At 66.7% G+C, this 57,671-nt stretch carries 45 protein-coding genes and 1 pseudogene (1 of these 46 running past the window's edge); 29 read left to right on the forward strand and 17 right to left on the reverse strand.

The window, feature by feature from the left end; genetic code table 11:
* Together CXZ05_RS23495 and CXZ05_RS17695 are read left to right on the forward strand one after the other, a co-directional pair.
* Positions 1-110: pseudogene (locus CXZ05_RS23495) on the forward strand (lipoyl synthase); the annotation flags it as partial.
* A gap of 32 nt (positions 111-142) precedes the next feature.
* Entirely contained in the window at positions 143-715 is a 573-nt protein-coding gene (locus CXZ05_RS17695) for an MOSC domain-containing protein (protein ID WP_102973838.1), read from the forward strand.
* Between the two features lie 6 nt (positions 716-721).
* Here CXZ05_RS17695 and CXZ05_RS17700 read toward each other — a convergent pair whose 3' ends face one another.
* From CXZ05_RS17700 to hisD, 3 genes are read right to left on the reverse strand one after another with little or no spacing between them, the layout of a single operon-like run.
* Complete coding sequence (locus CXZ05_RS17700; protein ID WP_102973839.1) at positions 722-1,687, reverse strand: 3-hydroxyacyl-CoA dehydrogenase family protein; 966 nt, start codon at positions 1,685-1,687, stop codon at positions 722-724.
* Positions 1,688-1,731: 44 nt separating this feature from the next.
* Positions 1,732-2,478 carry an SDR family NAD(P)-dependent oxidoreductase gene (locus CXZ05_RS17705; protein ID WP_102973840.1) on the reverse strand — a complete coding sequence of 249 codons (747 nt, stop codon included), beginning with the start codon at positions 2,476-2,478 and terminating at the stop codon, positions 1,732-1,734.
* Positions 2,479-2,487: 9 nt separating this feature from the next.
* On the reverse strand, positions 2,488-3,834 hold the full coding sequence (gene hisD / locus CXZ05_RS17710) for a histidinol dehydrogenase (protein ID WP_102973841.1): 1,347 nt from the start codon (positions 3,832-3,834) through the stop codon (positions 2,488-2,490).
* Positions 3,835-4,039: 205 nt separating this feature from the next.
* Between hisD and CXZ05_RS17715 the strand changes: the two genes are divergently transcribed.
* From CXZ05_RS17715 to CXZ05_RS17725, 3 genes are all read left to right on the forward strand, one after another.
* Entirely contained in the window at positions 4,040-5,392 is a 1,353-nt protein-coding gene (locus CXZ05_RS17715; protein WP_102973842.1) for an MFS transporter, read from the forward strand.
* 146 nt (positions 5,393-5,538) lie between these two features.
* Positions 5,539-6,543: a LacI family DNA-binding transcriptional regulator gene (locus CXZ05_RS17720; RefSeq protein ID WP_102973843.1), complete on the forward strand. Its 1,005-nt coding sequence runs from the start codon at positions 5,539-5,541 to the stop codon at positions 6,541-6,543.
* 153 nt (positions 6,544-6,696) lie between these two features.
* Entirely contained in the window at positions 6,697-7,341 is a 645-nt protein-coding gene (locus tag CXZ05_RS17725; RefSeq protein WP_102973844.1) for an NADPH-dependent F420 reductase, read from the forward strand.
* 72 nt (positions 7,342-7,413) lie between these two features.
* Here the strand turns inward: CXZ05_RS17725 and CXZ05_RS17730 are convergent, their stop codons facing one another.
* Positions 7,414-8,433 carry an ABC transporter substrate-binding protein gene (locus CXZ05_RS17730; protein ID WP_180987444.1) on the reverse strand — a complete coding sequence of 340 codons (1,020 nt, stop codon included), beginning with the start codon at positions 8,431-8,433 and terminating at the stop codon, positions 7,414-7,416.
* A gap of 176 nt (positions 8,434-8,609) precedes the next feature.
* Between CXZ05_RS17730 and CXZ05_RS17735 the strand changes: the two genes are divergently transcribed.
* The 6 genes from CXZ05_RS17735 to CXZ05_RS17760 all read left to right on the forward strand — a co-directional run bounded on the left by CXZ05_RS17735 (position 8,610) and on the right by CXZ05_RS17760 (position 15,354).
* Positions 8,610-9,224: a hypothetical protein gene (locus CXZ05_RS17735; RefSeq protein WP_102973845.1), complete on the forward strand. Its 615-nt coding sequence runs from the start codon at positions 8,610-8,612 to the stop codon at positions 9,222-9,224.
* A 179-nt stretch (positions 9,225-9,403) separates the two neighbouring features.
* Complete coding sequence (locus CXZ05_RS17740) at positions 9,404-10,567, forward strand: ABC transporter substrate-binding protein (RefSeq protein WP_102973846.1); 1,164 nt, start codon at positions 9,404-9,406, stop codon at positions 10,565-10,567.
* Between the two features lie 56 nt (positions 10,568-10,623).
* The gene (locus CXZ05_RS17745; protein WP_102973847.1) at positions 10,624-11,349 is read left to right on the forward strand and encodes an ABC transporter ATP-binding protein; all 726 of its coding nucleotides are present in this window, start codon (positions 10,624-10,626) and stop codon (positions 11,347-11,349) included.
* Positions 11,339-12,313, forward strand: a complete 975-nt coding sequence (locus CXZ05_RS17750; protein WP_102973848.1) for an ABC transporter permease — start codon at positions 11,339-11,341, stop codon at positions 12,311-12,313. The genes CXZ05_RS17745 and CXZ05_RS17750 overlap by 11 nt, the downstream gene beginning before the upstream one ends.
* Positions 12,314-12,528: 215 nt before the next feature.
* On the forward strand, positions 12,529-13,800 hold the full coding sequence (gene cobA / locus CXZ05_RS17755) for a uroporphyrinogen-III C-methyltransferase (protein ID WP_102973849.1): 1,272 nt from the start codon (positions 12,529-12,531) through the stop codon (positions 13,798-13,800).
* A gap of 87 nt (positions 13,801-13,887) precedes the next feature.
* Entirely contained in the window at positions 13,888-15,354 is a 1,467-nt protein-coding gene (locus CXZ05_RS17760; RefSeq protein ID WP_102973909.1) for an FAD-dependent oxidoreductase, read from the forward strand.
* Positions 15,355-15,439: 85 nt separating this feature from the next.
* Here CXZ05_RS17760 and CXZ05_RS23500 read toward each other — a convergent pair whose 3' ends face one another.
* From CXZ05_RS23500 to CXZ05_RS17780, 3 genes are all read right to left on the reverse strand, one after another.
* Complete coding sequence (locus tag CXZ05_RS23500; RefSeq protein ID WP_258006631.1) at positions 15,440-16,852, reverse strand: SRPBCC family protein; 1,413 nt, start codon at positions 16,850-16,852, stop codon at positions 15,440-15,442.
* A 34-nt stretch (positions 16,853-16,886) separates the two neighbouring features.
* Entirely contained in the window at positions 16,887-17,612 is a 726-nt protein-coding gene (locus CXZ05_RS17775) for a DUF1206 domain-containing protein (protein ID WP_258006632.1), read from the reverse strand.
* 141 nt (positions 17,613-17,753) lie between these two features.
* A complete protein-coding gene (locus tag CXZ05_RS17780) occupies positions 17,754-18,044 on the reverse strand; it encodes a hypothetical protein (RefSeq protein WP_102973851.1) in 291 nt (96 codons plus the stop codon).
* Positions 18,045-18,211: 167 nt separating this feature from the next.
* Between CXZ05_RS17780 and CXZ05_RS17785 the strand changes: the two genes are divergently transcribed.
* Positions 18,212-18,745 (forward strand): hypothetical protein, encoded by a 534-nt coding sequence (locus CXZ05_RS17785; RefSeq protein WP_102973852.1) that lies wholly within the window; start codon positions 18,212-18,214, stop codon positions 18,743-18,745.
* 113 nt (positions 18,746-18,858) lie between these two features.
* On the opposite strand, the gene CXZ05_RS17790 is transcribed toward CXZ05_RS17785, so the two are convergent.
* From CXZ05_RS17790 to CXZ05_RS17800, 3 genes are all read right to left on the reverse strand, one after another.
* Complete coding sequence (locus CXZ05_RS17790; RefSeq protein ID WP_374754674.1) at positions 18,859-19,986, reverse strand: AI-2E family transporter; 1,128 nt, start codon at positions 19,984-19,986, stop codon at positions 18,859-18,861.
* 144 nt (positions 19,987-20,130) lie between these two features.
* Entirely contained in the window at positions 20,131-20,811 is a 681-nt protein-coding gene (locus tag CXZ05_RS17795) for a FadR/GntR family transcriptional regulator (RefSeq protein ID WP_102973854.1), read from the reverse strand.
* Positions 20,812-20,817: 6 nt separating this feature from the next.
* Positions 20,818-22,101, reverse strand: a complete 1,284-nt coding sequence (locus tag CXZ05_RS17800) for a CynX/NimT family MFS transporter (protein WP_102973855.1) — start codon at positions 22,099-22,101, stop codon at positions 20,818-20,820.
* Between the two features lie 140 nt (positions 22,102-22,241).
* On the opposite strand from CXZ05_RS17800, the gene CXZ05_RS17805 reads away from it, so the two are divergent.
* From CXZ05_RS17805 to CXZ05_RS17815, 3 genes are read left to right on the forward strand one after another with little or no spacing between them, the layout of a single operon-like run.
* Positions 22,242-23,924 carry a CYTH and CHAD domain-containing protein gene (locus CXZ05_RS17805; RefSeq protein WP_102973856.1) on the forward strand — a complete coding sequence of 561 codons (1,683 nt, stop codon included), beginning with the start codon at positions 22,242-22,244 and terminating at the stop codon, positions 23,922-23,924.
* A gap of 11 nt (positions 23,925-23,935) precedes the next feature.
* Entirely contained in the window at positions 23,936-26,590 is a 2,655-nt protein-coding gene (locus tag CXZ05_RS17810; protein WP_308411009.1) for a PEP/pyruvate-binding domain-containing protein, read from the forward strand.
* Between the two features lie 16 nt (positions 26,591-26,606).
* On the forward strand, positions 26,607-27,290 hold the full coding sequence (locus CXZ05_RS17815; RefSeq protein ID WP_102973857.1) for an alpha/beta fold hydrolase: 684 nt from the start codon (positions 26,607-26,609) through the stop codon (positions 27,288-27,290).
* Positions 27,291-27,349: 59 nt separating this feature from the next.
* Here the strand turns inward: CXZ05_RS17815 and CXZ05_RS17820 are convergent, their stop codons facing one another.
* Entirely contained in the window at positions 27,350-28,786 is a 1,437-nt protein-coding gene (locus CXZ05_RS17820) for a PucR family transcriptional regulator (protein ID WP_102973858.1), read from the reverse strand.
* A 142-nt stretch (positions 28,787-28,928) separates the two neighbouring features.
* Here CXZ05_RS17820 and CXZ05_RS17825 point away from each other — a divergent pair, with 142 nt between their 5' ends.
* The 3 genes from CXZ05_RS17825 (at position 28,929) to CXZ05_RS17835 (ending at position 32,934) form a co-directional block, all read left to right on the forward strand.
* Positions 28,929-30,359, forward strand: a complete 1,431-nt coding sequence (locus CXZ05_RS17825; protein WP_102973912.1) for an aminobutyraldehyde dehydrogenase — start codon at positions 28,929-28,931, stop codon at positions 30,357-30,359.
* A 36-nt stretch (positions 30,360-30,395) separates the two neighbouring features.
* On the forward strand, positions 30,396-31,751 hold the full coding sequence (gabT, locus tag CXZ05_RS17830) for a 4-aminobutyrate--2-oxoglutarate transaminase (protein WP_102973859.1): 1,356 nt from the start codon (positions 30,396-30,398) through the stop codon (positions 31,749-31,751).
* A gap of 316 nt (positions 31,752-32,067) precedes the next feature.
* Entirely contained in the window at positions 32,068-32,934 is an 867-nt protein-coding gene (locus tag CXZ05_RS17835) for a universal stress protein (protein ID WP_102973860.1), read from the forward strand.
* Here the strand turns inward: CXZ05_RS17835 and rarD are convergent.
* Positions 32,907-34,004 (reverse strand): EamA family transporter RarD, encoded by a 1,098-nt coding sequence (rarD, locus tag CXZ05_RS17840; protein ID WP_180987445.1) that lies wholly within the window; start codon positions 34,002-34,004, stop codon positions 32,907-32,909. The genes CXZ05_RS17835 and rarD overlap by 28 nt on opposite strands.
* Before the next feature lie 115 nt (positions 34,005-34,119).
* Between rarD and CXZ05_RS17845 the strand changes: the two genes are divergently transcribed.
* The 8 genes from CXZ05_RS17845 (at position 34,120) to CXZ05_RS17880 (ending at position 49,405) form a co-directional block, all read left to right on the forward strand.
* Positions 34,120-35,118, forward strand: coding sequence for a DNA topoisomerase IB (locus CXZ05_RS17845; RefSeq protein WP_102973862.1), 999 nt, complete (start codon positions 34,120-34,122; stop codon positions 35,116-35,118).
* A gap of 176 nt (positions 35,119-35,294) precedes the next feature.
* A complete protein-coding gene (locus CXZ05_RS17850; RefSeq protein WP_102973863.1) occupies positions 35,295-36,728 on the forward strand; it encodes an FAD-dependent oxidoreductase in 1,434 nt (477 codons plus the stop codon).
* A 207-nt stretch (positions 36,729-36,935) separates the two neighbouring features.
* On the forward strand, positions 36,936-38,312 hold the full coding sequence (locus CXZ05_RS17855) for a GAF domain-containing protein (RefSeq protein WP_102973864.1): 1,377 nt from the start codon (positions 36,936-36,938) through the stop codon (positions 38,310-38,312).
* Between the two features lie 141 nt (positions 38,313-38,453).
* A complete protein-coding gene (locus CXZ05_RS17860; protein WP_102973865.1) occupies positions 38,454-39,977 on the forward strand; it encodes an aldehyde dehydrogenase family protein in 1,524 nt (507 codons plus the stop codon).
* Positions 39,978-40,183: 206 nt separating this feature from the next.
* Positions 40,184-41,206, forward strand: a complete 1,023-nt coding sequence (gene adhP, locus CXZ05_RS17865) for an alcohol dehydrogenase AdhP (RefSeq protein ID WP_180987446.1) — start codon at positions 40,184-40,186, stop codon at positions 41,204-41,206.
* Complete coding sequence (locus CXZ05_RS17870) at positions 41,206-41,664, forward strand: DUF779 domain-containing protein (protein WP_102973866.1); 459 nt, start codon at positions 41,206-41,208, stop codon at positions 41,662-41,664. The genes adhP and CXZ05_RS17870 overlap by 1 nt, the downstream gene beginning before the upstream one ends.
* A 321-nt stretch (positions 41,665-41,985) precedes the next feature.
* A complete protein-coding gene (locus CXZ05_RS17875) occupies positions 41,986-47,604 on the forward strand; it encodes a peroxidase family protein (protein ID WP_180987447.1) in 5,619 nt (1,872 codons plus the stop codon).
* 253 nt (positions 47,605-47,857) lie between these two features.
* On the forward strand, positions 47,858-49,405 hold the full coding sequence (locus tag CXZ05_RS17880) for an amino acid permease (RefSeq protein WP_102973867.1): 1,548 nt from the start codon (positions 47,858-47,860) through the stop codon (positions 49,403-49,405).
* Between the two features lie 57 nt (positions 49,406-49,462).
* On the opposite strand, the gene CXZ05_RS17885 is transcribed toward CXZ05_RS17880, so the two are convergent.
* The 4 genes from CXZ05_RS17885 to CXZ05_RS17900 form a co-directional block, all read right to left on the reverse strand.
* Positions 49,463-50,098, reverse strand: coding sequence for a DUF2461 domain-containing protein (locus tag CXZ05_RS17885; RefSeq protein WP_102973868.1), 636 nt, complete (start codon positions 50,096-50,098; stop codon positions 49,463-49,465).
* A gap of 88 nt (positions 50,099-50,186) precedes the next feature.
* The gene (locus CXZ05_RS17890) at positions 50,187-52,310 is read right to left on the reverse strand and encodes an acyltransferase family protein (protein WP_102973869.1); all 2,124 of its coding nucleotides are present in this window, start codon (positions 52,308-52,310) and stop codon (positions 50,187-50,189) included.
* 197 nt (positions 52,311-52,507) lie between these two features.
* Positions 52,508-53,989 (reverse strand): catalase, encoded by a 1,482-nt coding sequence (locus CXZ05_RS17895; protein ID WP_102973870.1) that lies wholly within the window; start codon positions 53,987-53,989, stop codon positions 52,508-52,510.
* Between the two features lie 18 nt (positions 53,990-54,007).
* Positions 54,008-54,481, reverse strand: coding sequence for a Fur family transcriptional regulator (locus tag CXZ05_RS17900; protein ID WP_102973871.1), 474 nt, complete (start codon positions 54,479-54,481; stop codon positions 54,008-54,010).
* Positions 54,482-54,557: 76 nt separating this feature from the next.
* On the opposite strand from CXZ05_RS17900, the gene CXZ05_RS17905 reads away from it, so the two are divergent.
* Together CXZ05_RS17905 and htpX are read left to right on the forward strand one after the other, a co-directional pair.
* Positions 54,558-55,829: an MFS transporter gene (locus CXZ05_RS17905; protein WP_102973872.1), complete on the forward strand. Its 1,272-nt coding sequence runs from the start codon at positions 54,558-54,560 to the stop codon at positions 55,827-55,829.
* Positions 55,830-55,869: 40 nt separating this feature from the next.
* Positions 55,870-56,739 (forward strand): zinc metalloprotease HtpX, encoded by an 870-nt coding sequence (gene htpX, locus CXZ05_RS17910; RefSeq protein ID WP_102973873.1) that lies wholly within the window; start codon positions 55,870-55,872, stop codon positions 56,737-56,739.
* Between the two features lie 227 nt (positions 56,740-56,966).
* Here htpX and CXZ05_RS17915 read toward each other — a convergent pair whose 3' ends face one another.
* On the reverse strand, positions 56,967-57,458 hold the full coding sequence (locus CXZ05_RS17915) for a YajQ family cyclic di-GMP-binding protein (RefSeq protein ID WP_102973874.1): 492 nt from the start codon (positions 57,456-57,458) through the stop codon (positions 56,967-56,969).
* A 199-nt stretch (positions 57,459-57,657) separates the two neighbouring features.
* On the opposite strand from CXZ05_RS17915, the gene CXZ05_RS17920 reads away from it, so the two are divergent.
* On the forward strand, positions 57,658-57,671 hold the 5' end (the start) of the coding sequence (locus CXZ05_RS17920) for a hypothetical protein (protein WP_102973875.1). It continues 241 nt past the right edge of the window; the window shows 14 of its 255 coding nt (coding positions 1-14); the start codon lies at positions 57,658-57,660; the stop codon falls past the right edge of the window.

The following is a 57,671-nucleotide window of genomic DNA, read 5'->3' on the forward strand; positions in this document are numbered from 1 at the left end:
CCACCGCCATGCGCAAGAAGGGCTGGGAAATCCCCGCCGAACTCGCCCACATCGAGTCCTCCGGATCCACCCGCCAGGAAGCCAGCTCCCTGCTCGCGCGGCCGGCCTGATCTCTGGCCTGACCGGGGTATAGCGTTATTGCATGACGGCAACCTACCGGTACGACGTGGACGTCCTGCATCTGCTCGTTTCGCCGGCGCACGCCTACTTCGGCCGCGCTCGTGACGGGGCCGCTGCCGTACCGACGGCGGATGCCGATCGGGTAGAGGTGGTGGCCGGAAAGGGCATCGTCGGGGACCGGTTCTTCGGCAAGGCAGCGCACATGGACGCCGCCGTCACCCTGTTCGCGGTCGAGGCCCTTGAGGCCATGGCTGCGGAGCTGGACGCCGCCCCCTTCGACCCGCTGCTGACCCGGCGCAACGTGATCCTGCGGGGCGCGCACCTGGCCCCGCTCCTCGGCCAGGACTTTGCGCTGGAATCCCAAGGGGACGTGGTGCGGTTCAAGGGCGGGCGGCCCGCCCACCCCTGCGCGTGGATGGACAGGATGCTCGCGCCCGGCGCGCACGCCGCCATGCGCGGGCGCGGGGGCATGCGCTGCCGGGCGCTGTCCGACGGCGTGCTGCACCGCGGGCGTGCGGTGCTGGTCAGTCCGGTGCTGCTTGAGCCAGAACAGGCAGGCGTTCCGAGCGTGCTGCGGCCGAGCCGGCTGCCGTAGGGCAGCCTACAGGCCCGGGGCCCGGCCCAGCTCGGCGCGCAGCTGCGAGAGCCGGGCGTAGGCGCCATCCCGGTAGGCAACAAGGCTTTCCCTGCTGGCCGGGTCCACGTCCAGGAACCCATGGCCGGATTTCAGGCCCAGGTTGCCCTCCTCCACCGCGGCCGCCAGCGCGGCCGGCGGGGCGAACCGTTCACCGTAGGCCTTTTCCAGGGTACGGAAGGCCGACTCGTAGACATCCAGGCCAGCCATGTCCCCGATGGCGAACGGGCCGAACAGCGCAAGGCGGAACCCGAAGGTGTTGCTGACGACATCGTCGATCTGGGAGGGGTTTGCCACGCCCTCCTCAACGATCCGGGCCGCCTCCTTGTACAGCGCAAACTGTAGCCTGTTGGCGACGAATCCCGGTGTGTCGGCAACCCTCGCCGGCGTCTTGCCAAGGGCTCGGATGAGCTCCTCGGCAAGGTCCACGACGGAAGGCAAGGTCTCCGGCCCCGGGATGAGTTCGACGCCGGGGATGAAGGGTGCCGGGTTCATCCAGTGGACGCCGAGGAACCGCTCAGGGCCGGTGACGAATGCGGCCAAGTCGCCGATCGGAATGGCGGAGGTGTTCGTACCGATGACTGCATCCGCCGGGGCGGCTGCCGAAATGCGGCGGAGGATGTCCGCCTTTATCACCGGGTCCTCCGGGACCGCCTCGGCGACATAGTCCGACGTCGCAACAGCATCCTCGATGCTGGCGGCAGCGGTGAGGTTGTCCGCGATCTTGTCCGCTGCCCCGGCAGGCAGCAGCCCCTGGGCCTCGAAAGCCCTGGCTTGGTCCACGAGGCGGACGCGGGCACGCTCGGCGATTTCGCCGTCGACATCGCCGAGCGTCACCCGGTAACCGTGCAGCGCCAGCACCTGGGCTATGCCGCCGCCCATGTAGCCGGCGCCGACCACTGCGGTCTTCGAGATGGTCTGCGTGATTTTCATGTTGCTGCTCCTAGGAATGGGCCGCTTCAGACGGAAGGGACCGTTCAGCGGATGGTGTAGCCGCCGTCGACGGCGAGCGTGTGGCCGGTGATGAGCGACGCCGCGTCGCTGAGCAGGAACGCCACCGCCCCCGCGACGTCCTCGGGTTCGCCGAAACGGCCGATCGGGATGCGGGACAGCAGTTCTGCTGCCCAGTCCGGCCTGCTGAGGGTCGACGCCGTCAGTTCCGTCCGCACGAAGGTCGGGGCAACGGCGTTAACCCGGATCCCCGCGGCAGCCCATTCCAGGGCCAGGATCTTGGTGAGGTGGATCATTCCTGCCTTGCTGGTGCCGTAGGCCGCCCGTTCCTCAATTGCAACGATCCCCGCCTGGGAGGCGATGTTGACGATGGCACCAGGGGTACCGGCGGCCACCCACTGCCGGGCCAGGGCCGTGGTCAGGAAGAAGGTGCCCTTGAGGTTGGTGTCGAAGACCGTGTCCCAGTCGTCCTCCGTGAGCTCCAGGGCAGGCTTGGGCACGTTGACGCCGGCATTGTTGACGAGCAGGTCAATCCCGCCGCTCACCTGCTGGAGTGACTCGGCGAACCCGCTTATGCTGCCGGCGCTGCCCAGGTCCACGGCCAGGGGCGGTGTCCCATACCTGTCACTGATCTGCTGGGCCGTTGCGGCGTCGCGGCTGGTTCCGTAGACGGTGGCACCGGACTCGGCAAGGTCATCTGCGATGGCCTTACCGAGTCCCCGGCCCGCCCCGGTGACCAGTGCTTTCTTGCCGTCGAGACGGAAATTCGGCACGTGTGGTCCCTAGCTGTCGAAGGTGTGGTCCGACCAGGGCAATGACGTGCCGCGGTACTTCGCCGCTCGCACGTCTCCGGACCGTGCGTGGCCCTCAAACCGCTCCACCCTCGCTGCGCGTCCGCAGAGCTCACCGAAGAAGGCGCTGGATTCGGTGTTGGTCACTTCCTGGTAGGTGACCGTGCGCAGGTACTTGCCTACCCAGAGTCCGCCGGTGTAGCGGGCAGCACCGCGGGTGGGTAGCACGTGGTTGGTTCCAATGACCTTGTCGCCGTAGGAGACGCAGGTTCCCTCCCCGAGGAACAGCGCGCCGTAGTCGTGCATCTTCTCCAGGGCCTCGCGGGGGTTCTGGGTGAGGATCTGCACGTGCTCGTAGGCGTACTCGTCGGCCAGGGCGTAGGCGTCGTCCATGGTATCGACCACGTGAACGGCACCCCAGTCGCGCCAGGCTGCCGCGGCGTAGTCGCGGGTGGGCATGTCCACGAGGATCGTATCGATGTGCTCAATGACCTTGCGGCCCAGTTCCTCACTGGTCGTAATGAGGACGGCCGGGGAATCGGGTCCGTGCTCAGCCTGGGACAGAAGGTCGACGGCGACAATGAACGGGTCAGCGTGCTCATCGGCCACGATCAGGACCTCGGTGGGCCCGGCGAAGAGGTCGATGCCCACCTCGCCGAAGAGCTGGCGCTTGGCCTCGGCAACGAAGGCGTTGCCGGGGCCGGCCAGCATGTTCACCGGCTTGATGGTCTCGGTGCCGACGGCCAGCGCTGCTACCGCCTGGATGCCGCCGAGCAAGTAGATCTCGTCTGCACCTGCCAGGTACATGGCCGCAACGGTCGCGTCCGGGACTTCGCCCTGGATCAGCGGCGTGCACGCCGCGATGCGCTCAACACCGGCAACCTTGGCAGTAATGATGGTCATATGGGCGCTGGCCAGCAGCGGGTACTTCCCGCCCGGGATGTAGGCTCCGGCAGCCTGGACCGGCACGTTCTTCTGCCCGAGGAGCACGCCGGGCATGGTTTCGATTTCGAAGTCGGTGAGGGACTCACGCTGTTTCTGCGCCATGACCCGGACCTGTTCCTGAACGAACTTGATGTCCTCAATGGTCTGCTCAGGGACGCGCGCCATGATCTCGTCGAGCTGCTCCTGGCTGAGCAGGAACGATTCGGGCGCGTACTTGTCGAATTTCTCGGAGTATTCGCGGACGGCTGCGTCTCCGCGTTCCCGGATGTCTGCAATGACGGTTTCCACAGTGGCGCGGACCTCCGGGGTACTCCCCCGGGCCACGCTGTTGCGGGCCGGCTCCTTCAGCAATTTGGAATCCACGGCGGTGCTAAGTGCTGTCGTAACGGTCATCAGGATTACCTTTCCATCTTCATCGATGGGCGACCTATGGAGCGCCCGGGCCAGTTCCGCAGGACTGGATGATCACCGAGTGTATACGTATACATTTTTTGGCACAAGTGCTTGTTCTAACCTTTTGCATACGTATACACTGCTGTTCACGAGCCAGCCGGTGTGGCTGGGCTCACTGTCCGGACGAAGACAAAGGAGTCTCTACATGAGCGCCCCCGTGACAACACCGGCACCGCCGGTCATCGATCCGAAGATGCGCCGGAAGGCGCTGATTTCCTCAGTGCTTGGCAGCTGCATCGAGTGGTACGACTTCTACGTCTACGGCGTAGCGGCTGCCATCATCCTCAACAGCCAGTTCTTCCCGCAGGCGAGTCCGTTCGTCGGGATTCTGCTCTCCTTCAGCACCTATGCCATCGGCTTCGCGGCGCGCCCCATCGGGGGCGTCATCTTTGCCCACTTCGGTGACCGCCTGGGCCGGAAGAAAATGCTCATGGCGACGCTGGGCCTGATGGGCGGCGGCACATTCCTCATCGGCTGCCTGCCAAACTTCGCCACGATCGGCATCGCGGCACCGATCCTCCTGGTCCTCCTGCGCATCGTGCAGGGCATCGGGGTCGGCGGCGAGTGGGGCGGGGCCGCCCTGATGGCAACCGAATTTGCCCCGGCCAAGCGGCGCGGGTTCTTTGGCTCCTGGCCCCAGATCGGCGTACCAGCGGGAACACTGCTGGCCAACGGAGCCTTCTACGTCATGGGCTACCTGATCTCGCCCGAGGCTTTTGTGGCCTGGGGATGGCGCATCCCGTTCCTCGTCTCCATCCTGTTGGTGGTGCTCTCCTTCTACATCCGCAGCAAGGTGGATGAATCCCCGGCGTTTGAAGAGATCAAGCGCAAAGGTGAGATCGAAAAGATGCCGGTGGTTAAGGTCATCAAGACCCGCCCGCTGACCATCCTCAAAGTCATCATGATGAGGTTTGCCGAGAACGCGAACTACTACATCTACACCACCTTCCTGCTCGCGTACGGTCCCGCAGTACTGCTGGAAAAGAACAGCATTCTGTTGGCAACCATGATCATGGCAGGCCTGGGCATCTTCTCCATCCCGTTCTGGGGCTGGGTTTCGGACCGTTGGGGGCGCCGCTACACGGTCCTCGCGGGAGCAACCACCATGCTCCTGATGGCATTCCCCTTCTTCTGGGCTGTGCAGACCGGTGATTTCCTGATGCTTTTGCTGGTGCTCATCCTGACCTGCAATGTCGGCCGCGACCTCTGCTACTCCGTGGAACCCGCCTACTTCACCGAACTCTTCGAGCCCAAGCTCCGCTATTCGGGAGCATCGGTTGGCCCGCAGGTGGCCGCCGTCTTCGCCGGTGGCTTCGCACCACTGATCGCCACCGCGCTGATCGGCCCGGACTTCGACCGCTACTGGCTGGTTGCGCTGTACATGATCGCGACGTCGGTCATCACCATCGTCGGTGCGCTTTGGTCTCCGGAGACGGCGCCCCGCGTCCGGCTACGGCGCGGCCTGAGCGCCGAGCACGATCCCACAACAGGCCGGTAGCCAACTCTTCCCCTGTGCCGCCGGGGACCTGCATTCCGCAGGGACCGGCGGTGCAGGCTTGGGACATTGGCTAGTCTGAATCAACAAACTGAAGCTTCCGCAACACGACGGCGCCAGGCGCGCCAGATAGCAAGGAGAACGCCCCGATGGTCACAAGCCGCGACGTGGCAGAGCTGGCGGGCGTATCGCAGGCCACGGTATCCCGGGTGATGTCCTCCCCCGCGAAGCTGTCTCCTGCCACCCGCGCCCGTGTCCAGGCGGCCATGGAAACGTTGGGCTATGTGCCCCACGCCGGCGCGCAGGCCATGAAAACTAGGCGGACCAACACCATCGGCGTGGTGGTCGCTGACCTGACCAACCCGTTCTACCCGGAGGTTCTCGATGAACTTAGCCGGGAGCTGGACACCGCGGGCTTCCGCGTCGTGATCTGGAACGCCGGCGGCGGCAGCCACCACGATGCGCTCAAAGCCATCCGGGAACACGCAGTCGACGGCGTCATCTTTACGACGGCGACGGAAGACTCCGTCGAGCTGCAGGCGGCCATCGAGAAGAAGAGCCCCATCGTTCTCATCAACCGCGTGGTGGAGGGCCTCGACTGCGACCAGGTCACCAGCAGCAACACCGAGGGGGGTGCCGCCGTCGCAGACTACCTCCTGGATAACAGCAGGACCCGGGTGGCTTTCATCGGCGGTGCCGAAAACGCCAGCACGTCACGTGAGCGCGCCAATGGCTTCCTGGACAGGATGGCCAAGCGGGGCCACGGCGTTCCGGAACACTTCCGCTTCCACGGCGGGTTTTCCCACGACGTCAGCGCGCAGGTCATGAACCGCCTGCTTGCCCGCGCCGACAGGCCCCAGGCCGTCTTTTGCGCCAACGATCTGATGGCCTTCGGCGCCCTCGACGCGCTGCGGGCCAACCGGATCCCGGGGCAGGAGTGCTGGGTCATCGGGTACGACGACGTCGACATGGCGGCTTGGGATTCGTTCAGCCTCACCACTGTGCGCCAGCCCAGCCGCGAAATGGCACGCGTGGGAGCTCGGATGCTGCTGGAGCGCATCCATTCGCCCGGGGAGCCACCGCGCAGGGTGAATTTTCCCTGCGACTTGATCGTCCGCGGCAGCACCGGACTCGCCGAGGCGGCTGCGAAGTAAAGACCGTCGGAAAAATCGCCAGCCAGGTGATGGCGGCCCGGGCTGACGCACCAGCCAAGCGGCGCTTTTAGATCCTATTGATTTTGTTGCAGATTGAAGTAACGTCGCCCACGTGGAGATGGATTTTCCTCACCCTCTGGAAGGAAGAACACAATGGCGGACGTCACCATCATCGGAACCGGCAACATGGCCCGCGGACTCGCAACCCGCGCACTCGCCGGCGGCAGAAGCGTCCAGCTGCTGGCGCATGAAGACAAAGCCAAGGCCGATGCCCTCGCGGCCGAGCTTGGGGGCCAGGTCACCACGGGCGTGGTGGGCGACGACCTCAGCGGTGCCATCGTGATTCCCGCCGTGTACTTCGATCCCGCCAAGGACGTGGTGGCCAAACTGGGCAGCGCGCTGGACGGCAAGGTGTACGTGGACATCACCAACCCTGTGGATACGTCCACCTTCGAAGGCCTCAGCGTCCCTGAAGGCAGCTCCGCAGCCGAAGAGCTGCAGAAAACCACCGGAGCCAAAGTGGTGAAGGCCTTCAACACCACGTTCGCCGTAACGTTGGCCGCCGGTGACGTGGCAGGCCAGCAGCTCGATGTCCTCATCGCGGGCGACGACGAGGACGCCGTGCGCGCCGTGGCGGAGTTCGCGTCGGCAGGCGGCCTCCTGCCGATCGTCGTCGGCCCCCAGCGCCGCGCCCGGCAGCTCGAACAGGCCGGCTTCCTGCACATACTGCTCTCGGCCAACGACCAGCTGCCGGAATTCCAGTGGAACTCCGCGCTCAAGGTGGTTCCTGCGACCTGAGACCGATCGGCTGCTCCGTAACTGCCGTTTTCGGGGGCCAAAAGGGCAGTTACGGAGCAATCGGCGTCGAAATTAGCTCTTCGGCAGCCCTGCCGGGTTCAGTTCCGACTTGGCGACGGCCTCGGATGACAGGCCCCAGCGGTCCAGGATCTTGCCGTAGGTGCCGTCCTCGATCAGGTGGTTCAGCCCGGCCTGGGCAGCTGCGGCGAAGCCATTGCCTTTCTTGGTGGTGGCGGCGATGCTCGCCTTGAGCGGCCACCCGCCGTCCACCAGGCCCACCAGCTTGGTCTTCTCGTCGGTGGCGGCCTTGTACGCGGCGGTGGCGTTCGGCCCGAACGTCAGGTCCGCGCGGCCGGACTGCAGGGCGAGGTTCGAGGCGGAGTCGTCGTCGTAGTACTGGAACTCAACCGGCTTCAGCCCCTTGGCCTTGTTCTCCTCGTCCCAGCGCAGCAGGATGGACTCCTGGTTGGTGCCCGAGCCAACAATGACCCGTTTGCCGGCGACGTCGGCGGCGGACTCGACCTTGGAAATGTCGCTGTCGCTCTTGGCGTAGAAGCCGAGCTTGTCGTCCCGGTAGCTGGCGAAGTCGAACTTGAGCTTGCGCTCCTCCGTCACGGTGACGTTGGAGAGGACGGCCTCGTACTTGCCCGATTCGATGCCGAGGGGCCAGTCGGCCCAGGCGGTCGGAACGATCTCGGCCTCCAGCCCCAGCGTCTGGGCCAATGCGACGGCGACGTCCACTTCGTTGCCCACCGGCGTCTTGTTGTCCGTGGCGTAAACCGCCAGCGGTGGTGCGAACGGGCTGACGGCCACCGTCAGCTTTCCGTCCTTCTTGATGGCTTCGGGAACCAGTGCTGCAGCCGCCTGGTCCGCGGTGACGGGAAAGCGGTCCTGCTCAGGCGTCAGGTTGAAGGTCTTGGCTGATGACGTGGCCGTGTTTGTGGCAGCCGGCGCGTTCGCCGATGCCGCTGCCCCCGGATCGGAGCAGGCGGAGAGCGCCAGCAGGCTGGTGGCGGCGAGGGCAAGGCCCACCGCCGGCTTGAGTGCCGGTTTGCGTGCGCCCGTGCGGGACTTGAGAGATTGACGGACCATGGTTGCCCCCTGGAAGTAGTGAATGCGAAGGTTGTGGCAGCAACTATCCGGCAGCAAAAAAGCGGCGGTCAAAGCGCGCAGACACCGGAATATACACGGCGTAACCGCGATTCATACGGCGTTCGAAGGCGTCATTCGGCCTGCCCAACAGCCCAGTACCGCGCCTAGCATCGAGTATGAGCGATCAATTCACCACCGAACGTGACAGCTACGGCAGGCTCCTTGCAGACCGCGAAGTGTGGCGGCAGGCGGGCACCCTCGCCGCCGCCGGGGAGCTGACCGCGCGGTGGCTTGAGGGCACCAGCGAGTACCAGCCCGGAACCCTCGCCCCGCGCTTCGACGACGAGACCCTGCCCATCGCCGGCCAGCTGGCCGAGCTCAACCGCAGCGGACTGTTCACCAAGGAATCCCAGCCCGGCCTCGGCCCCGACGCCGGCCATGCCCAGCGCGAGTACGTCACCGGCTTCTGCTCCGCACAGTCGGCGGCCCTCCTGCTGCGGCTGTCTGCGGGGACGGAGTTCATTGCCATCGCCCACGCCCCGGGGGAGGTCAGCCAGGCGTCCGTTCCGGTCACACTGCACGACGGCGAAGTGGTCACTGTTTTGGGAAGCAGCGAGAATCCGGTCGAGTCCGAGCAGATCCAGGACTGGGCGGGCGAAAGCAACGAAACGCTCGCCCTCGTGCTGGCCGACTCCTGGTACGTCGAACTGCTCGACCCGGTCTGGGGCCGGCAGCAGCACCTTTTGCCCGCCGTCCTGGAAAGCCTGAAGTCCGCCCCGGAGGACCTATAGCCCCCGATTTTTGACGTTCCACGACTCCCGATGAAGCTATACGACTGCCAGGATGACCCATTGCGACGCCGGGTGAACGCCTGCGTCGTCCGCCATTGTGGCCGCCCGAGGGGCCTCCGTAATCTCAATCCAACGCTCAGCGCCATCCCCCCCGCTCCATCAGCCAAAAGGAAAACATCATGTCTTCTCCGAACGATTTCCCGGGCTCCACCCGGATCGCCGCGGGCCAGCCCACCGGCCGGAAACGCCCCAGCGGGCTCAAGATCGGCATTGCCGCCGGCATCCTTGCCGTCCTGGGAGCAGGCGTCGCCGTCGCCACCACGGCCGCCAACAATGCCGCCCCGAATTCCGCCAACGCGGCCGCTGCCACCAGCCCCGCCACCGAGCTGAAGCTGGGCTACTTCGGGAACATCACGCACGCCACCGCGCTGGTCGGCGTCCAGAAGGGCTTCATCGCCAAGGAGCTGGGCGACACCAAGCTGAGCACGCAGGTGTTCAACGCGGGCCCGGCAGCTATCGAGGCGCTGAACGCCGGCGCTATTGACGCCACCTACATTGGCCCGAACCCGGCCATCAACTCGTTCGTCAAGAGCAAGGGCGAATCCATCAGCATCATCGCCGGGGCAGCCTCCGGCGGCGCACAGCTGGTGGTCAAGCCGGAGATCAAGACCGCGGCGGACCTCAAAGGCAAGACCCTGGCCTCCCCCCAGCTCGGCGGCACCCAGGATGTGGCGCTGCGCGCCTGGCTGGGCAAGCAGGGCTACAAGTCCAACACCGACGGCGGCGGGGACGTTGCCATCAACCCCACCGAAAACGCCCAGACGCTGAAGCTGTTCCAGGACGGCAAGCTCGACGGCGCGTGGCTGCCTGAGCCGTGGGCCTCCCGCCTGGTGCTCCAGGCCGGCGCGAAGGTCCTGGTGGACGAGAAGGACCTGTGGGACGGGTCCCAGACCGGCAAGCACGGCGAGTTCCCCACCACCATCCTGATCGTGAACAAGAAGTTCGCCGCGGAGCACCCGCAGACCGTGAAAGCCTTACTCAAAGGCCATGTCGAGGCCGTGAAGTGGCTCCATGACACCCCCTCCGCCAAGAAGTCCGCCGTCGTCAACGCCGCCCTCAAAGAGGACGCCGGCAAGGCACTGGCGCCTAACGTCATTGACCGCTCGCTGAAGAACATCCTGTTCACGGTGGACCCGCTGGCGGGGGCCTACAAGAAGCTGCTGCAGGACGGCGTCGATGCCGGCACCACCAAGCAGGCCGACCTCAACGGCCTCTTCGACCTCCGGGCGCTGAATTCAGTGGCCACGGAAAAGACCACAGCTGCAGGGCTGGGCCAGGACTAACCCGGCCCGCATCCGCAGCCGCTGCATCTGACGCACCACGAACAAAGGACGGGACCATGCCAGTCGTACTGGAAAACCTGGGCAAGCGCTTCGGCGACGGCGCCCCGGTGCTGGACGACGTCAACGCCACCATCGGCAGGGGCGAGTTCGTTGCCCTCCTCGGTGCGTCCGGCTGCGGCAAGTCCACCCTGCTGAACATCATGGCGGGACTGGAGCTCCCGACCTCGGGCGCCCTGGAGGTGCCCAGCGACGGCGCCGCCTTCATGTTCCAGGACTCAGCCCTGTTCCCGTGGCTCACCGCCCGCGAAAATGTGGAGCTGGCGCTGAAGCTGCGCGGTGTGGGCAAGGCCGAGCGGCGTATCAAGGCTGACGAGCTGCTGGACCTGGTCCACCTTTCCGAGGCCGCGGACCGGCGCCCGCACGAGCTGTCCGGTGGCATGCGGCAGCGCGTGGCCCTGGCCCGCTCGCTCGCGCAGGACCGCCAGCTGCTCCTCATGGATGAGCCGTTCGCAGCGCTCGACGCCATCACCCGCGACCTGCTGCATGACGAACTTGAGCGCATCTGGAAGGAAACCGGCCGCACCATCGTCTTTGTGACCCACAACGTCCGCGAGGCGGTCCGCCTGGGCCAGCGCGTCCTCCTGCTGTCCTCCCGGCCCGGCCGCGTGGTGCAGGAATGGGAAGTCACCGAAGAACACCGTACCGACGCCGGTCTTGCCGGACAGCTGACCGGGGTCATCACCGCCCGGCTGCGAGAGGAGATCCGCCGCCATGCCAAGTAACTCATCCCCGGTGGCCGAAACTCCGGTGGTTAAGCCTGTCGAAACCCCGGACTCAACCACCATCGGATCCACTAAGGTCCACGCGGCGCTGACCAGGTCTTCCACTGGCTCGGCGGACCTGCGCGAACTCGAATCCGGACTGGACTCGCTGCAGTCGGACGCGGTCCGCAAGGCGCGCATCGACTGGAGCCGGATCCTGCTGCCGATCGCCGCCGTCGTGGTGTTGATTATCATCTGGCAGTTCTACGTCTCGCTGGGCCTCAAGCGCCGCGACCAGGTGCCCGGCCCGATGGACGTGCTGGAGCAGTTCGCCACGCTGTGGGCTGAGGGGTCGCTGCAGGAGGCCGTCTGGACGTCGCTGCAGCGCGGGCTTCTGGGGTTCCTGATCAGCGTTGCGATCGCCACACCGGTCGGGCTGCTCCTGGCCCAGGTGGCGCCGCTGCGCAGGGCGTTCGGGCCGCTGATTTCCGGCCTGCAGGTCCTGCCGTCGGTGGCCTGGGTGCCGGCCGCCATCATCTGGTTCGGCCTCACCGATGCCACGGTGTACTTCGTGGTGTTCATGGGAGCCATCCCGTCGATCATCAACGGCCTGATCTCCGGTGTTGACCAGATCCCGCCGCAGTACCGCAGCGTAGGCACCGTCCTCGGCGCGTCGCGGCTGCAGATGGCCGTGCAGATCATCCTCCCCGCGGCGCTGCCGGGCTACCTCAGCGGCCTCAAGCAGGGCTGGGCATTCTCCTGGCGTTCCCTCATGGCCGCGGAAATCATTGCCGTGGGCGGCACCATCGGCTTCGGCCTCGGCTCCATGCTGAACCAGGGCCGCGACCTCGCGGACATGACCATAGTGATGTCCGCGATCCTCCTGATCCTGGCCGTGGGCATCCTGATCGAGCTGCTGGTGTTCGCGCCGATCGAGAAGCGCCTGCTCCAGCGCCGCGGCCTCCTGGCAGGCAGCACCCGCTAAGCGCCCCCACACTGAACCCGAAAGCCCGATGGCGACTCCCGCCGTCGGGCTTTCTGCTGCCTGCCCTGCTGTGCCTTCTCCGCGACCAAACCGGGGCACATTGACACAGTCGTTGGATTCAAGACCCTAGTCGCAATGTGACGCAGCGTTACCTTGCGTGAACTGGTGTTTCCGCGCCGTTGGTCGGTCCCGTAACACAGCCCTACCGTTGATTCATGGCAATTCAGGACATTTACCCCACGGCGCTGCGCCTCCTCGGCCGCCCCGTGCTGGTGGTGGGCGGCGGACGCGTTGCTGCGCGCCGCGCGAAGGGCCTGCTCGACGCCGGAGCCCGCGTCACCGTGGTTGCCCCAGAGGCCACCGCCGCGCTCCGCGAACTCGCCGACGCCGGCCTCCTCACCTGGGAGCCCCGCACCTACCGGTCCGAGGACGTCGACGGCGTCTGGTTCGTTCAGACCGCCACCGGCGATCCCGCCGTGGACACCGCGGTAGCTTCCGACGCCGAGGCACAGCGTGTCTGGTGCGTCAACGCCTCCGACCACGAATCCTCAGCCGCCTGGACACCCGCCGTCGCCGAAGTTGACGACGTCAAGATCGCCGTCAACGCCGGGGGAGACCCGCGCCGTGCCATGGCCCTGCGCGACGCCGTCGCCACCGCCTTGGAAACCGGCGACCTGCCGCTGCGCCGCCGCCGTGCCCACCGGGGATCGGTGGCCCTCGTGGGCGGCGGGCCCGGCGACACCGGCCTCATCACCGTCCGCGGCCGCCGGCTGCTCGGCCAGGCCGACGTCGTGGTTGCCGACCGCCTCGGCCCCCGTGAACTGCTCAACGAACTTGCCCCGGACGTGCGCGTCATCGAGGTCGGCAAGACCCCCGGCCACCACCCCGTGCCGCAGGCCGAGATCAACCGGATCCTCGTCGACGAAGCCCTGCAAGGCCACCGCGTGGTGCGGCTCAAGGGCGGCGACCCCTACGTCCTGGGCCGCGGCGGCGAGGAAGCAGAATTCTGCCGCCGGCACGGCGTCGAGGTCGAAGTGGTCTCCGGTGTGACCTCCGCGATCTCCGTCCCCGCCGCCGCCGGCATCCCGGTCACGCACCGCGGCCTGGCGAAGGGCTTCAGCGTTGTCACCGGCCACGAGGAACTGTCGGAGGTTCCCGCCCGCGCCGACCACACCGTGGTGCTCCTCATGGGCGTGGGCCAGCTGCGCGAATCCGCGTCCGCCCTCGGCAAAGCCGGCCTGGCTGATGACACACCAGTTGGTATTGTTGAAAACGGCTACCTGCCGGACCAGCGCGTCACCATCGGCACCCTCGGCACCATCGCGGACCAGGCCGAGGCCGCCGGCGTCGCCAATCCTGCAGTGATCGTCATCGGTGACGTTGTCCGCGTCAGCCCTTTCGCGCCGTCGCACTTCAAGACCGCTGACTACAGCACCACCAGCCCCAACAAGCCCCGCACAAGCACCACCCGCGTTCTCACCCCCTGAAACCCATCGATTGCTCCATAACTGCCCTTATGAAGGTTCAAAAGGGCGCCGACGGAGCAATCGATGCAGAAGAAAAGGAACACAGCCGTGTCAACCAGCACCCCCGTAGGAACCGCTGCCCGCCCGTTGCGCGTGGCCGTCATCGGATCCGGCCCGGCCGGCGTCTACGCAGCGGACATCCTCACCAAGAGCGAAGCCGTCAAGAGCGGCGAGCTGACCGTGAGCATCGACCTCTTTGACCGCTACCCGGCACCCTACGGCCTGATCCGCTACGGAGTGGCCCCGGACCACCCGCGCATCAAGGGCATCGTTAACGCCCTGCACAAGGTCCTGGACCGCGGCGACATCCGCTTCTTCGGCAACGTGGACTACGGCACGGACCTCTCCATCGAGGACCTGAAGACGCACTACGACGCCGTCATCTTCGCCACCGGCGCCATCAAGGACGCCGACCTGAACATCCCGGGCATCGAACTCGAGGGCTCCTTCGGCGGCGCCGACTTCGTGTCCTGGTACGACGGCCACCCGGACGTTTCCCGCGAATGGCCGCTGGACGCCAAGGAAATCGCCGTGATCGGCAACGGCAACGTGGCCCTCGACGTGGCCCGTGTCCTCTCCAAGCACGCAGACGACCTGCTGGTCTCCGAAATCCCCGACAACGTCTACGCCGGCCTGAAGGCATCGCCTGTCACCGACGTCCACGTCTTCGGCCGCCGCGGCCCGGCGCAGGTCAAGTTCACCCCGCTGGAGCTGCGCGAGCTGTCCCACTCCAAGGACGTGGACATCATCCTGTACCCGGAGGACTTCGAATTCGACGAGGAATCGGACCGCCAGATCCAGAGCAACAACCAGATCAAGACCATGGTTGGAACGCTCACCAACTGGATCGCCGAGCAGCCCGAGGACGTCTCCGAGCTCAAGGCCTCCCGCCGCCTGCACCTGCACTTCCTGCACAGCCCGGTGGAAATTTACGACGACGCCGACAACCCCGGGCGCGTCAGCGGCATGAAGTTTGAACGCACCGAACTGGACGGCACGGGCAACGCCCGCGGCACCGGCGAATTCATCGATTACCCGGTCCAGGCTGTTTACCGCGCCATCGGCTACTTTGGTTCCGCCCTGCCGGAGATCGAGTTCGACCACAAGAAGGGCGTCGTCCCGAACGCCGGCGGCCGCGTCCTGGACGCCTCCGGCGAGCACGTCCCGGGCATCTACGCCACCGGCTGGATCAAGCGCGGTCCGGTGGGCCTGATCGGGCACACCAAGGGCGATGCCCTTGAGACCGTGACCTTCCTGCTGGAAGACCGCGAGAACCTGCCGGTTGCCGAGGCACCTGCTGCCAGCGCCGTCGTCGACCTGCTTGAAAGCCGCGGCGTGGAATACACCACATGGGAAGGCTGGCTGGCACTGGACGCCCACGAGCTGGCCCTGGGGGCCGAGGCCACCGCGGCCGGCGGCTCCCACGGTGTTGAGGTTGTGCGTGAGCGCATCAAGGTGGTGCCGCGCGAGGACATGGTCTCCATCTCCCGCGACGGGATCGCCGCCAGCGTCTAGCTCCTGGCAGCTCTTCTCAACAACGCGAGGTCGCTTAGCGCCCAGTCCACACGGAATATTGGGCGCGAAGTGACCTCGCGTTGGTTTAATCCGCGTTGGTTTGGGCTCCCGCGCCGCCGGCGGCCATGAGCTCGAGCCGCTGCAGGGTCTCCCGGTTGCGGACTGTAATGATCGGATCCCGCAGCGCCTTGGGAACCGCCAGGCCGGGACCGCGGACCGCGTCCTCGCTCATCGTGACCCGGCACTGCTCGCCGAGTTCCTCGAGAGTGATGACCACCTTGGCCTCGCCGATCGGCCAGCCGCGCGCGATCAGTTCCAGCTGCCGCCCCGGGTCGGCCGCCGTCACCTTGGTTGAATCGTTGATGAGCAGCGGCCAGGCGCCCACGGAATGGTGGAGCAGGGCACCGACCTCCGGCCAGTGCGCGTCAACGGAGCGGATTCTCGAGGCGCCGACCACCCAGCCGGAATAGAGCCAGCCGTCCGCGATTACTTTCCAGACTGCCGATGCCGGTGAATTGAAGACCTGCGTGACGGTTGACATGGTGTTCCTTTCGTCGGCCGAACCCTGGCGCGGGGTGGCGGGGTGCGCAGCTTTGAGCCCGGCGGGATGAGGGTCGCCGGAAACACGCGGAGCGGGGCGCCGGGCGGCCTGGTACGAGCGCTCCCGGAGCCGGCGGGCCCAGGGATAGGTCCCGGCGCCGGGCAGAGGATGCTTCAGCGGGTCAAACCGGATGGCAGTGTCCCCGCCGCCTGCGTCCGCACTGGCCGTTTCCGTACTGTCCGGGTGCCCGGCGTCCTGAGCAGCGGCCCGCAGGTGCAGGACGCCAGCCTGCACCCACCGGCCTGCCGGGGTGGCGTAATGCAGCGCCAAGGTCCAGTCTCCGGTGCGCAGCGACTCCCTGAAGTTGCCCCCAGTGTCCGCCCTGCCGGTCGCGCGCCCAGGCAGCGACAGCGTGCGCAGCCCCAGAAGGACAGGGCCGTTGGCGCCTTTATACGGCATCAGTGTGGTGAACCTGGCCGTTGCAATATCAAGTTTGGGCAAGAGTACGAACCGGCCAGGCACGCCCCAGCCGGTCGAGGCAAACAGGACATCCCCGACGTCGGCACTGTCGCCGACGTCAGGGATGTCGCCGGCGCCGGTAGCACCGGATGCGCCCGAAGCCCGGAGCGCCAAACCCAGGATGTCCGGCAGCGACTCGGGAAGGCCCACCGAGCGGGAGAACCGCCCGCGCACCTGGCGGGTCCCGGCGTCGTCGAGCCAGGCGATTCCGCTGGCCGCCGGCAGACCTGCCGCTGCTCGGCCCACGGCGCCCGTGAGGTTCAGTTCCCCCACCAGGCTGATGCCCCGCGGATGGATGGGGCGGCTGGGGCGCACGGCCTTGATTGCCCGGAACACGGCGGCGAAACCGCGCCCGGCGAGGTCGGCCGCCCGGTTGGTGGCCCGGTCGGGCGTCCGATTTGGGGCCCCGCCCGGATTGCCGCTGAAGCGTTTTCTCATGCGTCGCCTTCCCGTAACCAGATCCTTCCCATGGCTACATCCTGCCGAACTTTGCCCGGACCAGCGCGAAGATTCCGTAGCAAATAAAGCCTGCCCCGATGGCAAACAGCAGGTAGGGCCCGTACTCGTGGTCGCGGAGGGCCTTCAGGCTGCCGTCAAGGCCGGTGGATTCCTCGGGGGTGTGCTTGGCGGCCGCGATGGTAAATAGCAAGCCGGCCAGGAAGAGCGCGATGCCTTTGGCCACGTGTCCGGTCACACCCAGGGAGTCGATGAGTTTGCCCCGCCGGGTGCCGTCGAAGTGGAAGAGCTCCTCCTTGAAGCCCCGCCGGAAGCCCTTCACCACGAAGTAGATGCCCACGCCAATGACGGTCAGGCCCAGGGCGCTGAGGATCACGCCGCCGAAGGGATTGGTGAGGAGGGCTGCGCTGACGTCCCTCGTGGACTCGCCGGAGTCACCGCGAAGCCCAACCGCAAAGCCGCCGAAACTGAGCCCGACGCTGCCGTAAGCGATCGCGAGGAAGCCCGAGGAGATCAGCTTACCGATCCGTTCCTTGCGCGGCAGGTGGCGGGCCCGGAGGGTGGCCTCGCTCAGCTGCCAGAGGGAGAGCCCGGCGCATCCGATCAGGCAGGCCCACATGACTGCCGGGCCCCAGGGATTGGCGGCCAGCTGTTCGATGGCGCCGGTGGGTTCGGCCTCCCCAGGATGGCCGAAGGCCAGGGCAATCGCGATCGCGCCGAGAATGATGTGCAGCAGGGCCATCACAGCGAAGCCGGAACGCGCGACGACGTCGAGCGCCTTGTGGTTCGATGCAGCCTCCGCGGCGTCGGCCGCCTCGCTGATCGTCGAGTCGTTGTCCGTCGTAACCTCCGGTTAGCCGTTCCGCATTCAGCCGAACGGCGCTTAGCCGTTCATCGGCCCTTCCGCGTGGATGCGCTCGGCGCCCTCACCCACGAGTTTCACCGTGCAGCGCACCACGAGGTCGTCGGGTGCCGTGTCGATGTCGACGAGCGCTTCGCCCGCGCTGAGGACGGTGAATACTTCCGAACCGGCCTCGACGTCGAAGCCCTTGTTCTTGGCAGCCTGCGTTGCGTTGGCCAGCGCCTCACGCTTCAGCCCGTCTACATATGCCTGGTCGTCCTCGCGTTCGGAGTCGCCGAAAGCCCAGCCGAACAGTGTTCCTGTTGATCCCATGGCGTTGATTTTACGCACAGAACCATTGATATTACGGGCTATCGTAACGTTAGTAAGTGTGCTTACCATATGGGGACCATGTCTTTGGTACGGCTGGCGGGCACCTGGACCCAGGGCCCGCGGCAGCCACTATTCCGGATTGAACGTCTCGTATTAGGAAGGACATCATGGCTGGAAATCTATTTGCTCGGTCTGTTCATGACCTCACGGCAGCAGCCTGGTTTGGCGGCTCGCTGATGGGGGCTGTCGGCCTCAATGGAGCCGCCGCTGAGGCGAAGGACCCGGCCGAGCGCACGCGCCTCTCGAGCCGAGGCTGGATGAAATGGGCCCCGGTCCAGACGGCCGCCTTCGCTACCCACCTGCTGGCGGACCTGTTCATCGCGCTGGAAAACAAGGACAGGATCGCACAGCAGGAGGGCGTGGCCCGCGACACCATCTACAAGACGGCCGTCACCGTTGCGGGAGCCGCCGTCACCCTCTATGCCGGTGTGCTGGGGAAGAAGGTGGACAAGCTGGCTAGCGAGGGGGCCGAAGGGGCCACCGAACCCCGGCCGGGAGCGTCGCAAAAGCTGCAGTCGGCGCAGAAGCAGCTAAAGGCGCTGCAGTGGACCATCCCCGCCTTCGCCGCCTCGGTCATCGTCCTGGGCGCCAAGCACGGCGAAATGCAGCGGCCCAAGAACGTGTTCAAGGGGCTGCGCTGACGGCGTCCGCCTGAGGCGATAGCGGGCTCTGAGGCAGTAATGTACGACGGCGGCTGGGCACCAAAGTGCCCGGCCGCCGTCGTGCTCGGTTCACCTCCGCTGCAGCGGGGTGTCTAGGTCGGCTGGCTGTTCACCGGCGGAAGATCCGGGTTCATGTCCTGGAGGTGCGGGTCCTCGGCCGTCCATACCTGGATGATCGCCCACGTCACGGCCGCCAGCGGCACGGACAGGACGGCGCCGATGATGCCCGCCAAAATGGTGCCCGCTGTCAGGGCCATGAGGATGACGAGGGCGTGAAGCTGCAGCGACTTGCCCATGACGATCGGCTGCAGCAGGTCGCCTTCGAGCTGGTTGACCGCGATGACCACTGCTACCACGATCAGCGCCACGACCGGGCCGTTGGCGACGAGCGCCACCAGGGCGGCGAGGATCCCGGCCACGGTTGCCCCGACGAGGGGAACGAAGGCGCCGATGAAGACGATGATGGCCAGCGGGATGGCCAGCGGCACCTGCATAATCAGCAGCGCGGCGCCGATGGCCACGGTATCCACCAATGCAACGATGGCCGTACCGCGGACGTAACCGCCCAGGACCTCCAGCGTCCGCTTGCCCACGCGCCGCAGCCTGGCTTCCCGTTCCCCGGAGAAGGGCCGTAGGAGGAAATTCCAGATCTTCGCGCCGTCCTTGAGGAAGAAGAACAGAATCACCACCATGAGGCTCGCGCCGGCCAGGAACTCCGTGACCACGGATAGGCCCGTGATGGCGCCGGACCGGACCTGGCTGCTCGTGGCGAACTGAACGGCGCCCTCCCGGGCCTGGTTCAGCTGCTCGCGGTCAATGGGAACCGGGCCCGAGAGGAGGAAGGTCTCAAGTTCGTCGAGCCCCTCGGAGGCCTGCTGGACCAGCTCGCCCCACTGGCTGCGGACAGAAAAGTAGATTACGGTGCCCACGCCCGCCAGCAGGAGCAGCAGGGCCACGAACGCCACGGCCGTGGCGGCCCCGCCGGGCAGTCCGCGGCGCCGCAGCAGGTTGACGAACGGGCCGATGGCGGCAGCGAGGATGAGGGCGATCAGCACCGGAATGACCAGCAGCCGGACCTGCAGGAGGCCGTACACGGACACGGCCGCCACGGCAAGAACCAGCAGGACCTGGGCGCACCGGATCCCCACTCTGCCGAGGTTGTCGGACCACAGCTCCCGGGGCGGCTTGTTTTCCTGTTGCCGGGCTGCCGTGCGGGGCATGAGCGGACCGGACGCGAGCTGTTGGGATGGATCTTGCTCGGACAGTGGGGCTGTTCGGGCCATCGGAACTCCTACTCATCAGGCCAATCAGTCGACTGGATTGATTAGTAAGCCTACTGATGTTTCCTGTTGGGGCGAAGCCCGCTACTCCCGCAGCCACTCCGCGCAGGAGTTGAGGTTCCGGTGCACGCTGGCCACGGCCGCCTCGCCGTCGTGTGCTTCGATGGCATCCACGAGCTCGCCGTGGCCCGCCTGCGGCAGTCCGTTGAAGCCGGGGCGCCGGTGCTGCTTCAGCAGGTCGGCGTGGAACACGTCACCGAAGCTGACATAGAGCTCATGCAGGAGGGGATTGCCGGAGGCCTGTGCCACCCGCTCGTGGAAGCCCCAGTCGGCGCGGGCCCAGCGCGCGAAGTCCTCGGCCCGCCAGGCCTCCTCACCCTCAGTGAGCAGCACGCGCATGGCGGCAACGTCGTCGGCCGTTGCATGCCGGGCAGCAAGGCGGGCCGCCTGCGTGTCCAGTCCCACGCGGACCTCGAGGACGTGTTCGTCCGTGTGCTCCTTGTACAGCCGGCGCGCGGCACCCGAGATTTCGCTGGTGGCACGGACGTAGGTCCCGTCGCCGCGACGGACCTCGAGCATCCCGCTGTGGGCCAGCGCCTTGACCGCCTCGCGGAGTGTCCCGCGGGACACGCCCAGTCCGGTCATGAGCTCGGTTTCGGACGGGATGCGCTGCTGCAGCGGCCACTCGCCCGTCTGGATCATTTCGCGGAGTTTGGCGGTGACTTCCTCCGCCAGCGGCGGGCGGTGCGAGGTGCTCAGGGTCATGGCGTCCTATTCTTTCATTCCGGCAGCGTCGGTTCCGGCAGCGTTGGCCCCCGCAGCACCGGTACCGGTGGCGCTCACTCCGGCAGCCCGGCGGCTGCTGAGCAGGTGGGCCACGACGATCTGCACCACGGCAATGACCAGGAGCAGCGCCAGCGGCAGTGTCCAGCTGCCCGTCGCGCTGTGCAGCAGGCCCATGCCGAATGGCCCGACGGTGGCCAGAAGATAGCCGCTGGATTGGGCCAGCGTGGACAGTGCCGTGGTCTCGGCGGTGCTCCGCCCGCTGCGGCTGATGATCACCATCACCAGGGGGAAGATGCCCAGCCCAAAGCCCAGCAGCACCGCCGGGATGATGGCCAGCGACACGGGAAGGAAGAGGAGCGCGGCGATGCCGGCCGTCATGGTGAGGGTAGCCAGGTAGACGGCGGGGCGCAGCATTCGCGGCCGGGACCCGAGGGCGATCAGCACCATTCCGGCAGGTACCGAGACCAGCTGCATGACGCCGAACATGAGGGCGCTGTCCGCCGCACTGAGGCCCATGGTGGTGAGCATGTACGGGAACCAGCTGAGCAGCGCGTAGGCCAGCAGTGCCTGCAGGGTGAAGATGCCGGTGAGCAGCCGCCCGGTCTTGGTGCGCAGCAGCGGCCACGGGGAGATGTGTCCGGCTGTTTTCCGGGCAGTGTTGCGGTGGGCGTGCAACGTCACGGGCAGGAAGCCGAGGAATGCGGACAGGGCGAGGACCCCGATGGTGCCCAGCCCGGCCGACGGCGACCCCAGCGCCTGCGACAGCGGAACAACGGCTATGGCCATGACGGTGGCGCCGCTGGTCATGGTCACCGTGTAGACGGCCGTCATGAGTGAGGTGCGTGCGGCGAAGTGCTCCCGGATGAAGGACGGCATGGACACGTTGCAGACAGCAAGTCCGGACATCCCAACCACCGTCCCCGCCACCAGCATTCCCGTGGTGGGAATGCCCCGGAGCAGCAGCCCGCCTGCCAGCATGCCGAGGGAGAGCAGGATGGCTTTCTCGACGCCGAGCTTCCCGGTCAGCCACGACGTCGCGGCACCGGCCACCGCGAAGCACAGAGTGGGAATGGACGGGATGAGCGAGGCGACCAGCGGCCCGTAGCCCAGCACCTGCTGCAAGTCGTGCAGCAGCGCCGAGGCGCCGGTGATGCCGGCCCTCAGGTTCAGGCCGATGAGGACCAGGGCAATAACGGCGGCGACGACGGCGGTGCGCGGCTTGGTTGGATACGTGGCCGTGGTCGGGGGTGCCGAGGAAGTGATCGCCATTCCTTAACGTTAGACGTTTGACGTTTGATGTCCAGAGTTTTGTGGGGAAACTCTCGCGGGCCGTTCCGGCCCGGCATAGACTCAGGCCAGCAGGCGCATCAAGCGCAGGGACCCGGCAGGGGAAAGGACGCCGTCCGGCCATGACCGCCGAAGGCCTTGAAACGGAGAAAAAGTACGACGTCGACGCCGGCAAGGAGCTGCCCGACCTCGCCGCCATCCCCGGTGTGGGACGCGTGGGGGAGCCGCACGATGCTGAGCTGGAAGCCGTGTATTTCGACACGGAGGATCTGGTTCTCGCCGTCCGCCGCATCACCCTGCGGCGCAGGAGCGGCGGAGCCGACGCCGGCTGGCATGTAAAGCTGCCACCTGAGCCCGTGGCGGGCGCCGCAACCACATCGGAAGAGAGGCCGGGAGCCCGCCGGGAGATTCACGCCCCGCTGGGCCAGGCCGACGTCGTTCCGGGGAAACTGCTGGCCCACCTGCACGCCTACCTCCGCGGATCGGATCCCGTGCCCGTAGCCCGCGTTAGCACGCGGCGCACCACACTTGCCCTGTACGGGGACGATGGCGTGCACCTCGCCGACTTTGCCGATGACACCGTGGACGCCAAACTCCTTCAGGGCGCGGGCCAGGAAACGGCAGGTGAGTCGGCCGGCCGGGAGCAGCAGTGGCGCGAATGGGAACTCGAGCTCGTCCACGGCCAGCCGGAGGTGTTCAAGGCAGCCGCAGCGGTCTTGTCCGCGGCAGGTGCCCGGCCGTCGGGGCACGAGTCCAAGCTGCAGCGCGTACTGGGCGAGGCAGCGCCGAAAGCTAAGGGCAAGGAAATTGAAGGGACTGCCGAAGCTGACGGCACGGCGGCAGCTGGAGGTGGCGTAAAGCAGCCCGGCGGCAGGAAACGGGGCAAGAAGTGGCCGGCGTCCGCCGTCGTCAGCGCGTACCTGGACGGGCAGGTCCGCGAAATCCTGGCCAACGACGCCCGGGTGCGGCTGGAGGAGCCCGACGCGATCCATGCGATGCGCTCGGCGACGCGCCGCATGCGGTCGGCCCTGGCGGTTTACCGGAAGCTCTACGGCGGCGGAGCGGTGGGCAGGCTGCGCGACGAGCTCAAGTGGCTGGGCCGGATCCTCGGCACGCCGCGTGATGCTGAAGTCATGCTGGACCGGCTGCGGACGCACGCCGAGAAGCTCCCGCCGGGGGAAGCGGCCGACGGAGTGAGGCGGCGCATCGAGAGGGAACTGGTCACCAGGCTGGAGGCCGGTTACCGCAAGACGCAGGAGGTGCTCCTGACTGACCGTTACTTCCGCCTCCTCGACGACCTCGAAGACTTCCGTGACCACCCGCCCGTCCGCCCGGCCGCTGCGGCACCCGCACGCAAGGCCGCCCGCAAGCTGGTGGGCAAGTCGGCAAAACGGCTGCGCCGGGCCCACAAGGCGGCTCTGCAGGACAAGGACGACGCCGGCGAAAAGCGCGGCATGGAGCTCAAAGGCGCTACGGCGCACGAAACCGCGCTGCACCAGGTGCGGAAGGACGCCAAACGGCTGAGGCATGCCGCCGAGACCGTCGATCCGGTTTTTGGCAAGCGCGCGGCGAAGCTCGCCAAGGCCGCGCATAAACAGCAGAAAATCCTCGGCGACCACCACGACGGTGTGATGGCGCGGATCTTTTTGGGAAAGCTCGCCGGCGGCCCGGACCTGCCCGAGCCCGTGTTGGCGGCCTACGGCTCGCTCCTGAAGCGGGAGCGGAAGAGCGCCGCCAAAGCCGAAGCCAAGTACCGCAAGGCGTACCGGAAGTCCCGGAAGGCAATTCGGCGCGGAGTGGGATAGCGGGGCGGCCGGTGGATGAGCATGCACCGCGCCGGGGGAACACAGTCATCAGCCTGGCCCGCGTGGACGCGGACATGGTGCCTGAGGTGGGCGGCAAGGCTGCCAACCTCGGTGTCCTCCTGGCCGCAGGAATGCCGGTCCCGCGTGGCTTCTGCGTCACCACCGCGGCCTATGGGCAGGCGGCGGCCGCGGCAGGAGTGCAACCTTCCGAGCCGGCGGAGCAGACACGGGGCAGGCTGGAGTCGGCTCCCATACCGGGGGACATTACCGAAGCAATCCTTGCCGCTTACGCAGGCCTGGGCGGGGACACCCCGGTGGCCGTTCGATCCTCCGCCACCGCCGAGGATCTTCCCGAAGCGAGCTTCGCCGGCCAGTTGGACACGTACCTCAATGTCGTCGGCCCCGACGGGCTGTTGGTTGCGGTCCGCCGCTGCTGGGCCTCTCTGTGGACGGACCGGGCAGTGGCCTACCGGGCAGACCACGGGATCGGTCAGCACTCGATCAGCACCGCCGTCGTTGTCCAGGAAATGGTCGACGCCGACGTGGCCGGCGTGATGTTCACGGCAAACCCGCTGACCGGCCGGAGGAGGGAAACCGTCATCAACGCAGCGCCCGGGCTCGGCGAGGCGCTGGTCAGCGGGGCTGTGAACCCGGACCAGTTCACGGTTGACGCGGCCACCGGAGAGATTCTCCAACGGAGCCTGGGTGACAAACGCACCGAAATCCGGCCAGCCCCCGGTGGCGGGACACGGCTGTTGCGCCGGCAGGACGGTGGCCGCCAGGCGTGCCTGACGGATGAGCAGGTCCGCTCGCTGGCCAGGATCGGGATGCTTGCAGAAGAACTCTACGGCGAGCCGCAGGACGTGGAGTGGGCCATCGCGCCGGACGGCGGGATCCGGGTGGTGCAATCCCGTCCGATCACTGCGCTGTTTCCCCTGCCCGAGCCTGACAACCACGACGGCGGCGCCCGCGCCTACCTGTGTGCCAGCCTGCTGCAGGGACTGACCCGCCCGCTGACCCCCATGGGACTGGCATCCTTCACCCTGATGAGCGACAGCTCCCGGTCGGCAGGCAACGGACCGGCGGCTTACCGTTCCGCCCAGATCGGCATGCGCATGTTTGTGGATGTCACGTCCCTGCTGCGGAGCAAGGGCGGCAGGCGCGGCCTGCTGAGAGCCATGAAAGTGGCGGATGCCAGGTCTGTGGATGTGCTGGCCCATTTGGCGGCCGACCCACGCTTCGCCCTCACCAGGGCACCCAAGTTGGCGTCGCTGCAGGCGGGGCTCCGGGCCTCGCCGCCCTTTGGCCTGGTTGGGCAGGTCCTGCGCGCGATGGTCAATCCCGCCGCCGCGCTGGAGCGGGTCTGGGAAGCGGACCATGAGTTGGACCGGATGCTGGTGTTGCCGGAGCCGGCCTCCGGCGCCCGGCGGCTGGATTTCGTGGAACGCATCCTCACCAAGGAGATCACGCCCGCCGTGATGCGGGTACTGCCGCCTGCGGCCGCCGGGTATGTCTGGCTGGGTCTCGCCCGGCTGCTGCTGGGCCGGCTTGCGGAGGCCGGTGAGCTGCAGGCCGTACTGCGCGGCTTGCCGCACAATGTGACCACGGAGATGGATCTGGAGCTCTGGCGTACAGTCACCTCAATCCGGGAGGACCCGGAGTCGGTCCGCGCACTGACCGGGGAAGAGCCCCAGATACTCGCCGGCCGCTACGCTGCCGGATCGTTGCCTGCCGCCTGCCAGGGCGCGCTGCGCGGCTTCCTCGCCAGGTACGGACACCGCGCCGTGGCAGAAATTGACCTCGGCGTTCCGCGCTGGGGTGAGGACCCCGCCCACATCATCAACGCCCTGGCCAACTACCTGAAGCTGGCGGACCCGGCATTCGCGCCGGACCGGGTATTCCGGCGGGCCGCAGAAAACGCGGAAGCCAAGGCAGCCGAGCTGGCCGCACGCGCCGCCCGGTCGAGGGGCAGGCTGTTCGGCAGGATCGTTGCCCACAGCCTGCGGCGCGCACGGGAAACCGCTGGCATGCGCGAGTACCCCAAGTTCCGGCTCATTGTGGCCTTCGCCGTCCTCCGCCGCCAGCTCCAGCAGGTGGGTGAGGAACTCGCGGACGCGGGCCGGATCCAGGTACCGGACGACGTCTTCTTCCTGGACCTCACCGAAGCCCGCGTGGGTCTGCGGGGCGCGGACCTCCGCGGACCCGTCGCTGAACGCCGCAAGAGTTACCAACGCGAAATGCGGCGCCGGCGCATCCCCCGCGTGCTGCTTTCCGATGGCACCGACGTCGAAGCAGCCATGGTTGCGCAGGCCGGTGCGGCGTCGTCCGCGGACGGGCAGCTGCGGCCGGGCACCCTGGTGGGGACGGCGGCCTCGGCCGGCACCGTCACAGGCAAGGCAAGGGTCATCCTGGACCCGGCCCGTGCGCACCTGGAGCCGGGCGAAATCCTCGTTGCGCCGTCGACGGATCCTGGATGGACGCCGCTGTTCATGACCGCCGGGGCACTGGTCATGGAAATGGGCGGACCCATTTCCCACGGTGCCGTGGTGGCGCGCGAATACGGGATTCCCGCCGTCGTCGGTGTCCCCGACGCAACCAAGCGGATTCGAACCGGGGATTCCGTGACCGTGGACGGAGCCGCGGGGACGGTCGTGGTGGAGGCATGACATGGCAGGAGGACGTGTGAGCACTTTCGTTCTTGTCCCGGGCGCCGGGGGAATGGGCTGGTACTGGCACCGGCTGGTTCCGGAGCTGGAACGGCTGGGGCACGAGGCCATTGCAGTCGACATCCGTGAGGATGACCCCCGTCTGGGACTGGAGGACTACGCCGACGCCGTCGTCGCGGCTGTCGGTGATCACCGCGACGTGGTGCTCGTGGGCCAGTCGATGGGCGCCTTCACGGTCCCTGTCGTCGCGGGGCGCGTGCCGGTGGAGCTGATCGTCCTGCTCAATCCGATGGTTCCTCTTCCGGGTGAGACGCCGGGCGAGTGGTGGGAGGCCACCGGCCAGCCCCAGGCCCGGGAGCTCAATGACAGGCTGAACGGACGCACCGGCGATTTCGATGAGCGCGTGCACTTCCTCCACGACGTTCCCCCGGAGGTAATCGCCGCGGGCGACGGCCAGCAGCGCGCGCCGTCCGAAACGCCCTTCGGGCAGCCCTGCGGGATCGACCGCTGGCCGGATGTCCCGACCAGGGTCCTGGTTGGCCGCGATGACCGCTTTTTCCCCGCGGATTTTCAGCGCCGGGTGGTCCGGGCACGGCTTGGCTTGGGAATTGATGAAATCCCGGGCGGGCACCTGGTCGCCCTGAGCAACCCGGTTGGACTCGCAACGCGGCTGGACGGCTTTGCCCGCGCATCCCTTTGACGGGCGGATCCTGGGACAGGGCTGTCGGCCCGCTCAGACGCGTGCCGCGCAATGTTTGCTCAGCCGGCGTGCCGCGCCCCGAGCCGGGCCACCGCCAGGGCCAGCCACAGCTGCACCCGGTCCGCGGTGACGGAAGGGTCGTACCCGGTGAGCTCGGTGATCTGCGCCAGCCGGTAACGGACCGTGTTCCGGTGGAGGGTGAGGGCCTCGGCGACGGCGGCAACGGAGCCATTGCTGTTCAGGTAGCTCTCCAGCGTGGCCATCAGCTCGGCGCCATGGGCGGCATCGAAGCTGCGGAGCGGGTCCAGTGACTCGTTGGCCATGTCCGCCAGCGGCACGTCCTCGCTCGCCAGGAGCAGGGAGGTCAGGCTGAGCCGCTCGGGTTCATTCACCGGCAGCCCGTGGCTGGCTGCGTCGCGCGCCTCGAAGTAGCTCCAGCGCAGGCCGTTCGGCTTGGTGTAAGCACCGCCGATGCCGATGGTGGCGTGGATCCCGGCCTCTGCGAGGTGGTCGCTGAGGCTCCTGGCCATGGCGGTGGCGCCGCGTCCGTCGTCGGCCACCACCGTCACCAGGTCCTTTCCGACGACGGCGGTCACCGCGTGATCCAGCGTCTGCGGCAGCGAGGAGCTGACCAGCTGCTTGTGGTGCGCCTCGGAACCGGCCAGAATCACCACGTTCTTGCGCGTGCTGTTGATTCCCGTCCCGGCGAGGCGGCGCTGGGCCTCGCTGGGGTCCAGGGTTCCGTGGATGACATCCTCGAGCACCTGCCCGCAGAGCGCCCGCTCGGCCTGGCGCTGCTTGACCATGTTGTTGAGCTCCACGCTGATGAGATTCTGCGCGTAGCCGATGATGCCGGAGTCCTCGAACGGCTGCTTCACCCACAGAGTGCACGCATCGCGGCGCCCGGTGGGGATGGGGTACGTGGTCCAGGAATCGGCGGAGGGCGCTTCGCTGCCGCTGTTGTACAGCTGGGCGGTGAACTGCGTGAGCGCGATCTCGGTGCGGAGCATGCCCCCCAGGTGCCGCAGGAGTTCGGCCAGCCCGCCGCCGGTCAGCAGGGCGCGGGCCAGGATCTGGTGCCCGGCAATAAGCCGCTCAAGCTTCGAGTAGTGGTCGGCGGACTGCGCGTCCGCCACGAGCTTGCTGATGGCGATGAACGGGGTCCCGTATGGCACTTCGACAACCGGCAGCCCCCAGCGGTTCGCCTCGGCGACCAAAGCCGGCGGGACGGCGTCGTGCGAGAGCCCCACGCCGAACCCGATCCCCACGGCACCGGCCCGCTGGACCTGGCGGACAAAGCGGCGCTGTTCGGGCGCGCTTTTCATCCGGAGCCCGGTGGTCAGCACGAGTTCGCCGCCGTTGAGGAAGCGCTGCGGGTCCTCCAGCTCGGTGACAGCCACCCAGTGGATGTCCTGGTGCGAAGTGGTCTCCGCGAGGCCGGATTTTTTGAGTCCCAGAGACTGCACGGCCAGCAGCGCCGCGAGGGAAATTGCCATGGATCAAGGGTAGCGGGAGGCTGGCCGATCGCACTAAAGCGCCGGTTCATGGGTGTGCAGGTGGCTATTCCCCGCGGTGTCGGGCTGGAATAGGCTCAAGTCAGCCGCATCACACTATTCAGGACGAAAGAGGTTGTACACCGTGGTTCAAACCTTGCAGAACTTCATCAACGGAGAGTTCGTCACGCCTGCCGGCACGGGCCTGATCGACATCGTGAACCCCGTGACCGGCGACGTGGTGGCCAAGTCACCCGTTTCCGTGGCGGCTGACGTCGACGCCGCCATGGCCGCCGCCAAGGACGCCTTTAAGACCTGGAAGCACGTGACCCCCGGGCAGCGTCAGCTCATGCTGCTGAGGCTCGCCGACGCCATCGAGGCCAACAGTGACGAACTCGTCGATGCCCAGCACCGCAATACCGGGCAGGTCCGCTCCCTGATCGCGTCCGAGGAAGTGGCGGCCGGCGCCGACCAGCTGCGCTTCTTCGCCGGTGCCGCCCGCATCCTCGAAGGCAAGTCCGCCGGTGAGTACTTCGAGGGCCACACGTCCTTCGTCCGCCGCGAGCCGATCGGTGTCGTGGCCCAGGTGGCGCCGTGGAACTACCCGTTCCTGATGGCCATCTGGAAGATCGGCCCCGCGCTCGCGGCCGGCAACACCGTGGTTCTGAAGCCCTCCGACACCACGCCGGAGTCCACCCTGGTCCTGGCCAAGCTGGCCAAGGACATCCTGCCGGCCGGCGTCCTGAACGTCATCCTCGGCACCGGCGAAACCGGCGCGCTGATGGTGGAGCACAAGGTGCCGGGCCTGGTGTCCATCACCGGATCCGTGCGTGCCGGCATCGCCGTCGCCTCGGGCGCCGCGAAGGGCCTCAAGCGCGCGCACCTGGAGCTCGGCGGCAAGGCACCGGCCATCGTCTTCAAGGACGCCGACATCAAGAAGAGCGCCGCGGCCATCGCCGAGTTCGCGTTCTTCAACGCCGGCCAGGACTGCACGGCCATCACCCGTGTGCTGGTGGAGGATTCGGTGCACGACGACGTCGTGGCGGCCATGGTGGAGCACACCAAGACGCTGCACACCGGCTCCCAGAACGACGAGGACAACTACTTCGGCCCGCTGAACAACGTCAACCACTTCAAGGCGGTCAGCTCTGTGGTGGACTCGCTGCCGGTGCACTGCCGGATCGAAACCGGCGGCCACCGCTCCGGGGAGAAGGGGTTCTTCTTCGAGCCCACCATCATTACCGGCGCCAAGCAGACGGACGACATCGTGCAGAAGGAAACGTTCGGCCCGGTCATTACGGTCCAGAAGTTCAGCACGGAGGCCGAAGCCGTGGAGCTGGCCAACGACGTCGAATACGCCCTGGCCTCCAGCGTCTGGACCAGCGACCACGGCACGGCCATGCGGCTCAGCCGCGACCTTGACTTCGGTGCGGTCTGGATCAACACGCACATTCTCCTCACCGCCGAAATGCCCCACGGCGGCTTCAAACAGTCCGGCTACGGCAAGGACCTCTCCATGTACGGCGTCGAGGACTACACGCGCATCAAGCACGTCATGTCCGCACTTGATGCTTAATCCCGCCGGCGCCCATTCAGTAAAGAAAGAATCACGATGACCGCAACAGCATCAGAAATCACCTACCGCCTCGAGCAGAAGCGCCGCGTCCAGGCCGACTTCCCGGGCCCCAAGTCCGTGGCCCTGACCGAACGACGCAAGGCCGTGGTCGCCGCCGGCGTCGCCTCCAGCGTTCCCGTTTACGTCGCGGACGCCGACGGCGGCATCATCCATGACGTCGACGGCAACTCCTTCATCGACCTCGGCTCAGGCATCGCGGTGACCAGCGTCGGCGCGTCCGATCCCGCCGTCGTCGGTGCCGTGAAGGAGGCCGTGGAGCACTTCACCCACACCTGCTTCATGGTCACCCCCTACGAGGGCTACGTCGCGGTCGCCGAGCAGCTGAACAAGCTCACGCCGGGCAGCCACGAGAAGCGCACCGTCCTCTTCAACTCCGGCGCGGAAGCCGTGGAAAACGCCATCAAGGTGGCCCGCCTGGCCACCGGCCGGGACGCCGTCGTCGCCTTCGACCACGCCTACCACGGCCGCACCAACCTGACCATGGCGCTGACCGCCAAGGCCATGCCGTACAAGACCAACTTCGGCCCGTTCGCGCCCGAGGTCTACCGCATGCCCATGAGCTACCCGTTCCGCGAGGAAAACCCCGAGATCACCGGTGCCGAGGCCGCCAAGCGCGCCATCACCGCGATCGAGAAGCAGATCGGCGGCGACCAGGTGGCCGCGATCATCATCGAACCGATCCAGGGTGAGGGCGGCTTCATCGTCCCAGCTGAGGGCTTCCTGCCGGCGCTGTCCGCCTGGGCCAAGGAAAAGGGCATCGTCTTCATCGCCGACGAGGTCCAGTCCGGCTTCTGCCGCACCGGCGAATGGTTTGCGGTGGACCACGAGGGCATCGTTCCGGACATCATCACCATGGCCAAGGGCATCGCCGGCGGCATGCCGCTGTCCGCCATCACCGGCCGCGCCGACCTGCTCGACGCTGTCCACCCGGGCGGCCTCGGCGGCACCTACGGCGGCAACCCGGTGGCCTGCGCCGCCGCACTGGCCTCCATCGGCTCCATGCAGGAGTACGACCTCAACGCCCGCGCTAAGCACATCGAGGACCTGTCCGTCGGCAAGCTGCGCGAGCTCGCTGAAGAGGTTTCCGTCATCGGCGACATCCGTGGCCGCGGTGCCATGCTGGCCATCGAGCTGGTCCAGGCCGGTTCGAAGGAGCCCAACCCGGAGCTCACCAAGGCCGTGGCTGCCGCCTGCCTCAAGGAAGGCGTCATCATCCTGACCTGCGGAACCTACGGCAACGTCATCCGCCTGCTGCCGCCGCTGGTGATCAGCGACGAGCTGCTGCTGGACGGCCTGGAGGTGCTCGCCGCAGCCATCAAGGCCAACGCATAGTTCTCTCCTTCTTTTAGCGCGAACGGACAGTTGAGGCCCCATCCTCCAGCGCGAACGGACAGTTGAGGGCCCCCGCCCACGCGAAACAGGGCCCTAACTGTCCGTTCGCGCTGGGGCCGTACGACGACGCCGGGCCGGGTACCAAAAGGTGCCCGGCCCGCCGTCGTTCTTGCCGCCGTCGTACTCCCGTTGTGTTCCCGCCCGCCAGCGAGGGCGCCGCGGTAGAGTCATCCTCACCACTGCACTTCACGCCGCAGGCCGGTGAGCGCCGCCGCGATCCGGGCGCCGGTCCGCACTACCCAAAGAGGGGTCCAGCATGCGATACGTAGTCGGTTACACACCCACTGAGCGGGGGGCGGACGCCGTCGCCCTGGCCACATCACTGGCTCTTGCCCAGGGCGCCGAACTGGATCTGGTCTATGTGGTGAAGCCGGGCACGCCGTACGTGGCCCTAAACCCGGAGGGCAGCCGGGTCAGCGCCGCGGAGCAGCAGGTGCTGACGGCGGAACGGGAGGGCCTGGCCCTCGTTCCGCAGGGGCTGCCCGCGAAATTCCATGTGCGGGAAGCCGATTCCTTCGCCGGGGGGCTCATCGATGCGGCGGTGGAGTTCGGGGCGGGACTCATCGCCGTGGGCGCCGCCAGCGCCGGCCTGTTCAAGCGCTACACCGTGGGGTCCGTGGCCAACGCACTCCTGCATGCCTCGCCGGTTCCGGTGGCACTTGCGCCGCGCGGCTACCAGCGGACGGCGCCCGTCACCCGCCTGACGCTGGCCGTGGGGCAGCGTGCCGGGGCCGAGGCGGCAATCGAGACCGCCATCAGGGCAGCAAAGAGACGGGGCGTGCCGCTACGGCTGACGTCGCTGGTGGAGCTCGACGCCGCCGGTGACGCGGGCGAGGCCATCAATGCCGCGCACATCCACGCCAACACCATCCTGACGGCCGCATCGGGGAAGGTGCCCGCCGGTCACGAAGTCGGCGTCGCCGTGGCCCATGGCCGCACCATCGAGGAAGCCATCGACGGACTCGAATGGGACGACGGCGAGATCCTCATCGTGGGCTCCTCGCGCCTGGCCGAGAAGAACCGCATGTTCCTGGGCAGCACGGCCAACAAGGTGCTGCGGGCCCTGCCGGTTCCCATGGTGGTTGTGCCGCGCGACTACGACCGCGAGGACTCGGCCCCCTGAGCTTCCCTGCGGGCGAGCCGCTTGGCCGCTGAGCTCTTCCGCGTCGCAGCCAGCATGTCCACGGTGAGCACCAGCAGGGCGAGCCACACGACGCCGAAACCGATCCACCGGTCCAGTGTCATGGCTTCCCGGAACACCACCAGGGCAACGATGAACTGCAGCACCGGTGCGAAGTACTGCAGCAGCCCGATCGTGGTCATGGGCAGCCGGCGGGCGGAGGCGCCGAAGAACACCAGCGGCACGGCAGTGATGACGCCGGATGCCAGAAGCAGCCAGAAGTGCCCGCTTCCGTGGGTGGTCAGCGAGGCAGTGCCGCTTGCCGCGAGGAAAATCATGGTGGCCGCGGCCAGGGGAGCGAGGACGATGGTTTCCACGGTGAGGCTGGTGATGGCGTCGGCGCGCGGCCCCACCCGCTTCTTCACGAAGCCGTACAGGCCGAAGCTGACGGCCAGGGTCAGGGCGATCCACGGCAGTTTCCCGTAGGACACGGTCAGCACCCCGACGGCGACGAAACCGATTCCGACGGCGGCCCACTGCAGCGGCCGGAGCGTCTCCTTGAGGACGAACACGCCGAGGAGGACGGACACGAGCGGGTTGATGAAGTAGCCAAGTGAGGCCTCGACCGCCTGCCCGGTGGTGACGCCGTAGGTGTACGTCAGCCAGTTGACCGCGATGAGGCCGGCGGCAAGCGCCAAGGTTCCGAGGACGGCGCGGTTCCGCAGGGCAGCGCCCAGAACACGCCACGCCCTGGTTACCGTGATCAGGAGGGCGCAGAAGATCAGGGACCAGACCACCCGGTTGGCCACGATTTCCACGGCACCGGCGGGCTGCAGAACGAAGAAGTACAGCGGAAGCAGCCCCCACAGGCCGTAAGCGCCGATGCCGAACAGGATTCCCGCCGTCGTCTCCTTGTCCACCGCCTTCGGCGCGTCAGGCACACTCGGTGCACCAGGCAAACCGGGTGCCCCGCGCTTGCCGGAGCCGGTCACGCCCAAGTGCGCGGGGCCAGCTGTTGGGGCAGTCGGAACAGCGGAGGAGACGGATCCGTCGGGATTAGGCACAGAACCCATAACACCATCTTAAGGAGCGGTATTCCGTCTAACCCGAGCCAAAAGCTGCCTGCGGAAACGAAATAGTCAGTAGGCTTGCCATTATGAGTACGACTCTCCGCAGGGCGCCGGCCCCATGAGGCTCCGCCACAGCAACGCCTCCGGCCACGGTTACCGGAGGGTGCGGGCCGGCGCCGGGTTCAGTTACAGGGACCTGGACGGCTCCACGCTGCCGCCCGGTCCGGTCCGCGACCGGCTGGAAAGCATCGGCATTCCGCCCGCCTGGACGGACGTGTGGATAGCGCCCTTCGAGAACGGGCATATCCAGGCCACGGGGCTGGATGCCGTGGGCCGCCGGCAGTACATCTACCATCCGGAGTGGCGCGAACGGAAGGACCGCCTGAAATTTGACCGCGCGCTCCAGCTCGCCGAGTCGCTGCCTACCGCCCGCCGGCTGGTCACCATCGATCTGAGGTCCGATGGCTTCACCCGCGAGCGGGTTTTGGCTGCGGCCTTCAGGCTGCTGGACAGCGGCTCCCTGCGGGTGGGGTCAGAGCGGTACACGAATGAAAACGGCAGTCACGGGCTCGCCACCCTGCTCTGCGCCCACGTTCGTGTCCGGAAGGAATGCCTGCACCTCAGTTTCCCGGCCAAGAGCGGTAAAACCTGGGAGTCCCGCATCGATGACCCTGACCTGGCGCCTCTGGCCCGGGCCCTCAAGCGGCGCGGCGGCAACGCGCGGCTGCTGGCCTACAAGAACGGCCGGACGTGGCACCCGGTGACCAGCGCGGACATCAACGGCTACGTCAAGGAACGCACTGGCGACGACTTCACCGCAAAGGACTTCCGCACCCTGCGCGGCACCGTCGCCGCCGCCGTCAGCCTGGCCCGGAGCGGCCCGCAGAAAACCGAGGGGAAGCGGAAACGCGCCATCAGCGTCGCCATGATGGAGGCGGCAGCGGTGCTGGGCAACACGCCGTCGATCGCCCGCAAGAGCTACGTGGACCCCCGCCTGCTGGACCACTTCGCAGCCGGGGAGACCATAGACCCCAAGCGCCTGGACTCGGCGGAGTCGGAGCTGCGGGCACTGCTGTACCGCGAGGGCGACGTGGTTGCCCTTCGCAAGAGCGGCTGACGCGGCGGGGCCGGCTGACGCAGGCCGGGTTGCCCCGGTGTGGGGCGTGTAACTGGGGAAGCCAGGCGTCACGCACCGCCGTGCGCCGTCACGGGTGGGGCGCCCGCCGGGCGGACAATTAGAATTGAAAACTGCGCGCCGGTGGGGCGCGGTCTCCCGTTCCGGAAGGGCTTACGGTGTCCAACACAGCTGAATCCACGGCGAAGCGCCCGCTCCGCGTCGCGATCGTCGGCGCCGGACCCGCAGGCGTCTACGCCGCGGACATCCTGACCAAGTCCAACGAGGTCAAGGACGGCGACTTCGAGGTCAGCATCGACCTCTTCGAGGCCTACCCGGCACCGTACGGCCTGATCCGCTACGGTGTGGCCCCGGACCACCCGCGCATCAAGGGCATCGTCAACGCCCTGCACAAAGTCCTGGACCGCGGAGACATCCGGTTCCTGGGCAACGTCACCTACGGCCGGGACCTCACTCTGCACGACTTCCGCGCCTTCTACGACGCCGTCATCTTCTCTACCGGCGCCATCAAGGACGCGGACATGGACATCCCCGGCATCGACCTCGCGGGCTCCTTCGGAGCCGCCGACTTCGTGTCCTGGTACGACGGCCACCCGGACGTTCCGCGGAACTGGCCGCTGGACGCCAAGGAAATCGCGGTCATTGGCAACGGCAACGTGGCCCTGGACGTGGCCCGGATGCTGGTGAAGCACGCCGACGAACTGCTCGTCACCGAGATCCCGGACAACGTCTACCAGGGCCTGAAGAACTCACCGGTCACCGACGTCCACGTCTTCGGCCGCCGTGGCCCCGCCCAGGTCAAGTTCACCCCGCTGGAGCTGCGTGAACTCAGCCACGCCCGCGACGTCGACATCGTGCTCTACCCGGAGGACTTCGAATTCGACGAGGCCTCCGACGACGCGATCCGGAGCAACAACCAGACCAAGACGATGGTGAACACCATGACCAACTGGCTGGTCGAGGAGCACGCGGAGGCTGAACAGCCGTCGTCGCGCCGCCTGCACCTGCACTTCCTGCACAGCCCGGTTGAGATTTACGACGACGGCGGGTCCGGCAAGGTGGCCGGCATCAAGTTCGAGCGCATGCAGCTTGACGGCACCGGCAACGTCAAGGGCACGGGGGAGTTCATCGACTACCCGGTGCAGGCCGTCTACCGTGCCATCGGCTACCACGGCTCCGCGCTGGACGAACTCGAATACGACGCCAAGCGCGGGGTCATCCCCAACGAAGGCGGCCGCGTCCTCGACGCCGACGGAAACCCCGTCCCCGGCATCTACACCACCGGCTGGATCAAGCGCGGACCGGTCGGCCTTATCGGGCACACGAAGGGCGACGCCCTGGAAACCATCGGCTTCCTCCTCGAGGACCGGTTCACCCTGCCGCCCGCCCAGAACCCCGACCCGCAGGCGATCATCGACCTGCTCGAGGAACGCGGCATCGAGTACACCACGTGGGAGGGCTGGAACAGGCTGAACGCCCACGAGGCCGCCCTCGGCGCATCGTGGACGGAATCCGCCGCGTCCGACGGTGTGGTGCGCGAACGCATCAAGGTGGTGCCGCGCGAGGAGATGATCAAGATCTCCCGCGCCTGACGGCACCGGTTCCGCGCCAAGCACCCGCCCGCCGCAAGCGGCTCCTCCCGGCCGATGTCGGTGACGAGTTTTTGTGCAGATATTGCCCGTTTGGCACGTTTCAAGTCCCAATATGTGGACAAAAACTCGAACCTGGAGGGGCCTACTGCTCGGCCCGGCGGGTGGACTAGACTGTCGCGGGCAAGCGTTTGGGCGAGTGGGAGTTCGATGAAGAACCTGATCCAGCCAGCGGCACCCGGAACCGATGATTCAGTGCTTTTGCAGCGCCGCGCCCTGGCCGGCCATGAACTCCTGGACAGCCACGCGCAGGGCGAAGCGTTCCCCGATGCCGAAGAAATCCCCGGGCTGCGCCGCCTGATCCGCGAGTCCTGGCAGCGGTCCGCGAAGCTGCGGGCCAACCCCGATCACCCCGAAGCCCCGCTGGCCATTGCCGGGGACGAGCTTGACGAATACCGCCGCCAACACCCCTTGGCCGCCATCATGCCCGTCATCCAGAAGCTCCTCATCCGGCCCAGCCATGACAGCGGCCTGCTGGTTGCCGTCGGCGACGAAGTGGGCCGCCTCCTCTGGGTGGAAGGCGATCCCGGCGCGCGCCGCCGGGCCGAGGGCATGATGTTCGTTCCCGGCGCCGACTGGTCGGAGGCCACTGTCGGGACCAGCGCCCCCGGAACGGCGCTCGCCCTGGGCCGCGGCATCCAAATATCCGGGGCCGAGCACTACAAACGGTCCGTCCACCCCTGGAGCTGCACGGCGGTCCCGTTCCAGGACCCCGATTCCGGCGCACTGCTGGGGGTCGTGGACATCACTGGCACCGAGGACGCCGTGGCGCCGCACACGCTCTCCCTCGTGGAGGCCACCGTGGCGGCAGCCCAGGCCCAGTTGCGCGTGGAACGCCTGCAGCTCGCGGCCGCCCAGGAGCGAGTTAAAGCACGACGGCGGCACCCGGGTTCCGGGGCAGCCGGCGGTCCTGCGCGGGAAGGCAGCCTGTACCGCAACAGCCTGCAGCTGCTGGGCCGAGACCAGGCACTGCTCAGCATCGAGGGCCGCAGCGTGGTGCTGTCCGCCCGGCACAGCGAGATCCTGGCCCTGCTCAGCACCCGCCCGGACGGGCTCAGCGCCGAGGAACTGAGCGTTCTTTTGTACCCGGGGGACGGGTCCACGATCACCCTGCGGGCCGAGATGGTGCGCCTTCGGAAGGTCCTGCTGCAGCTAGACCCCTCCGCAGTGCCGGAATCGCGGCCCTACAGGCTGGCGCTGGATCTCCTGCCGGACAGCAGCCAGGTGCTCACCTGCCTGCAGCGCGGCGCCCACCGGATCGCCCTCGACATCTACCGCGGCGCCGTCCTGCCCCGCTCGGAGGCGCCCGGCGTCGTCGAGCTCCGGAACCGCGTGTCCGCGCTGCTGCGGGAGGCCGTCCTGACGGACGGCAGCGCGGAGTCGCTGCTCAAGTACGCGGAACTGCCGGAGGCGGCGGACGACGTCGACGTCCGCCGTGCCGCCCTGAAGCTCCTGCCGCCGCGCTCGCCCAAGTGGGCCGCCGTCGTCGCCGATCTGGAGCGGCTGGAAGCCGAACTGAGCGCCTAAGGGTTGCCCCGCCGTCGTACTTCGCGGCGGTGACATGGCTCACAGGGCTGCAACCTTGCTGCAACCTGCCCGCTCCTAGGCTCAATGCATCGGCGATCACATGACATATCGCCACCGTGTTGCACAGCAAAGGAGCTAGCAATGACCGTTTACGCACAGCCCGGCACCGAAGGTTCGAAGGTCACGTTCCAGGACCGCTACGAGAACTGGATCGGCGGCGAATGGGTTGCACCCGTGAAGGGCCAGTACTTCGAGAACATCACGCCCGTCACCGGCAAACCCTTCTGCGAGGTGGCCCGCGGCACCGCCGAGGACATCGAACTGGCACTCGACGCCGCGCATAAGGTGGCCCCTTCCTGGGGCAAGACCTCCGTTGCAGAGCGCGCGGCGATCCTGAACAAGATCGCCGACCGCATCGACGAGAACGTCGAACTGCTCGCCGTCGCCGAGACCTGGGACAACGGCAAGCCGATCCGCGAGACCCTCAACGCGGACATCCCGCTGGCCGCCGACCACTTCCGCTACTTCGCCGCCGCAGTCCGGGCCCAGGAAGGCCGGCTGTCGCAGCTCGACGACGACACCACGGCCTACCACTTCCACGAGCCGCTCGGCGTCGTCGGCCAGATCATCCCGTGGAACTTCCCCATCCTGATGGCCGTCTGGAAGCTGGCCCCGGCGCTCGCGGCGGGCAACGCCGTCGTCCTTAAGCCCGCGGAACAGACGCCGACGTCCATCTTGGTGCTGATGGAACTGATCGGCGACCTGCTGCCGGCCGGCGTGGTCAACGTGGTCAACGGCTTCGGCGTCGAGGCGGGGAAGCCGCTGGCCTCCAGCCCGCGGATCCGCAAGATCGCCTTTACGGGCGAGACAACTACCGGACGCCTGATCAGCCAGTATGCCTCCAACAACCTGATCCCCGTGACGCTGGAACTCGGCGGCAAGAGCCCGAACATCTTCTTCAACGACGTCGCCGAGTCCAACGATGCGTTCTACGACAAGGCCCTGGAAGGCTTTGCATTGTTCGCCTTCAACCAGGGCGAAGTCTGCACGTGCCCGTCCCGCGCCCTGGTCCAGGAGGACATCTACGACTCCTTCATGGCCGACGCCCTGGCACGGACCGAGAAGATCATCCAGGGCAACCCGCTGGACACCGAAACCCAGATCGGCGCGCAGGCCTCCAACGACCAGCTGGAGAAGATCCTCTCCTACATCGACATCGGGAAGCAGGAGGGTGCCAAGGCGCTCACCGGCGGCGCCCGCGCCGAACTGTCCGGGGACCTGGCTGGCGGCTACTACGTCCAGCCGACGATCTTCGAGGGCCACAACCGGATGCGAATCTTCCAGGAGGAGATCTTCGGCCCGGTGGTGTCCGTGACCCGCTTCAGCGACTACAACGACGCCATGGGCATCGCCAACGACACCCTCTACGGCCTGGGCGCCGGCGTCTGGTCCCGCAACGGCAACGTCGCGTACCGCGCGGGCCGCGAGATCCAGGCTGGCCGTGTCTGGGTCAACAACTACCACGCCTACCCGGCCGGCGCCGCGTTCGGCGGCTACAAGTCCTCCGGCATCGGACGCGAGAACCACGCCATGATGCTGGACCACTACCAGCAGACCAAGAACCTCCTGGTCAGTTACAGCGAAAACAAGCTCGGCTTCTTCTAAGCCGCTTGTGCCGGCCGGCACCATCCCCATCACTGCCGGCCGGCCCTCCCGGGCGGGGACGGATCAGCTCCATCCGTCCCCGCCCGCACCATGCTTCCCGCCCGCACCGCGGCGGAAGAACCACCCCCTGGCCACCCCTCAGGAAGGCAGCACCACCTGTCCCGCACCACCCGAAACATCGCTTCAACGACGCAAGGATTTCGCCAATGACGACGACAATGCAAGCAGCCGTAGTATCCGAATTCGCCGAAGAGCTCCAGATCCTGGACATTCCCGTTCCCACCCCGGGCCGCGGACAGGCCCTGGTCAAGGTGATCACCAGCGGTGTCTGCCACACCGACCTACATGCCGCTGAAGGGGATTGGCCGGTCAAGCCGTCGCCGCCCTTCGTGCCCGGACACGAAGGCGTGGGCGAGGTGGTGGCCCTCGGCGAGGGCGTCACAGACCTCGCCGTCGGTGATCTGGTGGGCAACGCCTGGCTCTGGTCCGCCTGCGGCGACTGCCAGTACTGCCGCACCGGCTGGGAAACGCTGTGTGAGACCCAGCAGAACGCCGGCTACAGCGTGGACGGCTCCTTCGGCGAGTACATGCTGGTAAACAGCCGGTTCGCCGCCCGGATTCCCGCCGGTTCGGACCCCGTGGAGGTCGCCCCGGTGCTCTGCGCCGGCGTCACCGTGTACAAGGGACTGAAAATGACCGAGGCCAAGCCAGGGGAGTGGGTCACCATCTCCGGCATCGGCGGCCTGGGGCACATCGCCGTCCAGTACGCCGTGGCCATGGGCCTGCGCGTCGCCGCCGTCGACATCGCAGACGACAAACTCGCCCTTGCCAGGAAGCACGGCGCCGAACTCACCGTCAATGCGCTCCACGAGGATCCCGCGGAAGTCATCCAGCAGAAAACCGGAGGCTGCCACGGAGTCCTGGTCACGGCAGTGCACCCGTCGGCCTTCGGGCAGGCCATCGGCATGGCACGCCGCGGTGGCACGATCGTGTTCAACGGCCTGCCGCCGGGTGACTTTCCGGCACCGATCTTCGAGATCGTGCTCAAGGGCCTGACCGTCCGCGGCTCCATCGTGGGAACGAGGCAGGACCTGGAAGAAGCGCTGGACTTCTACGCTCAGGGCAAGATCCATCCCACCGTGTCCACTCGGGAACTCTCGGAAGTCAACGCTGTCTTCGACGAGATGAAGCACGCCAAGATCGACGGCCGTGTGGTGCTGAGGTACTGATGCCCCACACCAGACTGGACGCCGCTGTGACGCTGCCCGGGGAGGACTTCTCCCGGGTGGCGCTCACCGCCGAGGCGGTGGGGCTGCTGCGGAAGCTCTGGGCGCAGCACGGCCCGCTGATGTTCCACCAGTCGGGCGGCTGCTGCGACGGCTCGGCGCCCATGTGCTACCCGGCCGGGGAGTTCCTCACAGGGGATTCGGACGTGCTGCTGGGGCGGTTTGACCTCTCCGCGGACGACGGCGGCCGGTCCGGTTCCGCTGACCACGGCGGGTTCCGGGGCATTGACGACGGCGGGCAGCCGCTGGAGTTCTGGATGTCCCGGGAACAGTTCGGCTACTGGAGCCACACCCACCTGACGGTGGATGTGGTGCAGGGCCGGGGGAGCGGGTTTTCCGTCGAGGCGCCGGAAGGCAAACGCTTCCTGATCCGCTCCACCCTCATGGACTGGCCCGTGTAGGCAGGCTTTGCCCAGCAAAACTCCAAAATGTTACGCCCGGACGGGGGCCCAAATAAGGGCCTTCGTCCGGGCGTTGCACATTTAAACCGCGATTGAGAACCCCCAATTTGGGTGGCTCAGCGGGCCGACCAGCCACACCCCCAAGGTTTTCACGGGCCCGCCACCGCACGATGGCACCGTTACATTCCTCCTAGCGGCAGGTGTGCCATGAACAACTCAGCCTCGATGTCAGAGGGGGGCCCGGATCAGAGTCGATCCGGGGCTCCCGTGGATCCACCAACCAACCGGCGTCAACGACGCAAGAAGCGGAGCAAACAGTCCATGTCCTTTCGGACGGTGGCGGCAGCAACCACAATGATGATGCCGATCGCCATGGGGTTGCCAGTGGTGGCAGCCAACGCGGTGCAGGCACCGGTGGGGGAAGGATTCACCATCACCCCCTCAGATCTCTCCTACATTCTGAAGCAGATCAAGATCTCCGAGCGGCACGCAGCAACGTATTCGCCCGAACACCCGTGTGACACCCTGATCGGCACCGGGCCCGATCAGATCCCGAGCCCCTTGGTCTCCGCGGGGCTGCGGACCGTCGACGGGTCATGCAACAACCTGCAGCCGGGCCAGGAGAGGTTCGGCTCAGCAGACCAGCAATTCCCACGTCTGACCACACCGGTGTTTAAGAGCGCCGAGGATGCATCGGTCTTCGGCGGTCCAGCCGCATCGTCGTACGCTCAGAAGTCCGGGACCGTAGTGGACTCCGAGCCCCGTGTGATCAGCAACCTCATCGTGGACCAGACCTCGACCAACCCCGCAGCCGTCGCCGCCGCCGGTAACCCGGTCAGGACACAGGGCAACACGGGCGTCGTTCCCTGCACGCAGGACCCCGATCCCCTGGCGACGCCGCCCGTTGCTGGTGTTCCGGCAGACTGCGTGCCGTCACACAGCACGCTGTTCATTGAGAACGTGACCACCGACGTCGGCCTCTCCCCGCCCTACAACTCGATGTTCACGCTGTTTGGCCAGTTCTTCGACCATGGCGTGGACCAGACCGTCAAAAGCGGCGGAACCGTCTTCGTTCCGCTCAAGGCTGACGACCCGCTGCGAACCGTTGGTCCCGATGGCAAGCCCAGCACTGGCGACGAAGTCCCCGCCAGCCAGGCTTTTATGGTGCTGACCCGCGGCCAGAACCAGCCCGGCCCGGACGGCATCCTCGGTAACGATGACGACATCCAGGATGCGAACAACACGGACTCACCGTGGGTCGACCAGAGCCAGACCTACACCTCGCACGCCTCCCACCAGGTGTTCCTGCGGGAGTACGTCGAGAACGCGGACGGCAAGCCGGTCTCGACGGGCAAGCTGCTCGGCGGGGAAACCGGCACCAAGGCGGCCAACGGCATGGCCACCTGGGCTACGACCAAGCTTCAGGCAAAGACCTTGCTAGGTCTCAGGCTCGAAGACAAGGACGTCCTGAACGTTCCGATGATCGCGGCGGACCCTTACGGCAAGTTCATCCCCGGCCCGGCGCGCGGCCTGCCGCAGTACGTGACGGCGACGGGTCTGGTCGAGGGACAACTCGACGACCCGACGACCCCCGAAGACGAGACCGTACCGGTGCCGGCGAACGTCAAGTACTTTGACACCCCGTTCCTGACGGACATCGCGCACAACGCTGACCCGTCCCCGCAGGACACGGACCACAACCCTGCGACTGCCAAGGTTACGCCGGATCCGGACAGTGACGAGACGGCTTCGGCCGATTTCGCCCACCAGCCTGCCGGCACCTACGACGATGAGATGCTGGACGCGCACTTTATCGCCGGTGATGGACGCGTCAACGAGAACATCGGCCTGACGGCCATCCACCAGATCTTCCACTCAGAGCACGACCGGCTCGTCGACGACATTGAGAACGTTCTGACGACCGATACGTCCGCCAGCGGCGTCAAGGCCTTGGCAGAGTGGAAGCTGGCCGCCGGCGCCGACGGTTGGAACGGTGAGCGGCTTTTCCAAGCCGCACGGTTCATCACGGAGATGGAGTACCAGCACCTGGTCTTTGAGGAGTTCGCCCGCAAGGTTCAGCCGGCGATCAACCCGTTCGAGCCGTTTGCGTTTACCCAGACCGAACTCAACCCCGCGGTCAAGGCGGAATTCGCTCACGCAGTGTACCGCTTCGGCCACTCCATGCTGACCGAAACGATCTCGCGCAGGAACGAGGACGGTGCCGGCCCCAACGCAACATTCGGTGATTCTGACGACACCAAGGGCAGCCAGAACGACATCTCGTTGCTCGACGGATTCCTCAACCCGCCGGAGTACACTGACGGCGGCCCTGCCGGGCCGCTGACCTCGGAAGAGGCCGCCGGAAGCATCATCATGGGAATGGCGGACCAGGCCGGCAACGAACTGGATGAGTTCGTGACCGACACGCTCCGCAACAACCTCCTGGGCTTGCCCCTGGACCTTCCCACGATCAACATGACACGGGCCCGCTCCGAAGGAATCCCGCGGCTGAACGTTCTTCGCCGTGAGATCTTCAACAAGACGAATGACGGCCAGTTGAAGCCCTACATCAGCTGGGTCGATTTCGGCGAGAACCTCAAGCACCCGGAGTCCCTGGTCAACTTCGTCGCAGCCTACGGCCAGCACCCGTCCATCACGGGCGCCACGACCCTGGCAGGCAAGCGGGAGGCTGCGCGGCTGATCGTCAGCCCGGCAGCCGGCGATGTCCCTCCCGCTGACGCCGCCGCGTTCATGAACAGCACGGGCACTACCTGGAGCAACGACGGCGTCAACTCCAAGACCGGCCTCGACAACGTCGACCTGTGGGTCGGCGGTCTCGCGGAGACGACGGTCGTGTTCGGCGGACTGCTGGGCAGCACGTTCAACTACGTCTTCGAGAACCAGCTGACCGACCTGCAGAACGGCGACCGCCTGTACTACCTGGCGCGCACGCCGGGCATGAACCTGAGGGCGCAGCTGGAAGGCAACTCCTTCGCCGAAATGATGATGCGCAACACCAACGTTCATAGCCTGAAGGCCGACGTGTTCGCCACCTCGGACTGCAAGTTTGAACTGAAGAAGCTGGGAGGCACCCCTGCTGGCTTTGCGGCCGACGGCAACACCGTGGCGGATGACCCGGACTCAGAGTGCAGTGAGCCAGATTTGCTGATCCGCATGCCCGACGGCACGATCAAGTACCGTGCAAGGAACACAGTCGATCCCTCCGGCATCAACGGACAAAGCGTCTACAACGGCACCGCCGGCGTGGACCGTATCTTCGGCGGCAACGACAGCGACACCTTCTGGGGTGGCGAAGGCAATGACGTCATCGAAGGTGGTGACGGCGCCGACGTCGCACTCGGCGGTGACGGTGACGACATCATCACCGACCTCGCCGGTGACGACGTCCCGAAGGGTGGCCCCGGCAATGACGCGATCGACGCCGGCCCCGGCCTGGACATCGTCATGGGCGGCGACGGCAAGGACTTCACCAATGGCGGAGCCAACGCCAACGAGACCTTCGCCGGAGCCGGTGACGACTTCGTCATGCTGGGTCAGAGCCTGGACGCCGCTTTCGGTGACAGCGGCGACGACTGGGAAGAGGGCGGTGACCAGCCCGACCTGATGCAGGGAGACAGCGGCAACCTGTTCTTCCTGGATGACTCCCAGAAGCCCGGTCACGACATCCTGATCGGCCAGGGCGGCGACGACGACTACGACATGGAAGGCGGAGACGACATTGGCCTCGGCGGCCCAGGCATCGAAAAGGTTGCCGGAGCCTCCGGCTTTGACTGGGAAATTGGCCTCGGGGACCCGCAGCCGCAGAACCTCGATCTCGACCTTCCCCTTGTACCGCTTGACATCCTGACTGCCGATGTCCGCGACAAGTTCAACGAAGTTGAGGCCGCCTCCGGCTGGAAATTCGATGACAAGATCCGCGGCGACGACGTTGTTCCCAGCGGCGTTGGCGGTGGAGGCTTTATCGGCTGCAACGTCTTGGACCAGGCAGGGCTCAACCGCATCACGGGTCTTGACGCTTTGGTTCCAGATCTCGATACGTCCGCGGATACGGTCATCGCAGCGTCCGCTTCCAAGGATTGCCCGCTCCTTACCCCCGGATCCCTGGTCTGGGGGGCCGGCAACGTGCTCCTGGGCGGCGGCGGAAGTGACGAAATCGAAGGCCGCGGAGCCAACGACGTCATCGACGGAGATGCTTACCTCAGCGTCCGGCTCAGTGTCCGGACGGACCCGGACAACGCGGCAACCGAAATCGGCAGTGCAGCTGCCGATGGAGCGGGCCAGAGCGCAATGACCAGCCGGTACCTGAGGGACGCCAATGGTGCCCTGACAGGCCCGACGCTCCAGGAAGCTGTCTTTGCGGGAACCGTGAACCCAGGCAACATCGTGGCGGTCCGCGAGATCCTCACGGGCTCCGGCGGCACCGACTCGGCACGGTTCTCCGGCCCTGCGGCCAACTACACCGTCGACACTGTCGACGCTAATGGTGCCCCAGCCGCCCTTGGCGCGCCGGGGTCAACCACCACGGTAACCGACACCACTGGCACGGACGGTACGGACACCTTGCGGAACGTCGAACGTCTGCTGTTCTCCGACTCTGTTGCTCCGGCGGCACCCCTGAACGTGGTCGCCCTCGGCGGAAACGGCCAGGCTACCGTCTCGTTCACTCCGGCCACTACCGGCGGCGTCGCAACCGCCTTCCAGGTCCGCGTGCTTTCAGGCGGTGTCCAGCAAGGAGGTGTCATCGACGTCCCGGACGGCGCCACCAGCGTGGTTGTCACAGGCCTCACGAACGGAACGGCCGTCACATTCGAAGTGATTGCCAGCAACGCCTTCGGACCCAGTGCACCATCACTTGCATCGAATGCCGTTACTCCTGCCGTCCCACGGCTTAGCGTGGCAGTGCCCAGCATCACGGGTGCCACGACTGTTGGTTCGCTTCTGACGGCCAATCCCGGAACCTGGGGCCCCCAGCCGGTGACGTTCGCTTACCAGTGGTTCAGCGCAGGCGTCGCCATTGTCGGTGGCAACGGCTCAACCTACACAGTCAAGGCTTCAGACGCCGGCAAGGCGATCACCGTACAGGTGACCGGCTCGAAGGACGGGTTCGTCAGCGAATCCCGCACCTCGGCGGCAGTCACGGCAACTAACCCTGTGGTCGCTGTCAACGCCCTGCGTGACTTCAACGGTGACGGCAACGTCGACATCGTCGCCCGGGACAACGCCGGGGTGCTGTGGACCTACCTGGGCAACGGCTCCGGAACGTTCCCGACCCGCGTCCGGGCCGGCGGCGGCTGGAACATCATGACCATCATCAGCGCCTCCGGCGACGTGAACGGTGACGGCAGGTCCGACCTGTTGGCGAGGGAATCGAACGGTGTGCTGTGGTCCTACCTGGGCAACGGCTCCGGAACGTTCCCGACCCGCATCCGGGTCGGCGGCGGCTGGAACGGCATGAACACCATCAGCGCCTCCGCCGACCTCAACGGGGATGGCCGGGCTGACCTCGTCGCCCGGGACAACGCCGGTGTGCTGTGGACCTACAGGGGCAACGGCGCCGGGACGTTCCCGACCCGCATCCGGGTCGGCGGCGGCTGGAACGCCATGACCGCCATAACCGCCTCGGCTGACCTGAACGGCGACGGCAGGAATGACCTGGTGGCCCGGGATAACAGCGGCGTCTTGTGGTCCTACCAGGGCAACGGTGCCGGCCTGTTCCCGACCCGTGTGAGGGCTGGCGGCGGCTGGAACTCCATGACAGCCATCAGCACTCCTGGCGACCTGAACGGCGACGGCAGGAATGACCTGGTGGCCCGGGATAACAGCGGCGTCCTGTGGTCCTACCAGGGCAACGGTGCCGGCCTGTTCCCCACCCGGACCAGTGCAGGCAGCGGCTGGAATCTGCTGCGAGTTATCAGCTAGTCCACTAACGGTCACCGCCCGCATGGTTTAGCACCGCGGGCGGTGGCCCGTTCCGCACCTTCGAGTAAGGGTGCGGCCGCCAAGGACCCACGCCCGGCCCTCCACCACACCGCGCAGCCGCAGCGCGGAGGAGGGCCGGGCGTGGTTTTGCGTGCCGACCGTCTCAGTATTCGGGACAAATATTGCCGTCCACTGGATGGACACTATCCTTGATAGGTCTGTTTCCATCCCCTATCAGGACTGTGGACTTCCAATGAACCTTTTCCGGACCAAATCCATCGAGCAGTCAATCGCCGACGCCGATGAGCCCGGACGCAAGCTGAAGCGCTCCCTGAGCACATGGGACCTCATGATCATGGGCGTCGCTGTTGCTGTCGGCGCCGGCATCTTCTCCGTGGGCGCCAAGGCCGCTGCGAACTTCGCCGGGCCCGCCGTCACCATGTCCTTCCTCGTCGCCGCCGTCACGTGCGCCCTTGCGATCATGTGCTATGCCGAATTTGCCACTGCCATCCCGGTGGCGGGCTCCGCCTACGTTTTCACCTACGCCACCATGGGCGAGATCTTGGCCTGGATCATCGGCTGGAACCTCATCCTGGAGCTTTTCACCGCGGCTGCAGTGATCGCCAAGTACTGGGGCATCTACCTCAGCAAGGTCTTCGCCCTCATGGGCGTCGAAATGCCGCCTGCCATCTCGATCGGCGGTGTTGACCTGTACTGGGGCGCCTTCCTCATCGTGGCCGTCTTCACCGTGCTGCTGGTGCTTGGAACCAAACTGTCAGCCCGCGTGGGCAACATCTTCACGCTGATCAAGATCGCCGTGGTGGTGTTCGTGATCATCGTGGGCTTCAGCTACGTGAAGTTTTCCAACTACACCCCCTTCGTCCCGGCCTCTGAGCCGACTGCCAACGCCGGCGCGGCCGACGTTCTGAAGCAGTCGTTCTTCGGCTTCCTCACCGGTGCTGCCCCCGCGCAGTACGGCACCATGGGCATCTTCGCCGGCGCCGCGCTGGTGTTCTTCGCCTTCATTGGCTTCGACGTAGTGGCCACCTCCGCAGAAGAGGTCAAGAACCCACAGAAGACGCTGCCCCGCGGCATCTTCGGCGGCCTGGCCCTCGTAACGCTGCTGTACATTCTCGTGTCCCTCGCCCTGACCGGCATGGTCTCCTACACGCAGCTCGCCGAGGCGGAAAGCCCCACACTCACCACGGCCTTCGAGGCGGTCGGCAACACTGACGCCGCGAAGGTGATCGCCTTCGGCTCCCTCGTGGGTCTGACCACAGTGATCATGGTGCTGCTCATGGGCCTGGCCCGCGTGGTGCTGGCCATGAGCCGCGACGGCCTGCTGCCGCGCTCCTTGTCCAAGACCAGTGAAAAGCGTTCGACGCCGGCCCGCCTGCAGATCATTTGCGGCGCCGCCGTTGCCCTGGTTGCCGGACTCACCAACGTGGACCTGCTCGAGGAAATGATCAACATCGGCACGCTGTCCGCGTTCGTGATGGTCAGCCTGGGCATCCTCGTGCTGCGCAAGAAGCGCCCCGACCTGAAGCCGGCCTTCCGGGTCCCGTTCGGCAAGGTGCTTCCCGTCGTATCCGCGGTGCTGTGCCTGTACCTGATGACCAACCTCGCCGTGGAGACCTGGATCTTCTTCGGCATCTGGCTGCTGGTGGGCATTGCCATCTACTTCGCTTACGGGCAGCGCCACTCCCGCCTCAACGAGAAGTTCGCCGGCGCCAAGGCAGCTGTGGACCGCCCTGCAGGCGACCGTGGCGACCGGGACAGCGACGAGCTGAGCAAGGTTTAGCGCCAGCACGGACCCGGGCCGTCCCGGGTTCCGCTGGGCCGCCGCCCCCTGATGCCGTCAGGGGGCTGCGTGCCGTCCCACCCAATCGACCAGCGGACGGAGCTGTTCCCACCGGGCGGCGATCTCCCGTTCCGCTTCCGATGATCTGAGCCAGTTCGGCTCGCCCAGCGCAACACCTGCGGACAGCGACTTGTGCTTTAGTAACTCGGCGCGCGGGTGGTCCTTCGGGAAGCCCCGCGGCACCGTCTTTAGCTTTTCGCCTTCAATGGCGAAGCCGGCTGCTGCGACTGCGTCCACGATGTGCTGCAGCTGTCCGCCGCTGCCTGCTGCGTCCACCGAGTTCCGGTAGCGGACCAGCTGTGCGGGAGAATGTGAGTGGTAGCCGCCGCCGACCAGCAGGCCATCCGCGCTGATCTGGAGGTAGAACCCCACGCCTTCCTGGTATGAGGCGAAAGCGCCTTGGGCCGTCTTGTACGGGGATTTATCCTGCGAGAAACGGACGTCCCGGTTGGGCCGGAACATTTTCCCCGGTCCAAAGCGGGGTTCAAGTGCGGCCAGCAGTGCGGCCAGGGGCTCTTTCACGGACTCGCGGTACATCTCTGAGTGGGCCTGCCACCACTCCCGGCTGTTGTTCTCTTCCAGCTCAGCATAAAACTCCGCTGCTGCTGCGGGAATGCCGTCGAATGTGCTCATGACTGAAGCCTAGGGAAGCTGAACCGGCCAGGCTACGGGCACCCTCGCCCATGTGGAAAACATGCACGCGGACCAGCATCCACCTGGCTCACTTCTCCAATTTGTCCAGCAGCAGCGGCGCCAGGAGCTCGCTGTACTCCCGGTTGAGGTGGTTGGCGTCGAAGTAGACATTGACCCCGCCAACAACGGTGTAGCACTTGCGCGGATCGCAAAAGTAATCGGTCAGGTCGATAAGCTGGACGTCGCGGTTGTACGTAGACCTGGCTGCCGTTGTAAGCGGGTCCTCCGGCTGGGCCAGGGCGCGATCCACAGCACAGGACGCCGGATCCTGGAGATGCAGATTGGTACAGTCGGGCTGCCGCACCGCCTGGTTAAGCGGCGGGTCTGCCAGGACATAGACCTTGGACCCTGCGTCGGTCCAACGCTGCCAGGTCCTCTGCAGGCCTGCGGAGAACTGTTCGGACGCCGGGCGGCCGGACCCGTCGTCAACGGACTGTCTCCGCGCGAACATGGACGTGAAGACCGCCGCGGGCCTGTCGGCGGCCGCGGCGTCGGTTACCCTTTTCGCCCAGTCCATGCAGGTTCGGGTGGAGCTCTGGTCGACGTTGTCTCCGTAGCCCGTGAATCTGACGTCCGCCACAGGACATCCTCCCAGCAGGGCCGTCTGGACGATCCAGCCTCGTTGCTTGGCCGCCGCGAAGACCGCCGCCTGCCACTGCTGCGCGTGGGAATCGCCCACCAGCCACACAGTTTCGGCATCGCGCTTCCCGCCGGAAAAGTCACAGCGCTGGTGTGTCTTAGTCTCCCCGGCTTTCAACTCGTCGTCAGGGCGGTCGCATGTGGGAGGAGCTTTCCAGTACTCATTCGCATCTGACATCACGGGGGCGGCGGACGGTCCGAATGGATCGGCGCAGTCGGCACCGGCGAGCAGCGCCAGCGGTCCGTGGCAGGGCTGCAGGGCGGCGGCTGCGGCGGCCTGTTCCGCTGCCTCGCGACGGACTTCCCTGACCTGCAGTTGCAGGCCGGCTAGCCCTGCAACAAGGGCCATGCCGACGGCCATCGCGACGAACGTCCGCCGCGGTGACGCGTTGAGATGCACGGATGACTGGCCGCGGTCCTCGACATACGCCTTCGTGAGGCCTGCCAGGACAACGGCGAGAAGGACTATTCCGATCCTGTCGAAGTTGCCCAGGGCGCGGCCCAAGGCGAACGGGGCAATGACGATGAGCGGCCAGTGCCAGAGGTACAGCGAGTATGAGATGTTGCCGAGGTACTGCAGCGGAAGCATGCTGATCAGTGGCTTGAAGGCAGGCCTGCGGTTATCGTTCCCTGCAAAGATGACCATCACAGTGCCCAGGACGGGGACAAGGGCGAGGAACCCGGGGAAGGGTGTCCCGTCGTTGAAGGCAAGGGCAGAGCCCACGATCAGTGTGAACCCGGCTGGCCCGACCCCCTTCATGGCCGGCGACGGCAGCCTGTGCCGGCCGAGCGCCAGGGCGGTCAACGCACCCGCGCCGAACTCCCAGGCCCGGACCGGGGTCACGAAATACGCCTGGTTCGGCGAGAATTCCGTCGTGAGCACCGAGGCCACTAGCCCGAGTGCCGTCACGGCGGCTATCCCGGCGAACACCACGGGGACTGCAGGTCTTTTGCGGCGGCCGGCCAGCCAGAGCAGCGCAATGAGCAGAAGCGGCCAGACGAGGTAGAACTGCTCCTCGACGGAGAGCGACCAAAAGTGCTGGGCCACCGTTGCCGAAGACGTTGACGCCGAATAGTCGACGGACTTGGCTGCCAGCACCCAGTTTTCCGCGTAAAGGGCGCTGGCGAGGATTTCGTGTGCTGTGTCTTCCCAGCGCGAGAAGGGGAGCCACACCATGACGGCGACGAGCGACACGGTCAGGACCAGGAAGGCCGCCGGCAGCAGTCGCCGGACCCTGCGGGCGTAGAACGAAGCCAGGCGGATCCGGCCGGTTCCCAAGAGTTCTTTCAGCAGATGCGAGGTGATCAGGAACCCGGAGATTACGAAGAAGACGTCAACCCCGACGTAGCCTCCGGTCAGCCCCTTGGGCCACAGGTGGTTCAGGACGACCAGGGACACTGCAAGGGCGCGCAGCGCCTGGATATCAGGCCGGAACGACGGTCTGCGCCGGAGTCCTGCACCCGCGATTGTCCTGGCCGCAGCCCCACCTGGCGCCTGCTCGACGATGCTCATGAGTTCCTTTTTGACGAGGGTGAGGCGGAAGGTGCCTTGCTGATTTTGCCATGCCGCCCGGTTCTGCCGAAGTTGCGGCAGCGACACGGCGTAACGGAGGGCATGCCTCGGGGAACAACGCCGGACGCAGGAAACCCCGCCGCGGCTGTGAGCGGGTCACTGTGCCGTGGCGGGGTTCCTGTTGCTATCTGGTGCTGTTAGCCGATCTTGTTGGCGGCTTCGGCGTCGGAGAGCGGTGCTGCGCCGAGGTTGGCGCGGAGCTTGGCGCCGAGTTCGGCGTCGACGTTGGTCCAGTACTGGATGGCGCGTTCCTTGATGTCGGCGCGCTTCACGCCGCCCACTGCACCGGTGATGGTGTCCAGGAAGCGGGCCTTTTCGGCGTCGTTGTAAACCTCGCGGTACAGCGCGCCGGCCTGGACGAAGTCGCCGTCCTCTGCGTGCAGGGAGTGCGCGGCGTGCGTCAGCGCGCCGTCGTTCTCCCAGCCGCCGCCGACAACGTCAGTGTCAAGGGCAGCCGGGCCGCCGAACGTGTTCGGTGCGTAGACCGGTACGGAGGGAGCGTTGAACAGGAAGCGTCCCGCGCCGTCCTGGCTGTAGTTGTTGACCTGGTTCTTCGGCTGGTTCACCGGGATCTGGGCGTGGTTGGTGCCCACACGGTAGCGGTGTGCGTCGGCGTAGGAGAAGATCCGGGCCTGGAGCATCTTGTCCGGGGAGGCGGCGATGCCGGGCACGAAGTTCGACGGCGCGAAGGTGGCCTGTTCGATCTGCGCGAAGTAGTTCTCTGGGTTCCGGTTCAGCTCCATGGTGCCGACTTTGATCAGCGGGTAGTCCGCGTGCGGCCAGACCTTGGTCAGGTCGAACGGGTTGAAGCGGTAGGTCTTGGCGTCCTCGTACGGCATGACCTGGACGTGCAGGTCCCAGGACGGGAAGTTGCCGGCTTCGATGTTCTCGGACAGGTCGCGGATGTAGAAGTCCGCGTCCGAGCCGGCGAGAGCCTCGGCTTCTTCGCCGGTCATGGACTTCACGCCCTGGTTGGACTTGAAGTGGTACTTGACCCAGAAGCGTTCGCCCTCGGCGTTGATCCACTGGTAGGTGTGCGAGCCGTAGCCCTGCATTTCGCGCCAGGAGGCGGGCAGGCCGCGGTCACCCATCAGCCAGGTGACCTGGTGTGCGGACTCGGGGGAGAGGGTCCAGAAGTCCCACTGCATGTCGGCGTCACGCAGGTGCGTGCCGGGCAGGCGCTTCTGGGAGTGGATGAAGTCCGGGAACTTGATGCCGTCGCGGATGAAGAACACCGGGGTGTTGTTGCCCACGAGGTCGTAGTTGCCCTCGGACGTGTAGAACTTCACCGCGAAACCGCGGGGGTCCCGCCAGGTGTCGGGGGAACCGTTCTCGCCCGCGACGGAGGAGAAACGGATCAGCATCTCGGTCTCAACACCGGGCTGCAGGAACGCGGCCTTGGTGTACTTCGAGATGTCCTCGGTGGCCTTGAACGTGCCGAATGCGCCACCGCCCTTGGCGTGCACCACGCGCTCCGGAACCCGCTCGCGGTTGAACTGGGCCAGCTTCTCGACCAGGTAGTGGTCGGTCAGGATGATGGCACCGTCGGCGCCGACAGCCTTGGAGTGCGCGTCGGACGTAACCGGGGCACCTGACTGGGTCGTCGAAATGGCAGTCATTGTTCTCCTATTTCTTAATTACTTGTCATTTACGTTTGCAGGAAGTTTTTGGGCCCGCTGGCACTCTCCGCAGATCCCCTGGTACATGACATCCGCGATCTGGATGGTCATCGGGTGGGAGTCCTCGTTCCAGTGCGGGGTCAGGCACGGGGCATGGCCGACAGCGCAGTCGACGTCCTCCACCCGGCCGCAGCTGATGCAGATCGCGTGGTGGTGGTTGTCGCCCACCCGCGTCTCATACAGCGCCGGGGAATGCGGAGGTTCGAATCTGCGAAGCATATGCAGGTCAGTGAGATCACCCAGCACCACGTACACGGACTGCGCCGTCAGTTCCGGCAGTTCCTCGCGAGCAGCCGCAAGGATGTTTTCCGCCGGGGAGTGCGGGTGATGCTCGACGGCGGCCAGGACCGCCAGCCGCTGCTTGGTCACCCGGCGGCCGTGGGCGCGCAGGGCCGCGGCCCATGCTTCGTGGCTTTCCGGGTGATCGGTCATGACTCCATTGAAACACTTATTTTGACTAGATCACAATAAGGTGAGACTAAGTTTCTGCTGGGACTAGAGTTGCCGGGTGGGAAAACTTCTGGCTGACATCACGCCGCTGCGCGAGAGCCCCGATTTCCGGCGGCTCTGGCTGGGGTCGGCGGTCTCCAACGTGGGCAGCCAGCTCACCCTCGTGGCGGTCGGCCTGGAAGTGTACCGGCTGACCCAGGACAGCCTGTACGTCGGACTGCTCAGCATCTTTGCCCTGGTGCCGCTGGTGGTGGGCGGCCTGCTGGGCGGATCCATCGCCGACTCCCACGACCGCCGGACGGTGGCGCTTCTGTCGTCCGCGGTGCTGTGGCTGACCACCGGCGGGCTCGCCCTCCAGGCATGGCTGCAGGTGGGCAATGTGTGGCTGCTGTACGCCCTCGTGGCCGTGCAAAGCGGTGCGCAGGCGATCAACCAGCCTGCCCGCAGCGCCATCATTCCCGCGCTGTTGCGGAAAGAGCTCCTGCCGGCAGCCAACGCACTGAACATGGTGACATTCGGACTGTCCATGACCGCTGGGCCGCTGCTCGCCGGTGTCCTGGTGGCCAGCGTCGGCTTCGGGTGGACGTACACGCTGGACGTGGTCAGCTTCGTCTTTGCCTTCTGGGCCCTGCTGAAGCTTCCTCCCATGCCGCCCGGTGCAGAGGCGGGGCGGGCCGGGATGCGGTCCGTCGTGGAGGGGTTCCGGTTCCTGGGCACGCGGCCCAACCTGCGGATGACGTTCATCCTCGACCTCATCGCCATGATCCTGGCCCAGCCTCGCGCCCTGCTGCCGGCCATCGGCGCACTCATGATCGGTGGCGGGGAAACCACGGTGGGCATCCTGCTGGCGTCCGTAGCGGTGGGCGCCTTCCTCGCCGGACTCTTTTCCGGGCCGCTCGGCGCGGTCCGGCGGCAGGGGAGTGCTGTGGTGTGGTCGGTCATGGGCTGGGGCGCCTCGTTTGCGGCGTTCGGCCTCGTGGTGGTGCTGGCCGGGCGGTCCGGCTCCGGCGGACTAACCTTCTGGCTGGTTCCGGCGGCGATCTGCTGCGCCCTGGCGGGAATTGCAGACTCGGTGAGCGCCGTTTTCCGCACCACCATCCTGCAGGCCGCGACCCCGCACCACCTGCGCGGACGCCTGCAGGGAGTCTTTATTGTGGTGGTCGCCGGCGGGCCGAGGCTGGGCGACATGCTGGCAGGCGGCGGCACTAAAATTCTTAGTGAGGGCTGGGTCCTGCTGCTGGGCGGCATCCTGTGCATAGTGGTGGCCTGGATGGTAGCGCGGTGGCAATCCGGCTTCCTTGAGTACGACGCGCGGAATCCTGTTCCGTAGCGGCGGTGCCGGTTCCGAATTCTGAGCTGTGGAGGCAAGAGTGCACAATCACCACAACGGACTGAAAACGGCGGCGCTGTTCGGCGTGCTGTGGGCGATCCTGCTGGGCCTGGGCGCCTTGATTGCCGCCAATACCCGCAGCTCGGCCCCGATCCTGATCATGGCGCTGGTCGGCGTGGGGACCACGGCCTACGGCTACTGGAACAGCGACAAGATCGCGCTCCGGTCCATGCAGGCGTATCCCGTCTCCGAAGCCCAGGCGCCGCAGCTGTACCAGATGGTCCGTGAGCTCTCCGTCCGCGCCAGCCAGCCGATGCCGCGGATTTACGTCTCGCCCACCATGGCGCCTAACGCCTTCGCCACCGGGCGCAACCCGCCAAACGCGGCGGTCTGCTGCACGGAGGGGATCCTGCAGCTCCTCACCCCGCGGGAACTGCGCGGCGTCCTCGGACACGAGCTCATGCACGTCTACAACCGCGACATCCTGACCTCGTCCGTGGCCGCGGCGGTGGCCGGCGTCATCACCTCGGTGGGGCAGATGCTGCTGTTCTTTGGTGGCGGGGACAGGCGCAATTCGAACCCGCTGGCCCTCATCGCCATGGCGTTGCTGGCGCCGCTGGCTGCGTCGCTGATCCAGGTTGCCATCTCCCGGACCAGGGAGTACGACGCCGACGAAGACGGTTCGCAGCTCACCGGCGATCCGCTGGCGCTCGCCTCCGCCCTGCGCAAGATCCACCAGGGCGTCCAGGCCGCGCCGCTGCCGCAGGACCAGCGGCTGGTCAACGCCTCGCACCTGATGATCGCCAATCCGTTCCGCGGCGGCGGGCTCAGCAAGCTGTTCGGGACGCACCCGCCGATGCAGGACCGCATCAGCCGCCTGGAGCGGATGGCGGGCAGGCCGCTCAGCTGACGGCCGCCGTCGTACTTCCCGCTCCGCCTGACGCCGTCCTCGGCGTCCCACGGCTCGGGATTGACCGCGAAACTCAGGTCCTGTCCTTTCGTGGCTCGGCCCACGCCGGTTGTCACAGGATGCGCAAACGGGCCGGGACACCCGCTGGGCGTGTCCCGGCCCGGTTCCGCGTCCCAGGCCCTTGAGGGGTCAGGGGCCGGTTGGCAGGTCCTGGTTGCAGAAGTTCCTTAGCTGCGGAAGTTCACGAACTGAAGGTCGGCCTCGTCGAAGTCCTTCAGGAGGGCCATGGTGGCCTGCAGGTCGTCGCGGGACTTGGAGGTGACGCGGAGTTCGTCGCCCTGGATCTGGGACTTGACGGACTTCGGGGCTTCGTCGCGGATGAGCTTGTTGATCTTCTTGGCGAGGTCCTGCGCGATGCCTTCCTTGATGGAGGATTCCAGCCGGTATTCCTTGCCGGATGCGTAGGGTTCGCCGGTGTCCAGGGACTTGAGCGAGATGCCGCGGCGGATGAGCTTGGACTGGAGCACGTCCAGCACGGCCAGCACGCGCTCCTCCGAGTTCGCCTTCATCAGGATCTTCTCGCCGCTGAAATCGACCTCGGCGCCGACGCCCTTGAAGTCGTACCGCTGGGCGAGTTCCTTCTGCGCCTGGTTCAGCGCGTTGGCCACCTCCTGCTTGTCTACTTTGCTTACGACGTCGAATGTGGACTCGCCTGCCATGACTCTCCTTTGCTGGTGCCTGCGTCGCCCGGGCAGTGAGGCTCCGGGCAGGGTGCGGATATCTGGCTTCCAGCGTAGTACGGATGGCGTGGAAGTGAAGGTGGGCGGCATTCACAGTTCACTCATAGCCAAGTCACGGTGGGAACGAAGTTTCGGCGCCCAGAGTTGTAGCAGTTGGAAGCCGCTCGGAAGGAAAGCAATGTCCCATAAGGC

Source organism: Arthrobacter sp. AFG20 (genome assembly GCF_002892795.1).
Taxonomy (GTDB): domain Bacteria; phylum Actinomycetota; class Actinomycetes; order Actinomycetales; family Micrococcaceae; genus Arthrobacter.

Coding starts and splice junctions, on each gene's coding strand:
- CXZ05_RS17695 (WP_102973838.1), top strand. CDS start 143: ATGACGGCAACCTACCGGTACGACGTGGACGTCCTGCATCTGCTCGTT.
- CXZ05_RS17700 (WP_102973839.1), bottom strand. CDS start 1,687: ATGAAAATCACGCAGACCATCTCGAAGACCGCAGTGGTCGGCGCCGGC.
- hisD (WP_102973841.1), bottom strand. CDS start 3,834: ATGACCGTTACGACAGCACTTAGCACCGCCGTGGATTCCAAATTGCTG.
- CXZ05_RS17715 (WP_102973842.1), top strand. CDS start 4,040: ATGAGCGCCCCCGTGACAACACCGGCACCGCCGGTCATCGATCCGAAG.
- CXZ05_RS17720 (WP_102973843.1), top strand. CDS start 5,539: ATGGTCACAAGCCGCGACGTGGCAGAGCTGGCGGGCGTATCGCAGGCC.
- CXZ05_RS17725 (WP_102973844.1), top strand. CDS start 6,697: ATGGCGGACGTCACCATCATCGGAACCGGCAACATGGCCCGCGGACTC.
- CXZ05_RS17730 (WP_180987444.1), bottom strand. CDS start 8,433: ATGGTCCGTCAATCTCTCAAGTCCCGCACGGGCGCACGCAAACCGGCA.
- CXZ05_RS17735 (WP_102973845.1), top strand. CDS start 8,610: ATGAGCGATCAATTCACCACCGAACGTGACAGCTACGGCAGGCTCCTT.
- CXZ05_RS17740 (WP_102973846.1), top strand. CDS start 9,404: ATGTCTTCTCCGAACGATTTCCCGGGCTCCACCCGGATCGCCGCGGGC.
- CXZ05_RS17745 (WP_102973847.1), top strand. CDS start 10,624: ATGCCAGTCGTACTGGAAAACCTGGGCAAGCGCTTCGGCGACGGCGCC.
- CXZ05_RS17750 (WP_102973848.1), top strand. CDS start 11,339: ATGCCAAGTAACTCATCCCCGGTGGCCGAAACTCCGGTGGTTAAGCCT.
- cobA (WP_102973849.1), top strand. CDS start 12,529: ATGGCAATTCAGGACATTTACCCCACGGCGCTGCGCCTCCTCGGCCGC.
- CXZ05_RS23500 (WP_258006631.1), bottom strand. CDS start 16,852: ATGAGAAAACGCTTCAGCGGCAATCCGGGCGGGGCCCCAAATCGGACG.
- CXZ05_RS17775 (WP_258006632.1), bottom strand. CDS start 17,612: ATGGCCCTGCTGCACATCATTCTCGGCGCGATCGCGATTGCCCTGGCC.
- CXZ05_RS17780 (WP_102973851.1), bottom strand. CDS start 18,044: ATGGGATCAACAGGAACACTGTTCGGCTGGGCTTTCGGCGACTCCGAA.
- CXZ05_RS17785 (WP_102973852.1), top strand. CDS start 18,212: ATGGCTGGAAATCTATTTGCTCGGTCTGTTCATGACCTCACGGCAGCA.
- CXZ05_RS17790 (WP_374754674.1), bottom strand. CDS start 19,986: ATGCCCCGCACGGCAGCCCGGCAACAGGAAAACAAGCCGCCCCGGGAG.
- CXZ05_RS17795 (WP_102973854.1), bottom strand. CDS start 20,811: ATGACCCTGAGCACCTCGCACCGCCCGCCGCTGGCGGAGGAAGTCACC.
- CXZ05_RS17800 (WP_102973855.1), bottom strand. CDS start 22,101: ATGGCGATCACTTCCTCGGCACCCCCGACCACGGCCACGTATCCAACC.
- CXZ05_RS17805 (WP_102973856.1), top strand. CDS start 22,242: ATGACCGCCGAAGGCCTTGAAACGGAGAAAAAGTACGACGTCGACGCC.
- CXZ05_RS17820 (WP_102973858.1), bottom strand. CDS start 28,786: ATGGCAATTTCCCTCGCGGCGCTGCTGGCCGTGCAGTCTCTGGGACTC.
- gabT (WP_102973859.1), top strand. CDS start 30,396: ATGACCGCAACAGCATCAGAAATCACCTACCGCCTCGAGCAGAAGCGC.
- CXZ05_RS17835 (WP_102973860.1), top strand. CDS start 32,068: ATGCGATACGTAGTCGGTTACACACCCACTGAGCGGGGGGCGGACGCC.
- rarD (WP_180987445.1), bottom strand. CDS start 34,004: ATGGGTTCTGTGCCTAATCCCGACGGATCCGTCTCCTCCGCTGTTCCG.
- CXZ05_RS17845 (WP_102973862.1), top strand. CDS start 34,120: ATGAGGCTCCGCCACAGCAACGCCTCCGGCCACGGTTACCGGAGGGTG.
- CXZ05_RS17855 (WP_102973864.1), top strand. CDS start 36,936: ATGAAGAACCTGATCCAGCCAGCGGCACCCGGAACCGATGATTCAGTG.
- CXZ05_RS17860 (WP_102973865.1), top strand. CDS start 38,454: ATGACCGTTTACGCACAGCCCGGCACCGAAGGTTCGAAGGTCACGTTC.
- adhP (WP_180987446.1), top strand. CDS start 40,184: ATGACGACGACAATGCAAGCAGCCGTAGTATCCGAATTCGCCGAAGAG.
- CXZ05_RS17870 (WP_102973866.1), top strand. CDS start 41,206: ATGCCCCACACCAGACTGGACGCCGCTGTGACGCTGCCCGGGGAGGAC.
- CXZ05_RS17875 (WP_180987447.1), top strand. CDS start 41,986: ATGTCCTTTCGGACGGTGGCGGCAGCAACCACAATGATGATGCCGATC.
- CXZ05_RS17880 (WP_102973867.1), top strand. CDS start 47,858: ATGAACCTTTTCCGGACCAAATCCATCGAGCAGTCAATCGCCGACGCC.
- CXZ05_RS17885 (WP_102973868.1), bottom strand. CDS start 50,098: ATGAGCACATTCGACGGCATTCCCGCAGCAGCAGCGGAGTTTTATGCT.
- CXZ05_RS17890 (WP_102973869.1), bottom strand. CDS start 52,310: ATGAGCATCGTCGAGCAGGCGCCAGGTGGGGCTGCGGCCAGGACAATC.
- CXZ05_RS17895 (WP_102973870.1), bottom strand. CDS start 53,989: ATGACTGCCATTTCGACGACCCAGTCAGGTGCCCCGGTTACGTCCGAC.
- CXZ05_RS17900 (WP_102973871.1), bottom strand. CDS start 54,481: ATGACCGATCACCCGGAAAGCCACGAAGCATGGGCCGCGGCCCTGCGC.
- CXZ05_RS17915 (WP_102973874.1), bottom strand. CDS start 57,458: ATGGCAGGCGAGTCCACATTCGACGTCGTAAGCAAAGTAGACAAGCAG.